The following is a 57,671-nucleotide window of genomic DNA, read 5'->3' on the forward strand; positions in this document are numbered from 1 at the left end:
ACCAGGGCGAGCGCGCGGTGGCCGCGCCCGGCGGCGAGCGGCGCAGCGCCGGCGGTGGCCGCGCTGCCTGCGGCGGGAGGTGCGGCGGACATCGATAACTCCTCACGCGTTGAGTTTCTTCGATGAAAAGAACTCTACGCCTGTTGAGTTCTATGTCAACGGCCTGGGAGGAACCGCTCGCGGACCGGCCCGATCGAGGGGAGCCCGTACCCCCGCAACTGGTGCGGAAGCGGGCCGAGTTGGGCCGCCGGGGGCCTGGGGGCGCTACAACTTTTCGCAGTCCGGGGCCGTCTGACTGGCTGTCGGCGGACCATCCCGCCCGGCCGGGACACGGGCGAACGCCCATGACATGGGGGACGGTTGCGGATGCACGGCGGCATGGCGGAGGGCGGGGGGAGCCGGCCGGACGCCGGTACGGGTGCGGACGCCGGTACGGGCCATACGGACACCGGGCCGGGCGGCTCCGGCATCCCCGGCCGGCGCCGCGCGGAGCCCGGATCCCACCGTGCGGGACCGCGCGGCGACGGGGGCGCCCCGCCCGGCGGCCACCGGCGCGGCGGCCCCCGCGGCCGGAAGAAGCCCGTCAGCCGCCGCCGCAGGGCGGTGAAGTGGATCGCGATCGGGGTCGGCGTCGCCGTACTCGGCACGGCGGGAGCGGCGTTCGGCTACTACGAGTACCTGGCCGGCAAGATCCAGAAGGGCGAGCGGGTCAGCGGCAAGAGCACCGTCGCCAAGGCGAAGGCCAACGCCGACGGCACGAGCGCCATGAACATCCTCATCATCGGCTCGGACAACCGCGACGACCCGGCGGACGCCGCGCTCGGCGGCGCCAAGGACGCCACGGGCGAGCGCGCCGACGTGGTCATGATCGCCCACCTGTCCGCGGACCGCAGCAACATGTCGGTCGTGAGCATCCCGCGGGACACCCGGGTGCGGATACCGGAGTGCACCGACCCCAAGACGCACCACGTCTACGCGCCGACAGAGGACATCATCAACGCCTCGCTCAACCGCGGCGGCGCGGGCTGCACGCTCGCGACCGTGCAGAACCTCACCAAGGTCTACATCGACCACTGGATGATGATCCGCTTCTCCGGTGTGGTGAAGATGGCCGAGGTCGTCGGCGGCGTCGAGGTCTGCGTGGAGCAGCCCGTCTGGGACCACCCGACGCCGCGCGCGCCCGGCACCTCGCACCTGCTGCTCAAGAAGGCCGGCAAGCAGACCGTCACCGACCCGAAGATGGCGCTCGCCTGGCTGCGCGCCCGGCACCCCTTCATGGACGACGCCGGGCGCGCCAAGGCCCAGCACATGTACATGAACTCGCTCATCCGCAAGCTGCGCGGCGAGAGCCTGTTCACCAGCCCGGGCAAGCTCAACAAGATCGCCACGGCCGCGATGTCGGCCTTCGTCGTCTCCGAGGAGATCGGCACCCCGAAGAAGCTGTACGACCTGGGGATGCAGCTCAAGACCGTGCCGCCGGACCGCATCACGATGCTGACGATGCCGCACGACGCGGACCCGGAGAACAGGGGCGCCCACTACGTCCCGTCCAAGGACGCCGACACCGTCTGGTCGCTGCTGCGCAACGACACCCCCATGGACGCCAACGGCAAGCCCCACGGCAGCGGCACGCCGACGGCCTCGCCCACGCCGTCCGGCCCGCCCGCGGCCGCCCCGGCGACCGTCCCCGTCACCGTCGTCAACGGCACGGCCGGCAGTGCGGCGAGCGGCAGCCCGGCCGTGCCCGGACGGGCGGGCGACATCGCCGACGCCCTCAAGGCGGCGGGCTACACGCAGGCGGGCTACGACAGGACGGCCGCGCCCAGCCCCGCGACGACCGTCACCTACCCGTCGAGCGGCGGCGCCCAGGCGAAGGCCGACGCGACGGCGGTCGCGGGCGTCCTCAAGATCCCGGTGAGCGACGTCAAGGCGTCCGCGGACGTCGGCCACATCACCCTCGTGATCGGCGCCGACTGGCGCACCGGCACCGACTTCGCCGCGACCGCCCCCAAGGCAGGCGGCGTCCCGAAGAGCGCCCAGGCGGTCAACGGGGCCGAGGAGGGCTGCATGCCCGTCTACTGGCCGTACGTCTACCACGGCAAGTAGCGCCCGCGGGCCCGGCGTCCAGCGCGGCGGCGGAGGCCGGGACGTCCGGCGCCGCGGCGGCTCCCCCTCCGCGCGCGGGCCCGGCCGCGGCGGCGGAGGCCGCCTGGGGCCGGGCGTCCGCGGGCCCGGCGCACGCGCCGGAGCGTGCGCCGCTGCGGTGTGTCTCCGGCGTGCTTCCGGCAGGTTTGTTGATGGCTGAATCAATCGGGTGGGACGCGACCGGATGGGCGTACGGTCATGTGTCCGGCCGGGCGCGTGGGGACGCGCAGGCCGGCCCGGCCGCGGAGCGCCGGGGGGCGGCCGCGGGCTGTGGCCGGTTCCGTGTAACGGGGAGGCCGCGCCCGCCCGTCAATGGAGGGGGAGCTGAGACAGGGGGGCAATCTCGCATGGACGACGGAAGAAGGGACGAGGACGGCCGTCTCGTCGCCGTCCTCGACGAACTGTCGAGGCGCACCGGCCGGCCGGCCGGGGACACCGGTGACCACTGGCCGCTGTACGAGGCGGCCCTCGGTGACACCGCGAACCACGCCCTGCTCTTCGAGGCGGTCTGGTTCGAGCCCGACCAGAACGTCGCGCTGAGCGTCGTCCTGCGGGTGCTCGGGAGCCTGCCGGAGGACGAACAGGCGCGCTGGATCGCCCAACTGCGCTGGGAGTACAGCCGGGAGTACGCGCAGCGCTGCGCCCGGGGAGCCGCGTACTGACCCTCCGCCCGGGGAGCGGGCGCGCCCCGCGCGGCGGTGTCCGGCGGGCACCGCCGCGCCCGGGCGCCCGGCCCGCGCGGCGGCGCGTCACGCGCTCCTCCCCCGAACCGGCCGGGACCGGCATCTGATCGGAGCCGCGGAACCGGCCCTGCTCCCGGGCCACGCGACCGCGCGGGGACGGCGGCCACCAGCGCGCCAAGGGCACGGATAGTGCGCGGCAAGGCGCCGGGCCAAGGGTGGGCGCAGCCCGTAGAGGGATGCACTGACCTGGGAGAGGAGCTGGCCCCGATGACGTACTCCGGGGGCGAACCGCGGCCCGGCGGGACGGCGGGGGCGGGAGGCGCGGGGCGCGCGCTGGAGGTGTGCGTCGTGGGGGCCGGGCCGCGCGGGCTCTCGCTGCTCGAACGGCTCATCGCGCGCGAGCGCCGGAACCCGCGCTGGCAGCGGCTGACACTGCACGTCGTGGACCCGGATCCGCCCGGCGCGGGGCGGGTCTGGCGGCTGGGGCAGTCCCGGCACCTGCTCATGAACACCGTCGCGAGCCAGGTCACCGTCTTCACGGACGCGAGCGTCAGCATCGAGGGGCCGCTGGAGCGCGGCCCGAGCCTGTACGAGTGGGCGAAGGCGCTCGCCGACATCGCGGACGTCTCCGGCGCGCCCGGCCCGGACGACGCGGCGCTGCGCGAGGCCCGCGCGCTCGGGCCCGACACGTATCCGACGCGCGCGCTCTACGGGCAGTACCTGACGTGGGCCTTCCGCCATGTCGCCGCGGACGCGCCCGCGCACGTACGGGTGAGGGTGCACGCGTCGCGGGCGGTCGCGCTGGACGACGGGGACGCCGCGCTCGGCGCGCACGGGCCGCAGACGGTGCTGCTGGAGGACGGCACCCGGCTGACGGGGCTCGGTGCGGTGCTGCTGGCGCAGGGCCACGTGCCGGTCCACCCGACCACCACCGAGCGGGAGCTGGCGGCCTTCGCCGCCCGGCACCGGCTCACGTACCTCCCGCCCGCGAATCCCGCGGACACCGACGTGTCGGCGGTCGCGCCCGGCGAGACGGTACTGCTGCGCGGCCTGGGCCTGGCCTTCTTCGACTACATGGCGCTCTTCACGCACGCCCGCGGCGGTGTCTTCGAGCGCGCGGACGGACGGCTGGTGTACCGCCCGTCGGGCAGGGAGCCGCACTTGGTGGCGGGGTCGCGGCGCGGAGTCCCGTACCAGGCGCGCGGCGACAACCAGAAGGGCGCGTACGGGCGTTACACCCCGCGGCTGCTCACCGCCGAGTACGTGGCGGCGCTGCGCACCCCGTCCACCGCGAGCGAGCCGGTGCGCTTCGGCACCGGGCTGTGGGCGCTGATCGCGATGGAAGTGCAGTGCGTCTACTACGAGACGCTGCTCGCGCACCGCGGGACCCCGGCGCGGGCCGCGGACTTCGCGGCCCGCTACCTGAGCGCCGCTCCCGGCGAGGACGAGCAGCGGCTGCTGGACGAGGCGGGTATCGCCCCGGCCGACCGCTGGGACTGGGAACGCCTCGAACGCCCCTACGGTGCCCCCGAGCTGCGGGACGTCGCCGCCTTCCGGGCCTGGCTGCGCGGCTATCTCGACGACGACGTGCGCAAGGCCCACGAGGGCAACGTGGACGGGCCGTTCAAGGCCGCGCTGGACATCCTGCGCGACCTGCGCAACGAGGTGCGGCTCGCCGTCGACCACGGCGGGCTCGACGCCGCCTCGCACCGCGACGAGCTGGACGGCTGGTACACCCCGCTCAACGCCTACCTGTCGATCGGACCGCCCGCCACCCGCATCGAGGAGATGGCCGCGCTCATCGACGCCGGGATCCTGGACGTCACCGGCCCCGGCCTGCGGGTCGGCATCGCGGCGGATCCCGCGGACGGCGGGCCGTGCTTCGTGGCGACCTCCACCGAGATCGCCGACGTGCGGGTACGGGCCACCGCGCTGATCGAGGCGCGGCTCCCGGACATCGACCTGCGCCGCACCGCCGACCCGCTCATGTCGCACCTGCTGACCACGGGCCAGTGCCGCACCTACCGCGTCCCCGGCACGGACGGCACGGACTACGAGACCGGCGGCCTCGCCGTCTCGCACCGCCCCTGCCGCCTGCTCGACGCCCACGGCACCGCGCACCTGCGGCGCTTCGCCTACGGCGTCCCGACGGAGTCGGTGCACTGGGTGACGGCGGCCGGCATCCGTCCGGGCGTCGGCTCGGTGACGCTGGAGGAGTCCGACGACATCGCCGCCGCCGTCCTCGCACTGCCCGAACCCGCGCTCCCGCAGGACCGGTTGCCGGAGCGGACCGGCGGGCACGGCCGTACGGTGAAGAACGCCGGGACGAGGGGATGACGAGGGGATGACGCGATGAGCACGACGCCGTACGGGGAGCACCAGCCCGCCTGGGCCGACCTCGGGCTGCTCTCGCCCGTGCGGGCCGGGACCCCCGCCGAGGCGGCGGTCGGCGACGCGGCCTGGCTCCAGGCGATGCTGGACGCCGAGGCCGCCCTGGTACGGGCGCAGGTGCGCTGCGGGACGGTGCCCGCCGCCGCCGCCGAGGCGATCACGGCGGCGGCGCGGGCCGAGCACCTGGAGGTGCGCGCGCTCGCGCTCGCCGCGCGGGAGACGGCCAACCCGGTCGTCGGCCTGGTCGCCGCACTCACCCGCGTGGTCGCCGAACGGGCCCCGGAGGCGGCCGAGTTCGTGCACCGCGGCTCCACCAGCCAGGACATCCTGGACACCGGCGCGATGCTGGTGGCCGCGCGGGCGCTGCGGCTGATCCGCGCCGATCTGCACACCGTCGCCGACACCCTCGCGGTGCTCGCCGCCGGGCACCGCGACACCGTCATGGCGGGCCGCACCCTCGCCCTGCACGCCGTGCCCACCACCTTCGGGCTGAAGGCCGCGGGCTGGCGGCAGCTGGTGCTGGAGGCGGCCGAGCGCGTCGGCGCGGTCGCCGACCGCGGGCTGCCCGTGTCCCTGGGCGGGGCGGCCGGCACCCTCGCCGGCTACCACCAGTACGCCGGCGAGGACGCCGAACCGGCCGCCGTGCTCGACCTGGTGTCCGCCTTCGCCGCCGAGACCGGCCTCGCCGTCCCCGTCCTGCCCTGGCACGCGCTGCGCACGCCGCTCGCGGACCTCGGTGCCGCGCTCGCGCACACCACCGGCGCCCTCGGCAAGATCGCCGCCGACGTGCTCGTGCTGGCCCGCACGGAGGTCGGCGAGGCCGCCGAGCCGGGCGGCGCGGGGCGCGGGGCGTCGTCCGCGATGCCGCACAAGCGCAATCCGGTGCTGGCCACGCTCATCCGCTCGGCGGCGATCCAGGTGCCCGCGCTGTCCTCGGTGCTGGCGTCCTGCCTGGCCACCGAGGACGAGCGCTCCGCGGGTGTGTGGCACGCCGAGTGGCAGCCGCTGCGCGAGTGCCTGCGGCTGGCGGGCGGGGCCGCGTACACCGCGGTCGAGCTGGTGCGCGGGCTCGGCGTCGACCCGGAACGGATGCGCGCCAACCTCGCCGCGACCGGCGGGCAGATCGCCTCCGAGCGCCTGTCGGCGGTGCTGGCCCCGGCGCTCGGCAGGGCGGCGGCGAAGGAGCTGCTGGGCGCGGCCTCGCTGCGGGCGGCGGCGGAGGGCCGCCCCCTCGCCGACGTGCTGGCGGACGAGCCCCGGCTGCAAGGCCTGCTGGACGCGGGGCAGGTGGCGGAACTGCTGGACCCCGCGGGATACACCGGGGCGGCCGGGCCGCTCGTGGACCGCGCGCTCGGCGGCTGAGCCCCGGCGGGGTACGGCAGCGGCCCGCGGCCCGGACGTCTCCGGAAGCCGCGGGCCGCTCCCGCGCGGGACTGCGGCCGTGCGCGGTCCTCAGTCCCCGTAGCTGTGCCCGTAGACCGGCGGCTTGGTGCTGGGCGGACAGGTGGTCGGCGGGGTGGTGGGCGGCGTGGTGGGGGGTGTGGTCGGAGGGGTGGTGGGGGGTGTCGTCGGCGGGGTGGTGGGGGGCGTGGTGGGCGGGGTGGTCGGGGTGGTGGTCGGCGGGGTCGTGGGAAGGGTGCCGCAGTCGATCGACGCGTCGAAGGGGAAGTCGTGGATCTCGCCGGCGTCGACCCAGTTTCCGTTGTCGAGCTGCGGCCCGGCGGTCAGCTGGCGTACGACGATGTCGCCCTCGATGTTGGCGGCGTCGGTGTCGACGAGGTGGGCGTTCGGGGCGAAGATCGTGCCTTCGAGGCTGTCACCGGTGGCCAGGTGGATGTACGTGGCGTCGGGGAAGTCCCAGAGCATGAAGGGCGCCTGGTCCCCGCTGACGCCCGCGAGGTTCGGCACGTCCCAGGTGTACTCCCCGCTCGTCGCGCTCGTGTCCACGACGACCAGGAAGGGCGTGTCCGCGGTCGGCTGGTCGCGGAAGGTGAGGTTGCCGATGCGGTTCAGGTCGTCGCCCGTGATGTGCAGGACGTTCGTCACGCCGGGGGTGAGGTGGACGTAGGCGTCCGTGCCCGCGGGGAAGCCGGTCTGCGGGTCGAGCGGGTCGCCCTGCGCGTTTTCCAGGACGACGTTGGCGTCGCAGGTGCTCATCGCGGCGGCACGGTCGCGGTAGTCGGAGAAGAGCGTCGTGAAGTCGATGAGGCCCGGCTTCGGGGCCACGGAGGCGGGCGGCTGGTCGGTGGTCAGCTGGATGCGGGGCGTGGCGTCGTAGCCCGCGCCCTCCGGGACGACCCGGGTGTTGACGAGCGCGTTGTTCGCGTCCCGGTCGAGCACGTCCACCCCGGTGGGATCGCCGATCTTGACGTAGCCGTTGTTCAGCACCTGGAGCACACCCGCCGGGTCGCTCTCCCCGGGCAGCACGCGGCCGCCGACCAGCAGCGCGGTGGGCTCGGCGTCGCCGTCGTCCACGAAGCTCCCGGTGGTGTGCAGGGCGACGTTGTAGCCGGGCCCGAAGGACAGGTCGCCGCCGAGGGCGACGGTCCCCTCGGTCTCGGTGGTGCCGAGCACGGCGTCGCGCTCGACGATGGTCCCGAAGCCCTGGTTGCCGGTGACGGGGTTCCCGACCGCGCGGGTCGCGGCGAGCGCCACCGGGGCCGAGCGCATGGCGACGAGGCCGGCGACGGCGAGGCTGCACGTGCACACCGCGAGGCCGGCGGTGGCGAAGAGTGGTTTGCGCATGCCCGCGACCGTAGGCAGAAGGGGACGCCTTTCCCCCGCACCGTTCCGGGGACGCACCTCCCCGTCCATCCGATCGGCGCACCCCGCTGTGGGCCGTGCGAGTAGCCCGGCCGCCGCGGCCACCGGGCCGGGGGCGGTGGCCGGATCCGCTGGCGCGGTGATCGCTCCGTGGCGGATGATTGACGTCCCGCCGGCCGGTGGCGGGCGCGGACGGGGAACGGGAACGGGAACGTGGCAGCGGACGACGTGCAGGGCGGTACGCCGCGGCGGTCCGCGGCCGAGGGCGCGGGGGCGGATCCGGAGGGGCGGACGCTCGCCGGGCGCTACCGGCTGCTGGAACGGCTCGGGCGCGGCGGTATGGGCGAGGTGTGGCGGGCCCACGACCCCGTGCTGCACCGCGCGGTCGCGATCAAGCTCGTCCGCGGCCCGCTCACCGACGACGCCGGCGCCGTACGGCGGCTGGAGCGCGAGGCGACGGCCGCCGCGCAGCTCGTCGACGAGCACGTGCTGACCGTCTACGACTTCGGGCGCGACGGCTCCCAGGTCTTCATCGTCATGGCCCTCGCCGCCGGCCGCAGCCTCGACCGGGTGCTCGCCGACCGCGGCCCGCTGCCGCCCGCCGCCGCGGCCGACCTCGCCCGGCAGGTCGCCCTCGCGCTCGCGGCCGCGCACGCGCGCGGCATCGTGCACCGCGACATCAAACCGGCCAACGTCATGCTCGACGACCGCGGGCGCGCCACCGTACTGGACTTCGGCATCGCCGCCTTCGACCTCTCCTACGACCTCACCAAGCTCAGCGCGCCCTCCGCCGTCCTCGGCTCGGCGCCGTGGATGGCGCCCGAGCAGGCCGTCGGCGGGGCCGTCGACCACCGCGCCGACCTCTACGCGCTCGGCTGCCTGCTCCACCACCTGCTCACCGGCCGGCCGCCCTTCGGCGACCGCGCCGTCACCGCGCAGCTCCTGGCCCACGCGCACGAGGCCCCGGCCCCGCCCTCCGCCGCCCGCCCCGGCGTGCCGCCCGACCTCGACGAGCTCGTCCTCGCGCTGCTGGCCAAGTCCCCGGGCGACCGCCCGGCGTCGGCGGCGCAGGTCGCGGCCCGGCTCGCGCCGTACGCGGGGGCCGCGGCGAGCCCGGAGCCGGTGGCCGCGGGGGCCGTGGAGCCGGATCCCGCCTCCGTCCCGACCCGCCCCGACGGGCCGCCGGGCGGAACGGCACCCGAGCCCGAGCCCGCGCCCTTACGCGAGCCCGAGCCGCGGCCCGAGCCCGTACCGGAGGCCCGTCCCGAGCCCGTACCGGAGGCCGGCCCCGTACGCGCTCCTGAGCCCGAGTCAGGGCCCGAGCCCGTACCCGCACCGGAGCCCGCGCCGCAGGACGTGGAGCCGGATCCCGCGTCCGTCCCGACCCGCCCCGACGAGCCGCCGGGCGAAACGGCACCCGGGGCCGGACCCGGGCCCGTACGCGGGCCTGAGCCCGAGTCAGGGCCCGAGCCTGTACTCGTACCGGAGCCCGCGCCGCAGGACGTGGAGCCGGATCCCGCGTCCGTCCCGACCCGCCCCGACGAGCCGCCGGGCGGAACGGCACCCGAGGCCGAGCCCGCGCCCTTACGCGAGCCCGAGCCGCGGCCCGAGCCCGTACCCGCACCGGAGGCCGATCCCGTACGCGCTCCTGAGCCCGAGTCAGGGCCCGAGCCCGTACCCGTACCGGAGCCCGCGCCGCAGGACGCGGAGCCGGATCCCGCGTCCGTCCCGACCCGCCCCGACGAGCCGCCGGGCGGAACGGCACCCGAGGCCGGTCCCGTACGCGGGCCTGAGCCCGAGTCAGGGCCCGAGCCCGTACCCGTACCGGAGCCCGCGCCGCAGGACGTGGAGCCGGATCCCGCGTCCGTCCCGACCCGCCCCGACGAGCTGCCGGGCGGAACGGCACCCGGGGCCGAGCCCGTACCCGAACCGCGGCGCGGGCCCGTACGCGGTGAACGGCGGCGGCCCTCCCGGCGGACCGTCCTGCTCGCCTGCGTCGGCGCGGTCGTCGCGGGCGGGGCCGCGGGCGCCACCGTCGCGCTGCTCCCGGACGGGGGTGGCGACGGGACCGGGAGCGGAGGGAAGGGGAGCGGAGGCAAGGGCGGCGAGGCCGCACTCGCGTGGGCGGTCCCGGCCACCGAGAAGTTCGTCGGCCTCGCCGCCGGCGCCGCGGTGCTCAAGGGCAGCGGGCAGCTCATCGGCGTCGCCACCGCGACCGGCAAGCGCGTCTGGCGGCTGCCGGACCTGTCCCGGGTGGACGACAACACCTTCGCGTACGTCATCGCCCCGGCCGGTCCGCTCTACCTCGGCACGGCCGACCGCCGGATCCGGCGGATCGACCCGGCGACGGGCGAGGCGGCGTGGGCGTACTCCTTCCACTTCCCGGACACGCCCGACGGCGACGGCTGGACCACCGACGACGGCATCCTCCGCCTCGGGCTCTCGCCCGACGGCCGGACCCTCTACGCGGCGCTGGCGAAGTTCCTGGTGGCCCTGCGGACGTCGGACGGCGGCGAGGTGTGGCGGTGGACGTGGCAGACGGACGCCGGCGACCAGGTGCTCATCACGTCCGTGACACCCGTCTCCGACGACACCCTGATCCTCGGCCGCACCGACCCCGGGTCACCGGGCGGGATCGGGATCCTGCTGTGCCTGGGCGTGACCAGCAGGTCCGTCCGGTGGACCGGGTCGTGGCGCGTCACCGCGCACACGCCCGACGTCCTCCTCGCGAGCCGGGACGCCGACCCGGCGTCCCTGAGCCTGGTGGACGTCTCGGACGGCACCGTGCGCGGCAGCGTGCCGGTGTCCGGGACGGAGGGCTACGCCGGGGTGTCCGCGCGGGCCGGCGTGTTCTTCGTGCAGCAGGTCAGGCACGAGGGCAGCACGCAGCACGCGGAGGGCTTCACCGCGCACTCGCTGGACGACGGCCGCGCGCTGTGGAGCCGGAAGGCGCCCGCGTCCTTCTTCGGCCTCGCACCGGCACGCTCGGGCCCGTGCGTGGTCAGCGTGGACCAGCCGCCCAGCGACTCGGCGCCCGGCGCGGCGTACAGCGGCCTCGACGCCCGGACCGGCGCGGTGCTCTGGGAGGGGCGGGGCCGGGCGCCGCTGCCCGCGGGCTCCTGGGCGGGCGCGGACGGCACCGCACCGACCGCCGTCGCCGCCCCGTGGATCCCGCTGACCGTTCCCACCGGGCCGCCCGCCACCACCGCCGCGGCCACCCTGGGGCCCGCCCCGGCCGCGCACGGCCTCGCGGGCCTCGATCCGGCGACGGGCCGCGAGGCGTGGACGGTCCACGGGCCCGTGCCCGAGGGCTACACCGAGGCGTGGGCCGAGGACCCGGGGAGCGGGCTGCTCGTCGTGCAGGCGTCCACGTTCGCGTACGGCAGGGGCATGCGGCCGAAGACCCTCTTCGCGGTGCGGCCGCCGGGCTGAAGCGCCCTCACCGCGGGCCGGGCAGTGCGGCGTGCCGGAAGTCGCGCGGGGTGACGCCGTACGCGGCGCGGAAGCTGCGGGTGAAGGTCGCGTGGTCCTTGAAGCCCCAGCGCGCGGCGATCGCGTGCACCGGCACCGGATCCCGTGCGGTGTCGGCGAGTTCGCGGCGCGCGCCTTCGAGCCGCTGCTCGCGGATGTACGCGGCGACCGTCGTGCCCTGCGCCTGGAAGAGCCGGTGCAGATGGCTGCGCGAGATGTGCCGGGCGGCGGCGATGCTGCTCGGGGTGAGATCGGTGTCGGCGAGGTGGCGGCGGATGAAGGCCATCACCTCCAAGGTGAGGGCGCGGGTGCGGGTCTCCGGCGGCAGGCCGTCCTCGGCGTCGAGGACCTGCGCGAACTGCGCGCTCACCAGGTCGGCGAGCACCCGGCCGAGCCGGGGTGCCTCGGCCTGCCGGTAGTCGCCGGTGTGCGCGGTCACCTGGGTGAGGAACTGCGCGACGAGCGCGCCGACGCCCGTCCGCCCCGGCAGGTCGCGCCCGATGACGTCCCGTACACGGTCCCACGGCAGGCTCAGCGAGGTCCGGGGCACCTCGACGCCGATCATCTCGATCCACGGGCCGAGGCCGGAGACCGTCATCGCCTCCGACGAGACGTTCATGTGGAACTCCCCCGTCCCGAGGGGTCGTTGCGGGCGGTCCGGCCAGCTGGTCACCGCGTCGCCGCGCACGACCAGGGACAGGTTGACCGTCTCCGGGTCGGACTGCCGGATACGGAAGGGCGTGCGGTGAAAGGTGAGTTGGGGGAAGGCGGCGGGCCACAGGGTGATGCCGCCGAGGTCCACCAGCCGCAGCGTCGCCCGGAAGTCGGCGGCGAATTCGCTCGTGAGGTCCATGGGCGCGTGCGTGCTGCTCATGAGGTCGTGCCACACGTCGAACCGGTCGGCCACCGGCAGGTCCTCGCTGCGGAAGACCCTCTCGTCCAGCATCCAGAACCACCCCCGGCACACCTGCCCCAACCGGCCTCCCCGCCGCTCGCGTAGCGGAGTCAACCGCATCCGCCGCGTGGACGCCACAGTGCGCGACGCCCGGGCCGCACCGGGGGTTCCGCGCGGAGGCGCTTGTGGCGCGAATCGGGTTGCGGGAGGCCGGTTCGGCGCGGGACGATCCGCGGGTGTTCACCGCACCCCGGGTTTCGTAGCCCGGCACCAAGCGCGTCACCGCCCTTGTGCCCACCAACCGCTACGGAGCGCATCACCGTGAACACCTTCCGTACCACCGGTCTGCTGCGGGACCGGAACTTCCCGCTGCTGCTGAGCGGCCAGATCGTCTCGGCCGCCGGCGACCAGGCGCAGGGCATGGCCCTGCCGCTCGTCGTGCTGGCCCTCACCGGCTCGACCACCCGGGCCGGGCTCGTCCTGGGCCTCGGCACCCTGTCCTTCCTCGTCTTCGGCCTCGCCGCGGGCGCCCTCGCCGACCGCTTCGACCGGCGCGCGCTCATGGTGTGGTGCGACGCCGCCCGCGCCGTGCTCACCGCGGGCGTCGCGGTCGCGCTGTGGCGGGACGCGCTGGGCATGCCGCAGCTGTACGCCACCGCCGTGCTGTCCGGCATGCTGACGACCCTCTTCCAGGCCGCCAACTCGGCCGCCCTGCCCGGCGTCGTCGGCCCGCACCGGCTCGCCGCCGCGCTCGGCTGGTCGCAGACGGCTTCCGGTGCGATCGGCCTCCTCGGCGCGCCGCTGGCCGGTGTCCTCTACGCGGCGGGCCGGGTCGTGCCGTTCGCCGCCAACGCCCTCTCCTTCGCCGCTTCGGCGCTCGCCCTGCGCCTTCTGCGGGCGGACCTCCGTCCCCCGGCGGCCCCGGCCTCCCGGCGCCTCACCGGCGAGATCCGGGAAGGGTTGCGGTGGTTGTGGGGGCAGCCGGTCATCCGCTTCCTCACCCTCGTCGGCGCCGCGGACAAGATCCGCTACGGGGCCGGGTACCTGCTCATCGTGACGCTCGCCCGGCAGGCGGGCGCAACGCCGCCGTGGATCGGCGTCATCTTCGGCGGCGCCGCCGCGGGCACGATGGCCGGCGCGCTCGTCTCCCGGCACGCCGTCCGCCGCTTCCCGCTCGGGCGGATCGCGGTGGTGATGCTGTGGTCGGAGGCCCTGATGTTCCCCCTGTACGCGCTCGCCCCCGGCCCCCTCACCCTCGCACTCGTCGCGGCGGCGGAGTCGGTGGTGGCCCCCGTCTACACCGTGGCCATGACCACCCACCAGCTCTCCGTCACCCCGGACGCCCTGCGCGGCCGCGCGTCCGCCGCCGTCTCGACCCTCACCACCGGGGCGCTCTCCGCCGGAACGCTGGCCGGCGGATTCCTCCTCTCCGCGCTGGGAACGCACCCGCTCGTCTGGGCCTGCTCGGCGTGGCTCGCCGCCCTGGCCCTCCTGACCACGGTGAACCCGGCGGTGCGCGGCGCCCCGAGGAGGCGCGGGGAACCGCGCGAGCGGCCCGCCGGCCGCCGGCGGGACAGTGGGGACCGGGCCGTCCGGTGAGGCCCGCCCCGGTGGGTGGCCGCCCGCACCGCTCCCCGCGCCCGCGGGCCTTTGCCGTACCCCGGCTGGGGATCAGCGGCCCGCGGCGATGATCGACAGGAGCCGCGCGTGCGTGGGCGCGTCGGCCGCGGCGAGGATGCCGCGGGCGGAGGGGCCGAGGGGGGCGCCGTCGACGGCGGTGACGACGCAGCCGGCGGCGCGGCAGAGGGCGAGTCCGGCGGCGAAGTGGACGCTGGAGGTGAGGTCGCCGCCGTCGGTGACGTACGCGGCGCGGCGGCCCGCGGCGACCCAGGCGAGGGCCAGCGTGGTGGAGCCGACGCGGGTGCGGAAGTGCTCGTCGAAGGCGGGGTTGGCGAGCATGTCGAGGGCCCAGAAGCCGGGTGGGCCCGGGGCCAGGGGATCGAGGTTGACGTCGACCAGGCGGGTCGCGGCGGAGGGGGTGAGGGGGCCGGCCGCGGCGCCGTCCCGGCGCAGCCACGCCGTGTCGCCGTCGGTGCAGAAGACCTCGTCCGCGAAGGGGTCGGCCACCGCCGCGGCCCCGCCGCGCAGCGCGACGTTGACGGCCACGAGCATCGTGCCGGCCGCGTAGTTGAGGGTGCCGCACAGCGGGTCGACGAGCCACTCCCGCGGGGTGCCGTCCGCGCCGCCCTGCCGTCCGCCCTCCTCGCCGAGGAGGGCGTCGGCGGGGCGGGCGGCGCGGATGACGTCCAGGATCGTCTTCTCGGCCTCGATGTCCGCGGCGGTCGCGAAGTCGCCGCCGCCCTTGTCCACGCGGTCCAGCCGCGTCCCGTACATCGCGCGCACCACGTTCGCGCCCGCTTCGGCGGCGGCGGCCGCGACCTCGGCGTCCTCGGCCGGTGTGTAGGAGCTGATCATGACACGAAGGCTAACGCCGGCCGCCGCGCCGCGACCGTTCGGACGGCGTGGCCGCACGACACCACGAGGGGCAACTCACGGTCGCCGCGGGCCTCGTGGTGGGCGCGCCGCCGGCGCCGGGCCGGCGGCGGCACGAAGCGCGGCAGAGCCGGGCTCCACCCGGTACGCGACCTGTGGGCCGCGGCCGCGGCGAGGAGGTGACGGCTACGCCAGCGCGGCGCGCACCGCGTTGACCAGCGTGGCGGCCCGCCGGTCGTCGGCGCCCTCGACGATGGTGTTCATGACGTAGCCGAACGCCAGCCTGCGCCCGGGGTCGGCGAAGGCCAGCGAACCGCCCCGCCCCGCGTGCCCGAAGGCGGCGGGGCCGGTGAGCGGGGAGAGCAGCGTCGGCAGCATGAAACCCGAACCGAAGCGGCTCGGCAGCCCCATGACCAGATCCGGGCCCGCCGACTGCTCCACCGTCGCGGCCGCCACCGTCTCCGGGGACAGCAGCCGCACCCCGTCCACCTCGCCGATCAACGCCGCGTACATCCGCGCCAGCGCACGGGCGGTGCCGATGCCGTTCGACGACGGGATCTCGGCGGCCTGCACCTCCGGCGACCCGAAGTCCACGGCCGCCGGGTCCGTCACCGCGTACGCACGGTTCGCGAGCGACTGCGGGTCCTTCCACAGCGCCACCGCGTCGCGGATCTCCGCGGGCAGCGACTCCGGCGGCAGCGAGGCGAGATCGACCTGCGGCTCGGGGTAGGACATGACACTCACCCGCGCGCGCTCGGCGGGCGGCAGGCCGATGAAGAAGTCCAGGCCGCCCAGCGGGGCGGCGATCTCCTCGGCGAAGAACCGTCCCGGGGTGCGCCCCGACACCCGGCGTACCACCTCGCCGACCAGCCACCCGAACGTCCGCCCGTGGTACCCGTGCGCCGTCCCCGGCGTCCACTGCGGCTTCTGCGCGGCGAGCGCCTCGGCCATCGGCGTCCACGCGAGGGCGTCCGCGAGGGGAAGGGGCTCGTCCAGCGTCACCAGCCCCGCCCGGTGGGACAGCAGCCAGCGCACCGGTATGCGGCCCTTGCCGTTCGCCGCGAATTCCGGCCAGTAGTCGGCGACGGGCGCGTCGAGGTCCAGTGCGCCGCGCTCGGCGAGCATGTGGGCCGCGGTGGCGACGGCGCCCTTCGTGGCGGAGTACACCAGCTGGAGCGTGTCGCGCTCCCACGCGCGGTCCGCCGCCGGGTCGGCGAGGCCGCCCCACAGGTCGACGACCGGCTCGCCGTCGACGTACACGCACAGTGCCGCCCCGGTGTCCCCGCGCTCCGTGAAGTTCTCCGCGAACGCGGCCCGGACGCCGCTGAACCGGGCGGCGGCCTCCCCGTGAATCGTTGTCATGAGGCCATCATCACCCCGGGGGCGGGCCCCCGGCCGGCCGCTCGGCGCGGCATGCGCGCGCCCCTGCGGGCCGCGGCCGGTTCAGGGCGCCATCCGGGCGCGGAGCCAGGCGAGCTGGCGGGTGGTGTGCAGCGCCTCACCGCCTTCGTGGTGGTTGAACGGGTAGACGTGGACGGCCCGTTCCACCGCCTCGGCGCCACCGGCGGCGGAACCGTAGTGGTTGTACGCCGCGAAGACCGTGCTCGGCGGGCACACCGTGTCGCGCAGGCCCACGCCCACGTGGACCGGCGCGGTCGCGCGCCGCGCGAAGTTGACGCCGTCGACGTACGAGAGCGTCGTCCGGACGAGCTCCTCCGCGTCGCGGTGGACGGCGAGGTAGCGGACGATCTCGCCGTACGGTTCGGCGTCGGTGATGTCGATCGCCCGCTGGACGTGGCAGAGGAAGGGCGCGGCCACCATGAGGGCCGTGAGGTCGGGGACGAGTCCGGCGACGGCGAGGGCGAGGCCGCCGCCCTGGCTGTTGCCGACCGCGGCGACGCGTGCCGGGTCGACGCCGGGCAGGGCCCGGACCGCGGCGACCGCGCGGACGGCGTCGGTGATCAGGCGGCGGTAGTAGTAGTCGTACGGGTCGAGGACGCCGCGGACGACGGCGCCGGGGCCGCCGAGGGCCACGGCGCCGGGGTCGGGGGTGTCGCCGCCGCTGCCGTAGAGATCGCCCTGGCCGCGGCTGTCCATGAGCAGGTGGGCGTAACCGGCGGCGGCCCAGGTCAGGCGCTCGTGCGGGAGGCCGCGGCCGCGCCCGTAACCGAGGTACTCGACGACGGCGGGGAGCGGTGCGGCGGCGCCGGCGGGGCGGGTGAACCAGCCGCGCACGGGGTGGCCGCCGAAGCCGGCGAAGGTGACGTCGAAGGTCTCGACGAGGCTGAGGCCGGTCTCGGCGGGGCGGACGTCGAGGAGCACGGGGGCGGTGTCGGACTGCTTGAGGGTGGCGGCCCAGAAGGCGTCGAAGTCGTCGGGCTCGCGCACGTCGGGTGCGTAGCCGTGCAGCTCGCCGATCGGGAGGTCGAACAGGGCCACGGGGGTCCTCCAGCGGGAAGGGAAGGGGGTCGGGGGCCGGGCGGCGCGGGCTCCCGGGCGGCGGGGCACCGCGGGGAGGAGCCGCTCAGTGCCGGGGGGCGGGGGGCGCGGTGCTCTCCCGGACGACCAGCTCGGTGCCCAGGTCGATGCGTTTGGTGGGGACGTCCGCGCCGGCCGCGAGGTCCAGCAGCATGCGGGTGGCCGTGCCGGCCATGTCGTGCAGGGGCTGGTGGACGGTGGTGAGCGCGGGCTCCATCCAGGCGGCGACCGGCAGGTTGTCGTAGCCGACGACGGACAGGTCGCCGGGCAGCCGGAGGCCCAGCCGCCGTGCGGCGCGCAGGACTCCCATGGCCTGGGCGTCGGAGCCGGCGAAGATCGCGGTGGGCGGGTCGGGGAGCTGGAGGAGCTCCATGCCGTGCTGGTAGCCGGCGTCGAGGTAGAAGTTGCCGTGCCGGACGAGGGCGGTGTCCATGGCGAGGCCGGCCTCGTCGTGCGCGCTGCTGAAACCGGCGATGCGGGCGCGGCTGCACAGCAGTTCCTCCGGCCCGGCGATGACCGCGATCCGGCGGTGGCCGAGGTCGAGCAGGTGACGGGCGGCGACGAGGCCGCCGTTCCAGTTGTTGGAGCCGACGGTGGGGACGGAGGCGGGGGTCGCGCTGTCGGTGTCGACGGCGACGAACGGCACGCGCTGGCGGCGCAGTTTCTCCTGCTGGGCCTCGGCGAGCCCGCACTGCACGAGGAGCACCCCGAGCGGACGGCGGCCGACGATCAGGTCCAGCCAGGTGTCCTGCGGGCGGTGGACGCCGCCGAGCTGGGTGAGCACCAGCTCCACGCCGGCGGTGGCGACCGCCTCCTCGACGCCGCGGATGATCTCCATGGCCCACGCCGAGTCGAACTCGTGGAAGACCAGGTGGATTTGGTTGCTCGGTTCGCTCGACCGGCGGCTTCGCCGCCGGTAGCGGTGGCGTTCGAGGCTGGCCTCGACGCGCGCCCGCGTCTCGTCGGCGACGTCCGCGCGCCCGTTGAGGACCTTGGAGACGGTCGCCACCGAGACGCCCACCTCGCTGGCGATGGTGGCGATGGTCGCGGCCCGCTGCCCGCCTGCTGGATCGGTACTGGTCACGGAGGTGCCCTACGCTGCAGGGTGTCGAAAGTTTCGACACAACCACTGAAACAAGCTCTGCCCACAGGGTGGGCAGATGGCGAATATACGGCACTGCATGGGACGAGACCAGGCTCAAAAGCTGCTGTCCCGCCTATTGACACCCCTTCTGCCACGTCCTTAGGCTGCCCGACACATTAAGCAAGAATTTCGAAAGTTTCGACTCCGCCCGCTCTTTCCCTGCCGCCTCCCGGGAGGTCGGCCCGGTCCTGCGCATGGCCGAACCAGCGCCAGGCGACGTGGGCGTGCGTCGCCCATCCACCGCACGGAGGCCCGACGATGAGCACGATGGGGACGGTGGACCTGCCGTCCGAAGCCTCTGGCGCGGGCGGGCGGAAATCCGCCCGGACCCGCCCCAAGGGCCGTAAGACTGCCAAGGGGGCGAAACGGACCTGGCGGCAGTCCCTGCGCCGCGACTGGCAGCTCTATTCGCTCGCGGTGCTGCCGCTGCTGTTCTTCGCGGTCTTCCGGTATCTGCCGATGCTGGGGAATGTCATCGCTTTCCGGCGTTACCACCCCGGCAGCAGCATGTTCGGCGACGAGTGGGTCGGCTGGCGCTACTTCAAGCTCTTCTGGCACGACCCGCAGTTCTGGCACGTCTTCTCGAACACCCTGCTCATCGGTGTCCTGACGCTGCTCTTCGCCTTCCCGATGCCCATCATCCTGGCGCTGCTGCTCAACGAGGTGCGCAGCCGCAGGTTCAAGAGGCTCGTGCAGTCGATCTCCTACCTGCCGCACTTCCTGTCCACGGTCATCGTGGCCGGCGTGGTGATGCAGTTCCTGGCCGCCGACGGCCCGGTCAACCAGGCCCTCAGGCACTTCGGGCACAAGCAGATCCTGTTCATCCAGGAGCCCGGCTGGTTCCGCTCCATCTACGTGTCGTCGGAGCTGTGGCAGACGGTCGGCTGGGGCACGATCCTCTACCTGGCCGCGCTCACCTCGATCGACGACAACCTCTACGAGGCCGCGCGGATCGACGGCGCCAACCGCTGGAAGCAGACCTGGCACGTCACGCTGCCGGGCATCCGGCCCACGATGGTCACGCTGCTGATCCTCAACATCGGCACGTTCATGGCGGTCGGCTTCGAGAAGATCCTGCTCCTCTACAACCCGCTGACGTACCCGACGGCGGATGTCATCTCCACGTACCTGTACCGGATGGGCGTCGTCTCCAACAACTTCAGCTACGCCGCCGCGATCGGGCTCTTCGAGTCCGTGATCGGCCTGGTGCTGATCGTCACGGCCAACCGGATTTCGCGTCGCACAGTGGGGACGAGCCTGTGGTAGCCCTCGACACAACCGCCACCGACGACCGGCCTGTCCTGCAGCCGGCCGGGATCCGCACCAGCCGCGGCTACCGGGTCTTCCAGGTGGTCAACACGCTGATCCTGCTCGGGGTCGTCGTGGTGACGCTCTACCCGGTCGTCAACATCGTGGCCCGCTCCTTCAGCGAGGACGGCTACATCCGCTCGGGCAAGGTCAACCTGTGGCCGCGCGGCTTCAACGTCACGACCTACAAGGCCGTGATGAGCAACTCGCTGTTCTGGACGGACTACCGCAACACGGTCGTCTACACCGTCGTCGCCACGGTCGTCGCGATGGTGCTCACCACCTGCTACGCCTACGTGCTGTCCAAGAAGGACCTGCGCGGCCGCGGGGCGCTGGTCGGCATCGCCGTCTTCACGATGTTCTTCACCGGCGGCCTGATCCCCAACTACGTGCTGGTCACCACGCTGGGGCTGAAGAACAGCGTGTGGGCGATCGCGCTGCCGAACGCCATCAGCGTCTTCAACCTCCTGGTGATGAAGGCCTTCTTCGAGGGCATGCCGGTCGAGCTGGAGGAGGCCGCCGCGATCGACGGCCTGAACACCTACGGCATCCTGTGGCGCATCGTGCTCCCGCTGTCCAAGGCGGTACTGGCCACGATGGTGCTGTTCTACGCGGTGTCGTTCTGGAACTCGTGGTTCACGGCCTTCCTCTACATGGACCACTCCGACCTGATGCCGGTCACCGTCTACCTGCGCAACATGATCGCCGGTTCCACCGGCGGCACCTCGGTGGGCTTCTCGGAGGCGGACGCGACCGCGATCGGCGCCAACATCCAGGCGGTGACGATCGTCCTGACCACCCTTCCGATCCTGGTCGTCTACCCCTTCGTCCAGCGGTACTTCGTCTCCGGGGTCACGCTCGGCGCCGTCAAGGGCTGACCCCGCCCGACGCCGCCCCCGGGCCGCCACCGCGGCCCGTCACGAAACGCCTGTGCCACCCGTCCCGTACCACCCCCTACCCCGAACTCCCGCGCTCGCGGGAATGGAGTCCCCATGAACAACATCTCCCGGCGGTCGATGCTCATCTCGCTGGGCGCCACGCTCGGCGCGGCGACCCTCGGCCTGAGCGCCTGCAGCAGCGACGGCGGCGACGACAAGGACGGCTCGGACCTGTCGAAGAACAGAGCTGACGCGATGGACAAGTTCGGCGTCGGCGACCAGTTCAAGGCGACGAAGCCCTTCGCGCTCACCACGCTGCTCAACGACAACCCCGGCTACCCGGAGAAGGGCAGCTGGCTGTTCTGGACGGAGCTGGCCAAGCGCACCAACGTCACCCTCAAGCCGACCGTCGTCCCGCTGAGCGACTACGAGAACAAGCGCAGCGTCATGATCGGCTCCGGTGACGCCCCCTTCCTGATCCCCAAGACCTACTTCGGCCAGGAGGCGCCGTTCGTCTCCTCCGGCGCGATTCTGGCCGTCAGCGACTACGTCCATCTGATGCCCAACTACCAGGACAAGGTCAAGAAGTGGAATCTCCAGGGTGACGTCGAGACCCTCGTCCAGGACGACGGCAAGTACTACGTGCTGCCGGGCCTGCACGAGGACGTCTGGATCGACTACACCTTCGCGATCCGCACCGACGTCCTGGACGCGCTGGGCCTGCAGATGCCCAAGACGCTGGACGACCTCTACAACGTCCTCAAGGCGATGAAGGCCGCGCACCCGGACCTGTACCCGATGTCGGACCGCTGGAGCCAGCCCCACCCGGCCGGCGCCATGCTGCAGACCTTCGGCCAGGCCTTCGGCGCGGGCTACGGCGGCGGCTGGGGCTACCACAACGTCACGTACGACACCGCCTCGGACAAGTTCGTGCTGACCGGCGCGATGGACCAGTACAAGGCGATGGTGGAGTTCACCGCGAAGCTGGTGAAGGAGAAGCTGCTCGACCCGGAGAGCTTCACGCAGACCGACGACCAGGCCAACGCCAAGTTCACCTCCGGCAAGTCCTTCGTGATCTCCACCAACGCGCAGGAGCTGGTCAACACCTACCGCCCGGGCCTGGCCAAGGCGGTGCCGAGCGCCAAGGTCACCAAGATGCCGGTGCCGATCGGCCCCGCGGGCGAGGTCAAGGTCGGCACGCGCCTGGAGAACGGCCTGATGATCACCAAGAAGGCCCGCGACTCCAAGGACTTCGTGGCGATCATGCAGTTCGTGGACTGGCTGTTCTACTCCGACGAGGGCCAGGTCTTCGCCAAGTGGGGCGTCGAGGGCGTCACCTACACCAAGGACGCCGCCGGCAACTTCAAGCTGGCCAAGGACGTCGACTACGTCGGCCTCAACCCCAGCGGGACCAAGAAGCTGAACGTCGACTTCGGCTTCTCCAACGGCAACTTCGCCTACGGCGGCAGCACCAAGCTGCTGGAGTCCGTCTTCTCCGAGGAGGAGAAGGAGTTCCAGAAGATCATGACCGCCCGCAAGACGCTCCCGGTGCCGCCGCCGTACCCGCTCAACTCCGAGGAGCAGGAGCAGTTCTCGCTCTACGAGGCGCCGCTGACGGACTTCGTCCAGCAGCAGACCCTCAACTTCATCCTCGGCAAGCGCCCGCTCAGCGAGTGGGACACGTACAAGAGCGAGCTCAAGGGCAAGAACGGCGACCAGTACCTGAGCCTCGTCAACGGCGCCTACGACCGCTACAAGAGCAAGAAGAACGGCTCCGACAAGAGCTGACCCGCCGCCCCGGGCGGGGAGCGCCCCACCGGACCGGCCGGCCCCGACACACGATCGCACCTTCGCAAAGGACCACCACCGTGCGGATCTCAGTACCCGACCAGCCCTCAGGACGCCTGACGGACGCATGGCGCCTGTGCGTCGGAACCGGCCGGTTCGACCTCGCCCTGCGCAGCGACTACCAGGACTCGCTCGCCCTCGTCCAGCAGGACATCGGCTTCCGGCACATCAGGGGCCACGGCCTGCTGAGCGACCAGGCCGGCGTCTACCGCCCGTACGAGCACGCCGGGGCGCGGCACGTGCGGCACTCCTTCACCTACGTCGACCAGGTCGTCGACTCCTACCTCGGCCTCGGGATCAAGCCGTTCGTCGAACTCGGCTTCATGCCCGAGGAGCTGGCCTCCGGCGACGAGACCGTCTTCTGGTGGAAGGGCAACATCACCCCGCCGCGCGACTGGCGCGAGTGGGCCGACCTGGTACGCGGCACGGTCGGGCACCTCGTCGAGCGCTACGGCCTCGACGAGGTGCGCACCTGGCCCATCGAGGTGTGGAACGAGCCCAACCTCACGGCGTTCTGGGCCGGCGCCGACCAGGACGCCTACCACCGCCTCTACGAGGTCACGGCCACCGCCGTCAAGGAGGTGGACGCCGCACTCCAGGTCGGCGGGCCCGCGCTCTCGCCCGGCTACGAGCCGCGCTGGATGACCGGCTTCGCCGAATTCGTCGAGGCCAGCGGCGCGCCCTGCGACTTCGTCAGCCGGCACGCCTACGCCTCGGGCCCCGCGCAGGACGTCCCCTTCGGGACGCACCAGACGCTCGGCCCCGCCTCGATGCTGCTGGAGCAGTTCGCTGCGCCGCGCAAGGAGCTGGCCGGCAGCCGGCTGGCGGAACTGCCCGTCCACATCACGGAGTTCAACTCCTCCTACCGCCCCGACAACCCGGTGCACGACACCGCGCTGCACGCCGCGTACCTCGCGCCCGTGCTCGCGTCCGGCGGCGACCTGGTGGACTCCTTCTCCTACTGGACCTTCAGCGACATGTTCGAGGAGGTCGGCATCCCCACCGCCCTCTTCCACGGCGGTTTCGGACTGCTCACCCACCGGCAGATCAAGAAGCCCACGTACCACCTCTACGCCTTCATGGCCCGGATGGGCGACGACGTCCTCGCCCGCGGCGACGACCACCTCGTCACCCGGCACGCCGACGGCCGGGTCACCGTCCTGGCCTGGGCGCCCGTGGACCACACCGGCGCCGGCGAGACCGTCGACGGCCACACCGTACGGCTGTCGGTCCCGGTCGGCGGCCCCGCGCACGCGACCGTCTACGCGCACCGCTCCTCGGTCTCCGAGGACGCCGGCAACGCCTGGGCCGCGTGGGCGGAGATGGGCCGCCCCCTGTCGCCCGACCGCCGGCAACTGGCGGCTCTGCGGGAGGCCGCCGAGCCGTCCCGCATCCACCGCGCGCTGCCCGTTGCCGGCGGGAGGGTCGAGGTCGACCTCGTCCTCGCCCGCCACGAGGTCACCCTGCTGGAGCTGACCCCGGTCACCGACCACACCCCGCCGTGGTGGGACGAGCGCCGGCTGCTCGACCCGGACGCGTCCGCGGGGCCGGCCGGGGGCACGGCATGAGCGCCGCTTCCGCGGCCCGCAAGGAGTTCGGCGAGGGCCCGCTCGCCCGGGCCGCCGCCCTCGTCTACAGCCTGCTGGTGATCGAGGTGCTGCTGCTGGTCGCGGTGGCACCCGGCCTGCTGGTGCTCGGCCTGCTCGACCGCGACGCCGGCAACGTGCCGCTCGCCGTGCTGTGCGCGCTGCCCGCCGGACCCGCGTGGTCGGCCGCCCTCTACGCGTGGCAGCGGCGCAGCCGCGACCTCACCGAACTCCACCCGGCGCGCGCCTTCCGGCGCGGCTACCGCACCAACGCGGCCGACGCGCTGAAGGTCTTCACCCCGTGGCTGGTCGCGATGGCGCTCGTCGCGACCGTCCTCACCCACCGCGACGCGGCGGGCGTACCGGGCTGGTGGGCCGGGATGCTCGCCGTGCTCGCGGCGGTGTCCGCGCTGTGGATGGTCAACGCCATGGTGATCAGCGCGCTGTTCAGCTTCCGCACCAGGGACACCGCGCGGCTGGCCGCGTTCTTCCTGGTACGCGGCTTCAAGGCGACGGCCGGCAACCTGGGCGTGCTGGCCGCCGCCTTCGCGCTGACCCTGGCCGGTGCGCAGGTGCTGCCCTTCCTGCTCGCGTCGGTCATCGCCGCCGCGACGCTCGTCAACTGCCGGCCGATGATCGCAGCGATCCGCGAGGAATTCACCGCATGAGCCTGCCCGTCACCCCCAGCACGCCCTTCGGCGGTGACTACAGCCCCGAGCAGTGGCCGGAGCACGTCTGGAAGGACGACCACCGGCTCTTCGACGCCGCACGTATCGACACCCTGACCCTCGGCGTCTTCCTCTGGGCCAGGACCCAGCCGGCCGAGGACACCTACGACTTCACCGTCCTGGACCGGGCCGTGGACGAGGCCGAGGCGCAGGGCCGCCGGATCTGCCTGGCCACCGGCACGGGCGCGCACCCCGCGTGGCTGGCCCGCGCCCACCCCGAGGTGACCCGCACCGACTTCGAGGGCCGCAAGCACCGCTTCGGCCAGCGCCACAACTCCTGCCCCAGCTCCCCGGTCTTCCGCCGGCTGTCCGCCGCGCTGGCCGGGCGCGTCGCCGAGCGCTACGCCGGCCGCCCCTCGGTCATCGCCTGGCACATCGGCAACGAGTACGGCGGCGCGTGCTACTGCGACCTGTGCGCGGCGGGCTTCCGCGACTGGCTGCGCGGGAGGTACGGCACCCTGGAGGCGCTCAACGCCGCCTGGTACACGGACTTCTGGTCGCACACCTTCTACGACTGGGACGAGATCGAGGCGCCGTCCGCGCTCACCGAGCACTGGCGCGGCCCCGACCACACCGCCTTCCAGGGCATCACCCTGGACTACCTGCGCTTCATGTCGGACGCGATGCTCGCCAACTTCCGCGACGAGAAGGCCGCGATCCGCCGCTTCAGCCCCGACGTCCCCGTGACCACCAACTTCATGGGCATGTACCGGCCCATCGACTACCACCGCTGGGCCGAGCACCTGGACTTCGCGTCCTGGGACAACTACCCGCCGGAGAACACCACTCCGGCATGGATGGGCCTGAGCCACGACCTGATGCGCGGCCTCAAGGGCGGCCAGCCGTTCTGGCTCATGGAGCAGGCGCCGACCACGACCGCGTGCCGCGACGTCAACCCGGTCAAGCGGCCCGGTGTGATGCGGCTGTGGAGCTGGCAGGCGATCGCGCACGGCGCCGACGCCGTCCTCTACTTCCAGATGCGGGCCTCGCGCGGCGCGAGCGAGAAGCTCTTCGGGGCGGTCGTCAACCACGCGGGCCGCGACGACACCCGGGTCTTCCGCGAGGTCGCCGCCCTGGGCGCCGAGCTGGAACGCTTCGGGCCTGTCGCGCTCGGGGCGCGCACCCCGGCGAGGGTCGCGCTGCTCTTCGACTGGGACAGCTGGTGGGCGCTGGAGATCTCCGACGGCCCCAACCGCCACGTCCGCTACCCGCAGGTCGTGCTGAGCTACTACCGCGCGCTGTGGGAGGCGGGTGTCGACGTCGACGTGGTGCCCGTCACCGCGGAACTCGGCGGCTACGACGTGGTGATCGCCCCCGCCCTGCACATGGTCAAGGGCGATCTCGCGCAGCGCCTCGAAGCCGTCGCCCACCGCGGCGGCTCGGTACTGGCGAGCTACCTCTCCGGCCGCGTCGACGAGAACGACAACGCCTTCCTCGCCGACGTCCCCGGTCCGCTCGCCCCCCTCATGGGCATCCGCATCGACGAATGGGACGCCCGCGAGCCGGAGTTCAGCAACCCGGTGCTGCTGGGCAGCGGCCCGGACGCCGTGGAGTCCGCGGCCCGGCTGGTCTTCGAGCTGGTCCTCCCGCAGGGCGCCGAGACGGTCGGCACCTACCGGGCCGACTTCTACGCCGGCACCCCCGCCGTGACCCGCAACGCCTACGGTTCCGGGCTCGGCTGGTACGTCGCCGCCGGGCTCGACCAGGCGGGAGTCGACTGGGTCGTCCGCCGGGTGCTGGAGGCGGCGGGCGTCGCCACCCGCCACCCCGGCCTGCCGCAGCTGGAGACCGCCGCCCGGATCGCCCCGGACGGCACCCGGCTGCTCTTCCTGCTCAACCACTCCGACCAGCCGGTCACCGCACCGGCCGGCGTCGGCGGCACCGACCTGCTGACCGGCGACACCTTCGCCGCCGGTGCCCAGGTCCCCCTCGACGGCCACGGAGTGCGGGTGCTGCGCGAGTTCTGACTCCCCGCACTGCCTGGCCCATGGACGCCGCCGCCCCCCTCCAGCCGGGGGCGGCGGCGTCGGGCTCTCCCGCCGCCCGGAGCGCTAGGGCGTGTCCGCAAAGTCCCGCCTGGCACACGGCGCCTGGCACGCACGCTCGCTACGTTGTCGGGCTCGTCCGAGTAGGCCCACTACGAGGACGACCCTCCGCCTTGCGATCGCACGCACCAGACACCGTCTGCCCCGCCCTCCGGGCGGACGACGGGACTTTGCGGACACGCCCTAGGGGATGGGCCGGCCGAGCGCGTCCGGCACCCCGGACTTGCGCAGGAAGTAGGCGTTGACCTGGTCGCGCCACTCCCCGGCGCAGCGCACCTGCTCGTCGAGCCGCTCCAGCACCCGGGCGTACAGCGCGGCGTCGACCAGCCCCGTACCCGCCAGCTCCGTCCACCGCCCGCGCATCGCCGCCGCCTCCTCGGCGCCCGCGAAGTGCGTGTCGTAGATGTGCTGGACGACCGTCGTACCGCTGTGCAGCACATGCCCGTACGGCACGTGGTGGAAGAACAGCAGCAGCTCGTCCGGGCAGCTCGCGAGGTCCTCGTAGACGTCCGACCAGGGCTTCGGGTACTGACCGGTGTAGCCGGTGCCGGTCGCGCGCGTGCGGTCCACGCCGATGCCGTCGCGGTCGGCGAAGTGGTAGGTGCCCCACGGCTGGTACTCGTAGCCGTCGACGTCCGGCCCGTAGTGGTGGCCCGGCCGCACCATGAAGCCGACGCCGAGCGGCGCGGTGTAGCGCTCGTACGTCAGCCACGAGCCGTCCATCAGCGCGTGCAGGGTGCGGCGCAGCGGCTCCGGGTCGCGGTCGCGGGACAGCAGCGGCACGAACGTCAGCCCGATCCACTCGTCCAGCAGCGCCACCGGATCGGCGCCCGGATCCCATGCGAGGCGGCCGAAGGCGTAGAGGTTGGCCTGCGCGAGCGGATGGCCCGTCCAGTACGGGTCGTCGCCGACGTTGGAGACGGCCACCAGCCCGCCGCCCGTCGCCGGGTCCGCCGCCAGGTCCGCGACGGACCGGCCCGCGTCGCCCCACGGCCGGAAGCCCAGCACCTGGCTCCACATCGGGCCGAGATAGCACACGTGCCGCTGCTGCCCGGTGTACTCCTGCGTGACCTGTAGCTCCACCGCGAGCCTGGTACGCGGCATCGCCGCGATCACCGGCGAGACCGGCTCGCGGGTCTGGAAGTCGATCGGCCCGTGCTTGACCTGGAGCACCACGTTGTCCGCGAACTCCCCGTCCTGCGGGGCGAAGTGGTCGTACGCGGCACGCGCCCGGTCCGTCGACCGGTCCCGCCAGTCCTGCTGGTGGTTGTAGACGAAGGCCCGCCAGTGCACCTCGCCGCCGTGCGGTGCGAGGGCCGCGGCCAGCATGTTCGCACCGTCCGCGTGCGTGCGCCCGTAGGCGAACGGACCCGGCTGGCCCTCGGAGTCGGCCTTGACGACGAAGCCGCCGAAGTCCGGAACGGCCTCGTAGACGCGGTCGGCCGCGGTGGCCCACCACGTCCTGACCGCTTCGTCCAGCGGATCGGCGGTCGTGAGGTCGCCGAGGACGACGGGCGCGGCGAAGTTCACCGACAGGTGCAGCCGGATGCCGTACGGCCGGAAGACGTCCGCCAGTTCGGCGACGTCACCGAGCCGTTCGGTGAGCAGCCGGGTCTCGGCGGCGTGCACGTTGACGTTGTTGACGGCGACCGCGTTGATCCCGGTGGCCGCCAGCAGCCGCGCGTACGCCCGCACGCGCGGGAAGTCCCGCAGCGGCTCGCCGTCCCGCCAGAAGATCGACCCCCCGGAATACCCGCGCTCGACCGCGCCCATCACCGGGTGCACGTCCAGGTTGTCCCAGTGGTCCAGCATGCGCGTCCGCAGCGCGGGCCGGTGCGCCACCGCCTCGAAGTCCGCGCCGAAGGCGTCCTCACCGAGCCGGACGACATGGAAGAAGCCGTACAGCAGCCCCGCCGCGTCCCCGGCCACCACCCGGGTGACCCCGTCCCGCCGCCCCAGCACGTACCCCTCGGGCCCCGCGCTCCCGCCGAGTTCGAGCACCAGGTCGTACCCGCCGCCCCCGCCGGCGCTCCCCCCGTACACCCCGCAGGCCTGCTCCACCTCCGCCCGCACGGTGCCGGCCACCCCGCCGGACGCGTCCACCAGCACCCGCCGCGTCCCGACCGCCCGGAAAGCCTCCGGCGGCAGCCACGCCGCATGCACGTCGGTCGTCATGTCCATCGTCACGGAAATTCCCGTCTCGTAGCTCACGCGCATGCCGCGCCGTGCTCACCCGACGAATCTACTCACTGTGAATTCCCGGGTAAATGCCCTGGTGGGGGTACGTGCGAGATATCCGGCGGGCCGAAATGTTTCGAAGCGGAGAGTGAGCGTACGGGTGGCTCACGCATTCCCCCGCTCATGTGACGGCGGCGGTATCCGGATGATTTCCGGGACCGGAATATCGCCCGTTCCGGGGCTACGGCCGTCCGAGGCCGGTCAGCCCGGCAGAAGGGCCTCCGCGTAAGGAACGCTCCACACCGCCGGGTGCGCGATCCCGTGCCCGCGGTGCCCGTCCTCGCCGAACGCGTCGCCGTGGTCGGCGCACATGATCACGAGCCATGGGCTGTGTTCCGGAAGCGAGTCGAAGAGCCGTCCCAGCTGGCCGTCCGCGTACGCGAGAGCGGCGCACTGGCTCTCCCACGAGTCGGCGTCGGCACCGGCGAGGTAGCCGAAGTGCGGGGTGTGGGTGGCGGATACGTTCATGAATAAGAACAGCCTCTTGTCCGGCGGCTGTCCGCGCAGTGTGTCCATGGCCAAATCCACCTGGTGACGGGTCGACTCCGGGCAGTCGGGGGCGGTGCCGGGGCTCCAGTGCGCTTCCTGGAACAGGGCGGGAAGGACGCTGCCGAGTTCGGTCTCACGTGAGAAGAACCCCACACCCCCGATGCACACCGTCCGATAGTCCAGCCCTGCGAGTCCGCGCACGATGTCGGGTGCGTCGAACACGAACGTTCGCTCCCCGATGGTCGTCCCGTGCCGGGCACGGCACGCGAGGAGCCGCATGGGTCTGCCCGGTCCGGACGGGACCGGCAGGAAGCCGGAGAAGAACGCCATGTGAGCGGGCAGGGTGAAGGAGCCCTGCGTGCGGCGCTCCTCCCAGCGGCCGCCCGGCAGGAGCCGGGCGATGTTCGGGGTCAGCCCCGCGAGTAACGACGCCCGCGCGGCGTCGAATCGAAGCGAGTCGAACGTGATCAGCAGAATGTTCCGTCTGCCGACCACGCTGTTGGCATCGATCTCCATGTGTGTACGCCCTCTGGTCTGTGGCTGGTCTACAACTCCAGCTCGGTGGTGCGGTGGGCGACGTCCAGCAGGTCACCCGAGGTGAGAACCTCCCGGGACGCCTCGATCACGTCCTTCACGGTGTCGATGCCGCGCCAGTAGCCCGAGACACGGAAGCCGATCAACCGTCCGTCGCGGGCGAGTTCGGGGAAGGTCGTGTCCTCGTGGTCGCCCTTGTCGGGCAGCAGGTCGACGACGTCGGGGTTGAAGATGTACACCCCGGCGTTGATCCAGTACGGCAGCTCCGGCGACTGCGTGAAGCCCTTGATGCGGTTGCCGTCGACGAGGTCGGCGACGCCCCAGTTGGAGCGGTACGGGGACAGGGCGATCGTGACGGCACCGGCGTTGGCGTGGTGGTAGGCGGTGAAGTCGGCGAGTGAGAAGCGGCTGATGACATCGCCGTTGAGGACGTAGAAGGGGCTTCCGGGGTCGGCGAGACGGCGGGCGGCGAACTTGAGCCCGCCGCCGCGACCGAGCGGTTCGGCCTCGATGGCGTAGCTGACGTCGAGGCCGAAGCGCGAGCCGTCCCCCACGTAGTCGGTGATCATCTCGTGGCGGTACCCGCCGCTGATCACCACCGACTGCACCCCGTGCGCCGCGAGCCAGACCAGCTGGTACCCCACGATGGGTGCTCCCGCGACCGGCACCATGGCTTTGGGTGCGTCGTCGGTGTACGGCCGCATGCGCGTGGCCTGGCCGCCCGCAAGAATCAGCGCCTGCGTCACGTGTGCGGTCATGGTCCACTCCTCTTTTGGGTGCCGGCGTGGCACCGGGCGAGTACATCCTTGCAACGGGTCATGCCCGTCGCCCGTAACGCACCGGGCCCCGGGCCCGGGCACGTCAACGAGTCGTGGACGTCGAATGTGCAGGTGAATTCGTGTTGTCCGGAGGGCATTCTCTGCTGCTGGCGGAGGATCGCGGGTCCGGCTCGGCCGGGATGTTCGTCGAGGCGGGAGCTCGGGCATCGCCCATCCGTTCGGTGTTCCGGTCGCGCTTCCGGTCGGTGCTCTCAGAGAGGGGAGCGGATTCCTCGACCTACGCGGTCTCATTCGTGATGTCTTTCGTGATCCTTGAGGGCCGGGGGAGTTGCCCGGCCTTTCGCTGGCCGGTAGTGCCGCTCAGTCGGACTCTCTCGTGCGCGTCCTGAACGCAGATCGCCCACACCACTTTCCCGGGCCCCTCACGGTCGCTGACTCCCCATTGGCCACCGGTGAGTGCGTCAACGAGCGCGAGGCCGCGTCCGGACTCGGAGTCGGCGGACGCTTCCTGGCGTTCCGGCTTGGCATCGTCGGCGTCGTGGACCTCGATCAGTACGCCACGGCCCAACCGTTCCATGCGCGTCGCGATGAGGTTGCCGTACGGCGGGTGGGCGTGGGCGATGGCGTTGGTGACCAACTCGGACACGATGAGTTCGGCGACCTCGGCGAGCTGCGGCAGCCCCCACACCTCAAGGTGCTGGGTGAGGAACCGCCGTACCCTGCCCACTGTTCGCGGGGCAGGTGGCCACATCTTCTCCACGGCAGTGGGTGCCGGCGTACTGGAGGTCGTCGCGTTGCCCCCGTCCAGCCGAACGGGTTCTTGCATGTCAGCGCTCCTTGGGGCGTCGGCCACGCCCCCGGGCCGGTCGCCGCCGGTCGCGGGGCCTGGGTTGTCACGATGTCGCTCAGGGCGGACACTGAGCGTGCCAAGAGAATGTCGCCGGAATGACATCCTTCGCGACGACGCGGAAGGCGACGAACCGACGGCATCTGGGGCGTCATTCAGGTGTCATTCGCGGCACGGAGAGCTAGGGTGAACGCATGAACGGGTCAGCTCCGAACGGCACACTGCGAGCGGTCCGTATGGGGCTGCTCATGTCGCAGGACGACTTCGCGCGCGCTCTGCGCGAGGCGGGGACACGGGCCGGCGTGCCCAACGACGCCAACAAGCGACTGGTTCAGAGGTGGGAAAGCGGCACGACCGCCGCGCCGCGTCCTGTGTACGCTCGCGCTCTCGAAGCTGTGACGGGCCTCCCCATAGAGTCGCTCGGGTTCGACATGACGCCCGCACCTCAAGGGCGTATCTCCAGCGATGGCCACGGTGGACACGATCTTGAGCCTGCCCCGCGCAATGCGGCACCAGCGGCAAGAGCCACGGTTCAAACCGCCCCGCAGGGAGGCTATTCCGGCGTGTGGCTCAGTCGCTACGAGTATTACTCAAGCGGACGCGAAGCTGATTTCGTCGGACGTCACTACGTCGTCATCCTGCAGCACGGGAGCCGCTTGACGGTTCGTAGCCTGCCTCGAACGTCGAATTCCCAGCTGACCATGGACCTCACCGTTGACGGAAGCGTCGTCACGGGTACATGGGTGGAGCAGACCACTCAGGAGAGTTACTACCGGGGCGCCCGGTACCATGGGGCCATCCAGATGCTCGTGGAGCCGACGGCCCGCCGCATGGGTGGAAAATGGGTCGGCTTCGGAAAAGAGATGGACGTAAATACCGGCCCCTGGGAGCTGATTTTCCAGGACCGGTCTACGAACAAGGCGACACTGGCCCAGTACGACACGCCGCCCGAGTAGTCGCTCGGGCGGTCAGGCGGCCGCGCGACGACGAACAACGTGCCGGCCGACGGCCAGGGCCGGCACGGTCCCGGGCCAGCCCGCGCCCATCACGCCCTGCGCGGACGCGGAGACGTCGTCCGGCCACTCCCGCAGGTGGGCCCGCGCCGTCCAGCAGGCCGTCGCCGCGGGCCTCGCCGACACGAGTGTTCCGGTGGTCCGCGGATGACGACCCACCTTGCGCCTCGTCATCCGCTCGTCTTCACGCAGGGCGCAGGCAGCGCCCGGGGCGGCGTACTCGGGCCGCCCCGGCGGCGTCAGCCGATGGTCACCACGCGGGCCCAGTCGGGGAGAGGGGCGGGGCGGTACTCCGGGTCGTGCTCGCGGATGCGCGGGGGGCGGGGGAAGAGGCCGATCACGGAGCGGCAGGGCGGGGCGTGGGCGGGCCAGGGGGTCTGGCCGTCGGTGAGGGCCACGACGACGTCGGGGGTGGGGCGGGAGCGCAGCGCGCGGTGGAAGCCCTCGCGCAGGTCCGTGCCGCCGCCGCCGATCAGCGGGATGTCGTGGGCGGCGGTGAGCGGGCGCACGGTGTCCGCCGCCGCGTCGCACGCGAGGACGCCGACCAGGTCGCGGCGGCCGCCCACCGCGGCGGAGATCGCCGCGATCTCCAGCAGGGCGCTGCCCAGTTCGGCGTCGCTCACCGACCCCGAGGTGTCCACGATCACGCACACCCGCGGCGGCGTGCGGCGCAGGCTCGGCAGCACCGCGCCCGGCACGCTCGCCGAACGGCGCCCCGGCCGCCCGTACGTGTAGTCCCCGCCCGTGCCGCCGCCGGCCGCCGCGGCCCGTACCGCCGCGCCGAGCAACTGCCGCCAGGGCTGCGGCGGATGGAAGGCCTTCTCCGCCCACCGCCGCCAGCCCTCCGGGACGTCGCCGGGGCGGCCCCGGATGCCCTCCGCGACGCGGAAGCGCACCGCGTCCCGCTCGTGCGGGCTCAGCTTCCACGACCCGCCGGGCCCGAGGTCCCACGCCCGGCCGTGCCCGTCGACGCCGCTGCCGCAGTCGAGCCACGTCAGCCACTCGGTGTGCGGGCCGAGCCGGATCTGCGCCAGGTACTCCTCCATCAGCTGACCGTCCCGCAGCCCGAACGTGCTCGGGGTGACCACCCCTGCGGGGACGGGGAGGCCGTGGCCGAACGCGTCGTCGTTGATCTCGCAGTCCCCTGCGATGTTGCGGCGCAGCCGGGCGGCGGGTCCGTGGTCGTCGTGCTCGCGCGCGTACTTCTCGCCCCGGCCGTGGTGGTCGCGCAGCAGGTGCGACACCTCGTGCACCCACACCGAGGCCAGCTCCTCGACGGGGGTCACGGCGACGAAGGCGGGCGCGGCGTAGCAGCGCCAGTACGGGTCGACGGCCATCGTCGGCACATGGCGGGAGGGCACGACGTGCAGCGCGAAGAGCGCGCTCGCGAGGTACGGGCGGGCGCGGGCGGCCAGCAGGCGGGCCGCGTAGAGCTTGTCGAGGTCGAGGTCGGGCGGCGGCTCGTCCGCGGCGGCGGGTGGCGCGGGGAGGTCGTCCGCCGGGCCGGGCGGCGCGGCCGGGCCGGACGCCGGGACCGGGGCCCGGGCCGGGCGGCGCGGCATGAGGCGGGGCGTGGGGCGGACGGCCGGGGCCGCGGCGGCGCCGGGTGCCGGGCGGGTCTGCGGTGATCCTCCCGGCGGGCGGCCGGGGACGGATCCGGGCGGGGGCGCCGGTTCGCCGGGGGCGGCCGCCGGGCCCGGCGGCGGGGGAGCGGTGCGCGGGTCCGTACTCATCGGACGGCACCCGCCGTCGCCGCGGCACGGGCCGCGCCCTGCGTCGCGTGGCGGGAGATCGTGGCGGCTCCCGTCAGGCGGTCGATCGCCGCGGGGACGGCCCAGTCCTCGCGGCGCAGTCCGGCCAGCGCCTTCGCGGGCATGACCACCAGATCCGGCGCGCCCGTCTCCAGCGCCCGGACCAGTACCGTCCACGCCGCGTCCCAGCGCGGGCGGGTGGGGCGGGAGTGCACCGCCGCGACCACCGCGTCCAGCACCGCCTGCCGCAGGTCGCCCCGCTCGGGGAGTTCGGCCGCAGCCGGGTCGGCGAGCAGGGTCTCGGGGTCGGGCAGGTCCATCCGGTCCATGGCGGCGAGGAGTTCGAGCCCGGGGCCGTCGCCGACCGCGCCGCGCGCCAGCAGGGCGAGCACCTCGCGGGGCGACTCCGCGGCGGTCGCGAACGCGACGAGCCGCAGCGCCATCTCCCAACTGCGCGGCGAGGGCCACGCACCGCCCCGGCGCGTCTCCGACGCCGGGAGCCGGTGCACGAGCGCGGGCCGCGCCTGGAGGAACGCGCACACCGCGCGGCGCGCGAAGTCGACGGATTCCGCGAGGCGTTGCTGATCGAGCCGGGGCAGCGCGGCGTGCGGCCACACGCCGCCGAGGCCGCGCACGACGACGTCGTGCTCGTGCGTCCACTGCAGGTGCACGAAGCGGTTCGCCAGCGGCGGGCTCAGCTCCCAGCCGTCCGCCGCCGACGAGCGGGGGTTCGCCGCCGCCACGATCCTCACGCCCGGCGGGAGCCGGAGCGCCCCGACGCGGCGCTCCAGCACCAGCCGCAGCAGGGCCGCCTGCACGGCGGGCGGGGCGGTGGACAGCTCGTCCAGGAAGAGCAGGCCGCGTCCGGCGCGGACGAGCCGTACCGCCCAGTCCGGCGGGGCCATCGGCACACCCTGGACGGCGGGGTCGTCCCCGACGACGGGCAGCCCTGCGAAGTCGGACGGCTCGTGGACGCTCGCGATCACCGTCGTGAGCGGCAGTTCCAGCGCGGCGGCGAGCTGGGTGAGCGCGGCCGTCTTCCCGATGCCGGGTTCCCCCCAGAGGAGGACGGGGAGGTCGGCGGCGACGGCGAGGGTGAGGGCGGACAACTGGTCGTTGGGGCGCTGCTCGGTCCGCGTCGCGCCGAGCAGCGCGATGAGCTCTCCGGCCACGCCGAGCTGGTCACTGCGGGCGGCGGTGCTGCTGCCGGCGGGGGCGGTGCTGCTGTCAACGGTCATAGGTCACCTTTGCTGTTCGAGGTCGATCCGCGGGCCTGGCCGGCCGGACGCGGAGGGGGGTTGCGGTTGCGCCGCCGGGACCCCCGGGGCGCGGGGAACTGCGCGGCCGGCCACGACGACGCTGCATGTCGTGGCCGGGCCGAAGGGGCAGGTGCTGTCGTTTCCGGGCCACTGGCCGGTGGTGGGTTGCTCGCGCGGTTCCCCGCGCGGGTGAAAACGGGCTCCCGCAAGGGGAAGCGCTCACGGGGCAGCGCCCCTGGTCACGCCCGCGCGGCAGGCGCAGGCCCGCGGGGTCAGCGGGCGGCGGCCTGCCGGGTGCGGGAGCGGAAGCCGGTGCGGCGGCGTTCCTCGCGGGAGAAGGGGGCGAAGGTGCGCAGGTGGGGGGCGGGGCCGGGGTCGGCGAGGCCCGAGCGGTAGAGCCCGTGGTCCACCCGGCCCCGGGCCGCCGCTTCGACCGCGTCCCGCAAGCCGCCCTCGCGGAGAGGGCCGGACGGGCCGAGCAGGGCCTCGACTTCCGCAAGGGCGCCGCGGATGTCGCCGTGCGCGAGGCGGGCCCGGACATCCGGGAGGTTCTCCGGGTGCCGGTGGGCCGCCGCGACGGCCCGCAGGCACGGCAGCGGCGGCCCGCCGAGTTCGGCGAGCAGCTCCTCCCGGCGGATCTCCTCCCGGTCGTGGTCGAGCGCGGTGAGGACGCCGCCGGCCACGCCGATACGGTGCCGTGCCCCGCGGCAGTCCACGTACCGCTGCCCTGTCGCGCCCGGCGCCGCCGCCGCACCCCGCGGTGGCGCCGCCCGCCGGCTCCCGGGTGCGAGGGAGGCGGCGACCAGCGGGTGCAGATCCTGCGGTGCGAGCAGGCCCGCGGCCAGGAGGACGGGGTCGGGGGGCAGCCACGTCGCGGCGTCGGGGAGCACCGGCAGCGCGCGCAGGTCGCCGTGTCCGGCGGCAGCCGCGGAGCCGAGGCAGCCCGCGCATCCGGCGGGGCAACCGCCGTGCCCGGCGCGGGAGCCGGCGCATCGGTACGCCCCCTCCGCGTACCGTGCGGCGACCCGCGCCGGGGTGCCGGGGGCCGTCTCGACCTCCAGGACGAGCCGCCGCCCGCGCCCGAGCCGTACGAGGACGGCGCCGCCGCCGGGCGAGCCCTCGGCCCGTAGCAGCAGGGCGGCTTCGTCGGCCCACCGCGCGACCGCCGCCCAGTCGTCCGCAGCCCAGCCGTCCGCCGACCAGCCGTGCTCCGCCCAGTCGTCCGCCGCCCAGCCGTCCTCCGCCTGGACGAAGGAGCCGGGTCGGCCCGGGGGCCGGGCCGCGGGTTCCGGCCCCTCCCGGGCCCAGTACCCGGCGGGCCGGGCGGCGGCGGGTAGCCATCCCCGCGGCAGCCCCGCGCGTGCGCGCAGCTCGTGCGCCCGTTCCGCGTCCCACAGGTGCCGGTGCAGGTCGAGCCGGAAGCGGCGGTCGGGTCGGGGGTGGGGGTGCCAGAGCGCGCGGGCGTCCGGCGGACCGGCTGCCCGGCCCACGTCACGCGTGCCGTCGAACAGCGCGAGCTGGATGCGCTGGCGTGCGGCCGCCCGCGCGGGCGGTGTGCGGGCGACGAGGTGGAGGGCCCCCTCCGCGGTGGCGTACCGCGCGAGTGCGAGGGTCACGCCGGGGCGGAGGAGCCCGTCGGGCGTGATCCGCGGCATGTGCCAGCGCAGCAGCTCGGGCGCGAGCCGCCGCAGGTCCAGGCGGACGAGCGCGGCGGTCTCGCGGCCGTGTGTACGGGCGAGGGAGCGTGGGGTGACGTCGACGTCGAAGCCCGCGGCGGCGCAGGCTCCCGCCCAGTCGCCGGCGTGGCGCCGGGCGGTCGCGGTGTCGATCATCGGGGGCGGCACGGCGTAACGCCGCACGTGCAGCCACAGGGAAAGCCGGGTCTCCGGATCCGCGGGTCGAGCCGACCGCTCAGCGGCCGTGCGCTCGAAGGCCTGAGTGCTCATCAGCACTCACCTTGCGCGGAACGGGCCCCCATTCTGCAGACAGAAGGAGTAGTCATCGCGTTCACCATAGGCGACCGCGCCGCGGGATGTCACCCCCCGGCGACGCGGCCGCGCGGGGTCAGGCGATGCGGGCGCGGACGGCCCGCCGGATGCTCCAGCTGACCCGCCCCTGGTCCAGTTCGAAGGCGAGGTCGGCGGCGCCGGTGAGGAGTAACTGCCGCTCGGTGGCGCGGTGCAGGGTGTCGATCCAGCCCCAGATGGGGTGGTCCTCCGGTGCGGTCGCGCCGTACGTCCGCGCCTGGATGCGGATCCAGGACACCGCGCGGTCGGCGCACTCGACGGGGAGCTGCACGCGGCGGTGCTGGTGGTCCGCCCCGCTGAAGACGTGGTCGATGACGTACGCCGGCGCCGGCACCGGATACGCGAGCATGCCGTCTTCCACCGTCAACACTCCTGTCTCGGACAAGGCGCGGTGGCCGGCGGGAAAGCCGTCACCGCGCCCGTGGCGCCCCCGTGCGCCCGGCGTTGCGTGAGTCACACACGTCACTATCGTGCCGCGGAGCTCATCGCGCAATGCGCTTCCTGATAATTTCATCCTGCGTCGGATCGACCTGGTGTTCTCATCAACTCTGTGTGACACTCGGCTTGTTGACGATCGGTCAGCAAGGTTCCGGCAGCCGGACCAGCAGCCTGCGACCCGGACAGGGGGAAGTGTGAGCGAGGAGCGGCCGGTCGCCGCCGGTGGCGGCCCCAGCGCCCCCACGGTGCTGCGCATGATCCTCAGCCGGCGGCTCCAGGAGCGCCGCCAGGAGGCGGGCCTGTCGCTGGAGCAGGCGGCCCGCTCACTGCGCGTGACGCCGCTGACCATCCGCCGGCTGGAGAAGGCGGAGGTCGCGCTCAAGCCGCTCTACGTCGAGAAGCTGCTCCAGACGTACGGGGCCGGCCCGCGCGAGATCGAGGAGTTCTGCGCCCTCGCCGAGCAGGCCAACGAACCCGGCTGGTGGTACCCGTACCGCGACGTGCTGCCCGGCTGGTTCAAGGCGTACGTGAGCCTGGAGACCGGTGCGCGGGCGCTGCGCACGTACGAGCCGCACTACGTCACCGGCCTGCTCCAGACGCCCGAGTACGTGCACGCGTGCCTGCGCGGCGGCTTCCCCAACGACTCGGAGGAGGCGCTCGCGCAGCGCGTCGAACTCCGGCTGCGGCGGCAGAGCCTGCTGGAACGCGACGACGCGCCCACGCTCTGGGTGGTCATGGAGGAGGCGGTGCTGCACCGCCAGGTCGGCAGCGCCGCGATCATGCGCGCGCAGATCGAGCGGCTGCTCGAAGCGAACGAACTCCCGCACGTCAGCGTCGACATCGTGCCCTTCAGCGCGGGCGCGCACGTCGGCGCCTGCGCGCCCTTCACCTACTTCCGGTTCGCCGAGCCCGAACTCCCCGACGTCGTCTACAGCGAGATCCTGTCCGCCGCTGTCTACCTCGACCAGCGGGCCGACGTCTCGACGCATCTCGAAGCGCACAACCGGCTCTCCCTGCTGACCTCCACCCGGGAGAGCACCGCGCTGCTGAACCGCATGCGGAAGGAGTACACATGACCCCCACCGACCCCCACGGCCCCGCGCCCGACGTCCGGCCGGAGATCACGGAACTCGCAGTGATCCGCAACGGCATGCCCGCCCGCGACCTGGGCGACCAGGGCTGGGAGTGCCCGTGGAGCGGCCCCAACGGCGGCCAGTGCGTGGAGCTGAAGCAACTCCCCGACGGCCGCGTGGCGTTGCGCCAGTCCACCGATCCGGCGGGCCCGGCGCTCGTCTACACCCCGGACGAGATCCGCGCGTTCGTGCGCGGCGTCAAGGACGGGCTCGCCGACCACTTCGCCGCCTGACGGCTCCCTCCGGCAGGAGGACGACGGACGCATGACGGAAAGAAGGACCACCATGAGCACGCCCGGGGCCGAACCGGTGATCGACACCAGCCGCCCGCACTCCGCCCGCATGTACGACCACTACCTGGGCGGCAAGGACCACTTCGAGGCCGACCGGCAGGCCGCGGAGGCGATCGCCGGAGTCTTCCCCGGCATCGGCACCTGCGCGCGCGAGCTGCGCTTCTTCATGCACCGGGCCACCCGGGTGCTGGCCCGCGAGCACGGCATCCGCCAGTGGCTCGACGTCGGCACGGGCATACCCACCGAGCCCAACCTGCACCAGATCGCGCAGTCCGTCGCGCCCGAGGCGAAGGTCGTCTACGCCGACAACGACCCGCTGGTCCTCAAGTACGCCGAGCGCCTGATGCGGACGGCCCCGGGCGGCCGGACCGCGTACGTCCACGCGGACCTGCGCGAGCCGGACGCGCTGCTCAAGTCCCCCGAGGTGGCGGAGGTGCTGGACCTCACCCGGCCGGTGGCGCTGTCGCTCAACGCGATCCTGCACTTCGTGCCCGACGACCAGGACCCGTACGGCCTCGTCTCCCGCTTCGTCGACGCGCTCCCGCCCGGCAGCGCGCTCGCGCTCAGCCACAGCACCCCGGAATTCGCCCCCGAGGCCTGGGCGCGCATCGAGGAGATCTACCTCCAGGGCGGCACCCCCGGCAAGGTCCGCACCCTGGAGGAGGGCAAGCGCTTCTTCGAGGGCCTCGACCTCATCGACCCGGGCATCGCCATGGTCCACACGTGGCGCCCCGACCCCGAGGACGAGGAGCGCGTGGCCGCGCTGAGCAACGCGGAGGTCTCGGCGTGGGGCGGCGTGGCCTTCAAGCGCTGAGCCCCGACCTTGCGGACGGCCCCCGCCCCTGACGGGCACCGCCCCGCGCGGGGGCGCGCCCAGCCGGGAGGGTGCGGCTCACTCGCCGAGCGGCTCCCCCGTGACGATCAGGCGGTAGCCGTAGTCCGTCGTCCGGCGGCCGAGGAGGTCCGCGTGGCGGCGGTACCAGGCGCCGGAGTCCAGGTCGTCCTGGAGGCGTGACATCGCGGCCCGCGCCCGCACCGACGTCGACGACCGTGCCGGCGCCCTTGAGCGCCGCGGTGATCAGGGCGTGCAGCCGGGGGTCGGGGCGGCGTACGTCGCGGTAGCCGACACCGATGGTGTCGTAGACCGGGGGAGTCGCGGATGTCATCCCCCGAGTCCATCAGGACCCGGGGGCCGGTGCCGGTGTCTCCGGGTGAGGCGGAAGCCGCCCACCGCGAAACGGGGTTCAGAGCCCCAGATCGACGGCGAGGCAGCTGTACGAGATGAGCGAGCCCGCCGCGTCGTACGCGTCCCGCGCCGGGTCCCGCGGTTCGGCCTGCTCCTGGACCATGTCCGCGAACCTCACGCGCTCGGGCAGGTGGCCGAAGCGCGCCTGCCGGGCCGCCGCGGCGGCCGTGTCCCCCCGGCCCGCCGTCCCGTCCCCGCCGTGGACCTGCCGTACGACCTTCATGGTCACCGCCGTGCTCGTCGCCGTGCTCATCGCGGGCCTCCGCTCCGTGGTCCTGCTGTGCCGGTCCTCACGCTCCCACCGTCAGCATCACCTGTCAAGCCGGTGACGCTGGTCCGGCGACACCCGTGAGCAGGTTGCGTACGAGCGTGTCGGCGAAGGTGTGGTCCAGGGGGAGCGCGGGCAGCAGCAGGCGGTGGTAGCAGGCGCCCCACAGCTGGTCGACGAGGCTCTCCAGATCGGTGCCGGGCCGCAGCTGCCCGGCCCGCACGGCGCTGCGCAGCCGCTCGACGGCGAGGGCGCGGCGCGGCCGCGTGTAGTGCTCGTCGAGTGCGGCGGCGAGGTCGGGGTCGGTCTGGGCGGCGCCGACGAGCTGGGCGACGACGAAGCCGCCGCCCTCGCCGGTGAGCAGGTCGACGAAGGCGTGCAGCTGGGCGGTGAGGTCGGCGGCGAGGTCTCCGGTGTCGGCGAAGGCGAGGGTCTGCTCGGTCGCGGCGAAGTAGGCGTCGAAGGCGAGCGCGCCGGGGGAGGGCCACCACTTGTAGAGGGTCATCTTGCTGGCGCCCGCACGGGCGGCGACCTTCTCGAACGTGATGTCGCGCAGGCCGCTCTCGCGCAGCATCGCGGCCGTGGCGGCGAGGACGGCGGCGCGCACCTCGGCGGCCGGGCGGCGGCCCCGGCCGGGGCGGGGGGAGTGGTGCGGCTGGGCCGCGGCGGGCTGGTCGGGCATCGCGTCCTCCCGGGGTGCGGGGTGTCACGGTTGCATTATATGGACGACCAGTCTACATTTTCTGATGTGGACGGAACGTCCACAAGAGATCCTGCGAGCCGGAGGAGACCGCCATGACCACCACCCCCGAGGACCACGCCACCGGCAGCCGGGTCGCGCTCGTCACCGGCGGATCGGGCGGCATCGGCCGGGCCGTCGCCGAGCGGCTGGCCGCGGACGGGCTGTCCGTCGCCCTGCTCTACGGCGGCGGCACGCGGCGCGCCGCCGAGGCCCTCGCCGCCGTCGAGAAGGCCGCGCAAGCCGCGGGGAAGGGCGGCAGGGCGCTCGCGCTGGCCGCCGACATCGCCGACGAGACCGAGATGGCCGCGGTGTTCGACCACGTGGAGCGGGAGCTGGGCGGGGTCGACGTCGTCGTGAACACCGCGGGCGTGATGCTCCTCGCGCCCGTCGCCGAGCTGGACCTCGCGGACCTGGACCGTATGCACCGGGTCAACATCCGCGGGACGTTCGTCGTCTCGCAGCTCGCGGCGCGGCGGCTGCGGGCGGGCGGCGCCCTCGTGAACTTCTCCACCTCCGTGACACGGCTCCAGCAGCCCGGATACGCCGCCTACGCCGCGTCGAAGGGCGCGGTCGAGGCCATGACGCTGATCCTCGCGCGCGAGCTGCGCGGGCGGGACGTCACCGTCAACACGGTCGCCCCCGGCCCCACCGCGACACCGCTCTTCCTGGAGGGCAAGCCGCAGGAGCTGGTCGACCACATCGCGGGCCTCAACCCGATGCAGCGCCTCGGCACCCCCGGCGACATCGCGGACTCGGTGTCCTTCCTCGCCGGCCCGCACGGCCGCTGGACCAACGGCCAGACGCTGTACGTCAACGGCGGCGCCGCGTGACGGTACCGGCCGGAGCACCACGGGCGGGCACCCCCCGGCGGACGGGGGCGCCCGCCCGCCGGCGCGGCGGCAACCTCCGGCATGCGGACGGGCGTTGACGGTGTACAGGCCAAGCAGTTAGCTTGCTCGGTATGCAGCGCCCCCGCCGGAGCATCCTCACGACCCGCGGTCACGTCGACCTCATGCGGGTCTGCTCCGCTGCCTGTCGTCCCTGCTGAGCGCTTCCGCTCGCGTCGAGGACGCCCTGAACCACGCCGCTCCCTCCGTGTGACGGTGCACGGCCGCCCCCGGGCCGGCCGTGCCGTGACGGCGCGCGTCCCGACGCATTCGCCGACCGCGTAACCCCCTTTCCCCGCCGAGCCGCCCGCCCGCGTGCGCGCGCCGCCCGGCGAATCCGTCATGCCTCCGGAGGAGTCCCCGTGTCCGTGAAGTCCTGGTCCCGTCTCGCCGTTCCCGCCCTCGCCGCGGCCGCGCTCGCCACCGTGCTGCCCGCGGGCGGCGCCGCCGCCGCGTCCGGCGGCCAGGCGCAGGCCCTGCCCCTGCCACCGCTCGACGTCCTGACGGCCGGACCCGGCACCGCGAGCGGCGACCTGTTCGTGGCCCCGTACGGCGGCGACGGCACGTACGCGAGCGGTGTGGAGATCCTCAGCCACGACGGGCGGCACACCGTGTGGTCGCACGCCGTCCCCGCGGGCCAGACCGCCGCCGACTTCCGCAAGCAGACCTACCGCGGCAAGCCCGTCCTCACGTGGTGGCAGGGGACGGGCCTGGGCGGCGTGGCGCAGGGCGCCGACTACGTCTACGACGACCACTACCGCCAGATCGCCGAGGTCCGCGCGGGCAACGGCTACTCGGCCGACGGGCACGAGTTCCTCATCACCCCGCGGAACACCGCGCTGATCCTCGCCTACGGGGTCAGGACGGCCGATCTGACCGCGATCGGCGGCTCCGACCACCAGAAGGTCATCGACGGTGTCGTCCAGGAGGTCGACATCCGCAGCGGCAAGGTGCTCTTCGAGTGGAACAGCGCCGACCACGTGCCGTACTCGGAGAGCCGGCAGCCGCTGCCCGCCTCGCCCGGCACCCCCTGGGACTGGTTCCACATCAACGCCGTCAAGCAGGACACGGGCGGCAACCTGCTGGTCAACTCGCGCAACACCTGGGCCGCCTACGAGATCTCGGGCCGTACGGGCGAGGTGCAGTGGCAACTGGGCGGCAAGAGCAGCTCGTTCGCGCTCAAGGCCGCGCCCGGGCAGGTGCTGAACACCAAGGACGCCGCCTTCGCGTGGCAGCACGACCCGGAGCCGCTGGGCGGCGGCCGCTACAGCTTCTTCGACAACGAGTCCGCGGGCATCGCCAACACCGGTACGGGCGCGGTCAACGAGCTGCCCTACAGCCGGGCGGTCACCGTCCGGCTGGACTTCCGCCGGCACACCGCGACGCTCGTCGCCTCCGACGACCAGCCGTCCGGCCTGGTCGCCTCCTCGCAGGGCAACGCGCAGCCGCTCCCGGACGGCGGCCGGTTCGTCGGATGGGGCTCGCAGCCCTACGTCTCGGAGTTCGGCCCCTCCGGCGACCTGCGCTTCAACGCCCGGTGGACGAACGGCGCCATCAGCTACCGGGCGTACCGCTTCGACTGGAAGTGACCCTCGCGCCGTGGGCCGGTGCCCGCCCCCGTCCTGGACCGGAGCGGGCACCGGCCCACGGGCCGTACGCGCGGAGCCGGGGCCCGCGGGCTACGGCAGCGCGGCGGCGGGTGCGGGCTCCCGCAGCAGCGGCAGCAGGGCGTCGCCGACGCGGGCGATCTCGGAGCGGTAGGGGGTGTCCGACAGCACGAAGTGCGTGACGCCCAGGTCCGCGTACGCGCGCAGGGCCGCCGCCACCTCGCCGGCGGAGCCCACCAGCCACGTGGTGCCCGCGCCACCGCCGCCGAAGCGGCCCGGCGTGGTGTAGAGGCAGGTGTCGAGCACCTCGCCGCGCCCGGCGAGGTCGTGCAGCCGCCGCTGGCCGACCGCGCGCCGCTGCTGCGCGGCGAACGTCACGTCGTCGCCCTGCCGCTGCGCCATCGCCGCGACCTTCGCCTCCGCCTCGCGCCACGCCTCCTCCGGGGTCTCCCGCACCAGCGTGGTGATCCGCAGCCCGAACTCCAGCGGCGCGTGCTCCCGTCCGACCGCGGCCGTCAGCTCCTTCAGGCGCGCGATGCGCTCGGCCACGCCGTCGAGCGGCTCGCCCCAGAAGAGCTGCACGTCCGCCTCGGCGGCCGACACCCGCTCGGCCGCTGCCGAGGCCCCGCCGAAGTACAGCCGCGGGGTGCGCCCGTCCTCGGCCCCGTACGGCCGCGGCCGTACGGTGGAGTCCTCGACGCGGAAGAAGTCGCCGGTGAAGGTGACGTTCTCCTCCGTCCACAGCCGCCGTACCAGCCGGAGGAATTCGCGCGTGCGGTCGTAGCGGCGCGCCTGGTCGGTCTGCCCGTCGCCGTACGCGGCCGCGTTGTCGAGGCCGCTGACGATGTTGACGAGCAGCCGCCCCCCGCTGAGCCGGTCCAGCGTCGCGGCGGCGCTCGCGAAGTGCGCGGGCTGCCAGTAGCCGGGCCTGATCGCCACGAGCGGCTGGAAGGTGGTGGTGCGCGCGGCGAGCGCGGTGGCGACGGTGAAGGTGTCGGGCCGCCCCCACCCCGTGCCGAGCAGCGCCCCGCCCCACCCGTGCGCCTCGGCGGCGAGCGCCAGCTCGGTCGAGTAGTCGAGGGTGCCCCACCCGGTGGTGGTGTCGTCGCCGCGGTGACCCGGCTCGACGGTGTTGGGTATGTACCAGAGGAATTCGTGAGCCATGTGCGGGACTCCGATACGCAAAAAGGGCGGCGCGCATTCGCGGACGCCGCCGGAATTCGGCCGTGCGGGAATTCCGCCGCGGTGGGGCCGGCAGCCGATCCGGCGGCACGCCTGCACCGCGCCTTCGGCGAAGGCGCAGGTGGGACCCGGTGGGCGGGGAAATGCCGACGCGCTCAGCGCGTGGCGGGAGAAAAGGGGAGCGGTGCTGTGCGCGTCAGCGCGGACACAGTGCGCTGGCCGACCGCAGAAGGTCGACGTGGCGGCGCGAGACCAGCCTCATACCCGTGTGCACACGGGAAATGTAATCGATGCCGCCGAGGTCTGGCAATGCTGTCCCCGGCGTTCCGGATTCCGCCCGCGCGGCCCCGACGCCCCCCGTCCTCACAGCCCCGTTACCGAACTCGCCGCCGTGATGTCGTAGGCGAGGACGATCTCCTCGCGGGCGCCCGGCGGGAGGGTCAGCGTCCAGTGCGCGATGCCCTGCCCGTCGAGGACGTCGGGGGCGGGGGCGCAGTCGGCGGGGCGGAGGGCGACCTCGACCGCGGAGACCTCGGAGACGGGAACGCGCTCGCGCAGGACGATGGTGCGGTCGCCGCTGCCGGGGGTGGCGTCGAGGCGGGAGACGAAGAGGCGGACGCGGCGGGTCACCACGGTGCGCTGGTTGATCGCGGCCAGGCCCGTCGTGTCGCGGCTCTCCTCGGTGTGGCGGACCACCCGGAAGGTGTCCTCGCTGCCGAACGCGATCGTGAACTCCTCGCCCGTGCCGGTGAACTCCAGCGTCCCGCGGCCGACGAAGCCGCTGCCGCGCACCAGGTCGACGGGCCCGGCGAGCAGCACGTGCCCGGCCTGGTTGACGAGCCGGGCGGCCGTCACGACGAGCGGGGAGAGCTCGGGCGCGCAGGTGTGCTCGACCTCGCAGCCGGCCGTGAAGGCCGTCAGGTGCACGCGGTGCGGGCGGCCGTCGGAGGGGACGCTCACCGGGTGCGGGGCGTGCAGCACGCGGACGTCGCCGCCGTCGTCCGGCCCGGGCAGCACGGCGGGCCCGGAGGGGGTGCCCACGGTGCGGATCTCCTCCTCGCGGAGATCCACCTCGACCGTGCGCCGCTCCTCCGCGGAGCGGTCGCGCAGCGTCAGCACGTCGTCGGTGAGCCGGGGCGGGGCCGCGGCGAGCGTGGGGCGCGCGGTGGACAGCGTGAGCCGCACGCCGGACCAGTCCTCGCCGGTGTCCTGCCACACGAAGGCGTCCGTCTCCAGGCGCACCGTGCTCCCCTGCGCCGCGAGCGTCGCCCGGTAGGCCGGCCGCCACAGCGCGCAGGGCACGAGCGCGGACACCCGCAGCTCCGCGCTGCCCGCCGCGTCCGCCTCGACGACCAGCTCCAGATACGCCGCGAGCGTCTCCTGCGCGCTCTCGAAGACGCTCAGCGCGAGGCGCGCCTCGCGCAGTTCCGACTCGATGTCGTGCAGGCGGCGGCGCAGCTTGTGCAGTTCGGCGAGCCGCGGCTCCGCCTCGCTCTCGACGCGGTCCAGCCGGTCCGCCCACCGCTCGGGGTCGGCGTCGCCGCCGCCCGCGCCCTGGGTGATGTCCCGGTAGAGGTCCTTCCTGGCCTGCGCGACGACCGCGAGGGCGCTCTCCAGCCGCTGCCCCAGCAGCGTGGCGTCGGCCAGTTCCTCCTCCAGGGCGTGCACCTCGCGGCGCAGCGCGGAGGCGTCCGCGCCCGGCTCGCCGGGCGGCGCGGGCGCGTAGCGGCGGACGACGCGGGCGTCCACGACGCGCGCGCCGCCGGTGTCCCCGGCGGCGGTGAGGTCGGCGCGCAGCGAGCGGTCGACGGTCAGCGGGGTGACCGGCCCGATCCGCAACCGGCTGACGCCCGCGGCCAGTTCGACCTGGCCGGTGCGCTGGACCTGCGCGCGGTCCTCCATGCACGTGACCGCCGTGATCGGCAGCGCGGTCAGCACGGGACCGGGCTCGGCGTCGGGGGCGGGCTGGGACGGGTCCTCGTGCACGGTCAGTTCCTCCTGTTGCCGCCGACGACGGCCTTGCCCGCGGGCAGGCGTATCGCGTAACCGCCGCTGAGGGTCGCGGTGCTGCCCGGCTCCAGCTCGACGCGCCATGTGCGCGCACCGGCCGCGTAGCCGCCCTCCTGGCCCTCCAGCGGGCCCGTCGCCGCCTGCCACGGCGGGTCCGCCCGGTGCTCGTCGATCCGCACGTCCTTGTCGGAGGACACCGGCACGCGTTCGTGCACGTGGACGGTGACCGGGTACGGCAGCCGGTTCGCGACGTCGATCTCCACGGTGTGGTCCAGGACCGTGGTGCCGCCGCGCAGGCCCGCCGTCGACTCGTGCATGTGCGTGCGGCGCGCGACCTTCACGCTCTCCGCGACGCCCAGCCCCACCGGCTGCCGCTGGCCGGGCGCGAGCGTCGGCAGTGGGGCGGTCAGCACGAAGTCGCCGTCCACCAGGACGTCGACGGGGCCGGCGAGCAGGGCGTGCGGCGAGGTGTTCGTCAGCCGCACCGTGCTGAAGACCGCGGGGTCCACGGACGGCACGCACACGTACACGAAGTCGGCGCTCACCGGCAGCTCGCTCACCGGCACGGTGTGCCAGCGGCCGTCCGCGGCGACGTCGGCGGGCGCGGCGGTGTCGAAGCGGTAGTCGAACGAGCCCGCCGACGTGCGGACGTCCACCGCGTGGGCGGGCCGGGCGAGCCCCGCGACCCGGTCCGCGCGGCTGCGGTACTCGCCGGCGACCGCACCCACTGCCGCGGACGGCGGCTGGAGCGTGCCGCGCTGCCCCTCGGCGGCCTCCGGGCCGGCCAGGGTGAGCCGGGCGTAGTCCAGCAGGTCCGCGCCGGGCGCGGCCGGGCCCGGCGGCGGGCCGGGCTGCGCCGGCGGGGCCGGCTGGGCGTCCGCCGCCGGTGCGAAGCCGCGGCTGCGGGCGAGGGGAGCGGGGGAGGCCGCGGGAGCCATCGGCCGCGGGGGGCCGCCGGGAGCGGGCAGGGGGGCGGTCGGCCACGTGGGGCCGCCGGGGGCGGGCGGGGGGAGGGGCGCCGCGGACACCGCCACGGGCGCGCCGAAGGCGGCCCCGCCGTCCCCGGCCTCCGCCGCCGGGTACCCGTACCCGCCCGCCGCCGCGACCGCCACGGGCTCGGGGGCGGTCTGCCGCGGGCGGCGCGCCGCGTCGTAGCCCGCGAACAGCTCGCCGAGTCCGGCGGGCGGCTCGCGCCAGCCGGGCACGGAGGGCGCGGCCTGCCGCCGCCCGATCCGCAGCGACCGCAGCTCGGGCAGGTCGGTGCGCCGCAGCAGGTCCGCGGTGGACAGCGCGAGCCGCACCCCGGTCCAGTCCTCCCCGGTCCGCTGCGCGACCATCGCCCGCAGCACGAGCGAGCCCGCACCGCTGCGCCCTTCCAGCCGCAGCTGGTAGACGGGCACCCAGCAGGCCCCCGGCACCTGGTACTCGACGTCCAGCCGGATCTCCGGGCCCGCGCCCTCGCCGACCGCGGAGGCGTCCGCGGAGCTGCCCGCGCCGTCCCCCGGCCTTTCGCCGCGGGTCAGCGTCACGTACGCCGTCGCCGAGGTCGTGGTGCGGCCCGGGCCGGTGGCGGTGGAGGCTTCGTCCAGGCGGTGGCGGAGGACGTCCACGGCGTGGTCGGCCTGCTGCTGGTCGTGCTCGGCGGTGCGCAGGCGGCGGTGGAGGGTGGCCAGGCGGGCGTCGACGAAGCTCGCGAGGGCGAGGATGGACTCGACGGGGGCCCAGCGGGGCGGGTCGCCGCGGCGCGGCGCCGGGGGTTCGGCGCGCAGGGCGGCGGTCTCGGCGATCTCCGTGCGGAGGCGCTCGGCGCGTTCGCGCGCCCGGCTCTGCCGGTCCTCGGCGTCCTCCAGGTCGAGCCGCAGCCGGGGGAGTTCGTCGCCGCGGCGCAGCGTCGCGCCGTATCCGACGCGGATGTCGGCCACCTCGACGGCGCCGCCTGCACCGTCTGCGTCGTCGGTGTCGCCGTCCGCCGTGACGCGGCACCGCAGGGACTGCTCCAGCAGCGCGGGGGAGAAGCCCGTGACGCGTACGGTCACCGGCCCGTCGCCGGGCGGCAGCGTGACGCGGGCGCGGCGCGTGCACACGGCGCCCGCCGCGTGGACCACGACCGACGTGAGGACGGACGGCACCGCGGGTCCGTCCGCTGCCGTCTCGTGCGTGCCGGCGCCCACCGTGCCTCCCCTTCCGGCCGGTGCGCGGCCCGGTGCGCCACCGGACCGTCCCCGGGCCGAGTCCCGCCCGAGCCCCCGGCCCGTACCCTAGCCGACGCCGTCCCGGCGCAGCAGGGGAACGGGGGCCGCGCCGTTCAGCTCACCGGCGGGGCGTGGCCGGGCCACTTGACCGTCAGGACCCGCGGGGTGCCCTGCGCGGTGAGCCGGATGATCGGGATGGGCTTGCCCACCGGATTCGAACCGGTGCGGCTGGTCTGGTAGTTGGCGGTGAACTGGATCGGGCCGCTGGCCCCCAGCACCTTGTACTCGCCCTGGAGCGCGCCCAGTTCGTTGACGACCGCTTCGGGCAGCGGCTGCGGCTGCTGGGTGAGCCGGACAGCGGTGGTGGCCGTCAGGGTCGCGTCGTAGGCCATCATCGCGTTGCCGTCGCCGAGGTAGCCCTTGGGGAAGAGCTGCTGGAAGCTCCGCCGGAAGAGCGCGTAGCCCTGCGCGCCCTGCGCCTGCTCCGCCCCGTGTCCGGGGTCGTGCCCGGCGTCCGCGGCCCATTCGCCCGGGTGCGCCACCCCGGCGTAGTCGACGGTGACGTGCCCGGAGGCGAGGTCGGCGCGCAGTTGCGGGCTGTCCGGCAGGTTGGTGGTGTCGTCGCCGCTGACGATCCTGATCTTCTTGTCCAGGCAGGTGTCCGAGAAGGCGTGCACGAGCACGCCGAGATCCTGCCCGCGCCCGGCGAAGAGCACGACGGCGGGCTGCGCGGCGCAGATGTTGGTGGTCATCTGGCTTATGCGGGTGGCCACTTCGGTCTGGTGGCGGCGCCGGTCCGCCGCCGACTGGCCGTCCTTGTCCCGCTCGGAGGTGTCGTACGGCTCGACGCCGACGATCCGGTGACCCCTGATGCCCGAGAACTTCCGGAAGCCGCTGACGAGCGTGACGTCGTAGCTGTCGTCGGCGTTGCCGTCCTCGACGAGCACCGCGCGCGTGAAGTCGGACTGCACGTACGACAGCGCGGCCGCCATGTTGTCGACGTTGCTCGGCGAGACGCGTACGAAGCCCTTGATGTTGGAGTACGAGTCCGAGGTGAGCGTCGCGCCGAACGAGGCGATGTCGTGCGCGGTGAGGTCGCGGATCGCGCTCTCCGTCCCGGCCAGGCTCAGGCCGAAGCCGGTGACGGCGGCGATGTGCCGGCCGCGGTCCTTCTCGATCTCCGCGACCGCGGTCTGCCAGCCGTTGGCCTGGTAGCCGTCGCTGCCGATGAGCAGCTGGATGTGCGGGACGGTGCCCTGCACGTTGTTGCGGTTGGCGTAGTGCTGCGCGGCGTGGGCCCCCTGGAGCTGCTCCAGGGCGTTGGGCATCGACAGGATGCTGCCCTTGTCGGCGGATATCGGCAGCAGCAGCACGACGCTGACGTACTCCGTCGGATACGCCTTGCGCACCTGCTCGTTCTCCGCGCGGATGGCGTCCTCGGCGGCCTTCAGCGACGGGTGGAAGACGTACGCGCCGTCCGTGACGCCGACGCACTCGCCGCCGTGGTGCGTCACGGCCGTGGCGCCCTTGCGCATGCAGGGCTTGTTGAGCAGGTGGTCGACGGGTACGTAGACGCCGTACGCGACGCCCGCGAGCGCGAGGACGCTCAGGACGGCGAGGAAACGCCGTGCGGCGACCGGCAGGTGCGCGACGTAGCGGCGGACGAACGCGATCGGGCGAGGCACGTCCTTCAGTCCTTCCAGGAGTTCTCGATCCGGCGGAATTTCCCGGCCTGCCGGTACAGCTCCTCGTTGTCGTCGGTGATGTCGGCCAGGTGCTCGTACTCGCCCGCGATGGTGTGGGCGAGCTGGTGGGCCGGGTCGAAGGCGCGGTCGGCGTGCAGCCAGCGGGCCACCGCGAGGCGGGTGACGGCGCGGCGCCGGTTGCGGTCCTCGGCGGGGCCGGCGAGCGAGGTGACGAAGGTGCGCGGATCCAGCGGTGTGGCGAGGCGGGTGGGGGCGGACGTGACGCGTTCCAGCACGTCCAGCCACGCCGCGGCGCTCGTGGCCCGGTCGAACTCGTCGTCCAGGTAGGCCGCGACGGCGGTGAGCGGCTCGCGGCGGCCGGGTTCGGCCTGGGCCAGGGTGTGGTGGTGGCGCAGCGGCGCGTCGGTGCGGCTGGAGTAGTGGGCCGCGTAGCCCATGTGCGTCTTGCGCCACAGGGCGGGGTCGCGGGCGAGCCAGCGGCGCAGCAGCAGCGCGGCCAGCGGGTGCAGCCGCACCGCCTCGCCGTCCTCGTTCTCCTCCAGCCACATCCCGGCGGTCAGGGCGAGCTGGGCGGTGTCGGCGTCGGTGTCGGTCCAGTCCAGGTAGTGCAGCGTGGCGTTGCACGCGCCGCGGCGCAGACCGGGGGTCGCGGCGAGCACCGCCATGACGCCCAGGAGGGTGTTGTCGCCGGGGCGCAGGCTGCCGTCGGAGGCCACGGTGAGGTGGTCGGCGAAGGCGCGGCGCAGCAGGTAGTCCTCGACGGTGGTGTCCGGGCGCGGCGGCGCGGGCCAGGCCGGCGGCAGCGGGTGGGCGTCGTCGGCGAGGCGCTCGCCGAGCAGCCGCCGCGGGTCGTAGGGCTCGGGCAGTTCGGCGGGGGCGCGCCGCGGGTCGGCGGGCGGGGTCCGGCCGAAGCGGGCGAGCAGGTGCGCGAGCCGGTCGGTGGCCTCGGGGTGGCCGCCGGCGAGGGCGTGGAGGAAGTCGGCGTCGCGGTTGTGCCGGCCGAGCACGCTGCTGGTGCACAGGGCGAGGACCTGCTCGCCGGTGAGGTCGGCGAGGGCGACGGGGTACCACCACACCGGGTGGCCGGCACCGCCGGGGGCGTACGGATGGCGGGTGCCGAAGGCGAGCTCCGGGTCCGCCGGGTCGAGCAGGCGGGCGGCCTCGGGGCGGATCCTGCCGCGCTGGACGGCCACCACCACGGCCGGGTCGGGGCGTTCGTCGCGGGCGGCGTCCTCGCGGCGGCACTCGGCGAGGAGTTCGAGGAAGAGGTCGGCGGTGCGGCCGCCCGCGTTGTCGAGTAACAGCAGGCAGTTGCGCGGGCGCTGGAGCCGGGGCCAGGAGTCGTTGAAGTCGTGCCGCAGGTCGGCGAGGAAGGCCGCGCACAGCGTGCGGGCGACGACCCGGGGGGTGCCGGTCGGGCCGTCCTGCGCCCGGTGCTGCCGGTAGAGCTCCCACAGCGAGTCGTACTCGCGCCCGCCGCCGCCGCGTTCGGCGAGCCAGCGCAGCGCGCGGGCGTCCTTGTGCCGCCCGACCGCGGAGTGCAGGGCGCCCAGCAGACCGGTCAGCACGTCCAGCAGGCCGCGGTGCTCGGGGCTGAGCAGCGGGGCGGCGCGGTTGCTCCAGTCGGTGAGCGCGGACTGGCGTTCGGCGTCCTGCGGGCGGGCCCGCAGGTAGGCCTCGAAGGCGGTGCGCCCGCCGCCGGTGTCGATGAAGCTCAGGGCCTTGAGCAGCATCGCGGTGCGCGGGAAGTCCACGGCCCGGATGCCGGGGATACGGCGGCCCAGCCCGCGTACGGCGGCCAGGACCACGTCCTCGACGCCCTGCGCGGACCGCAGGTCGAGCCGCACGCTCAGGCAGTCGTCCGCGAACTCCCGCCACATCGCGTCGAGCAGCACCGTGCCGCCCGAGCCGCGCGGCCCGGCGAGCAGGACGACCGGGCTCGGCTCCGCGGGCACGCCGTGCCGTACGAGCGCGGCGCGGACGTACTCCACGACTCTTTCCCGCCCGTGCAGCCTCAGCCTGCCGCCCTCAGCCACCTGACCGCGACCCCCGTCGTCTCTGCGTGCGCCCGCCCGCCCGGGCACCACCCGGAATGGGGATCGTAGACCGCCCCGCCGGGACCGGTCCCGGAAACGGCGAAGCCCGCGGGGCGGCCCTCCGGCGGGGGAGGCGGGGGCGGCGTCAGCCCGCGGCGTCCATCGACTGGACGAACTGCTTGGGCGTCATCTGCCGGTTGAAGACCTTCTGCAGGTTCGCCAGCATCAGCCCCGAGGTGTCCGGGTCGAGGGCCTGGTCCCAGGACTGCGTGAAGGTCGGGGCGTTGGCGACCATGTCGTAGATGAAGCCGGTGTACTCCGGGTTGGGCGCGCCCATCAGCTGGCCCTTGATACCGGCGATGGCCGGGACGTGGCCGATCGAGAGCAGGTCGGCGATGTACGACGGCTGGGCGAGGGTCCTGGAGAGGTAGTCGACCGCGCCCGACGTGTTCTTCGAGGACTCCGTCACCGAGAAGTAGTTGGACGGGTTGCCGACGATGTTGTTCGCGTCGCCGACGCCGCCCGCCACCGTCGGGAAGGTGGACCAGCCGAGCTTGTTCTCCTTCATGAACTTCGGGGCGGTGGAGAGCATGTCGGCGTACTCCCACGAGCCCATCAGCAGCATGCCCGCCTTGCCCTGCGAGAGCAGCGCGTTGGTGCCGCCGGCGTCCTGGTTCACCGTGCCGTACTTCTTGCCGAAGGCGCCGCGGTCCACCAGGTCGCGGATCATGGTGAGGGACGTCTGGACCGCGGCGTTGTCCCACGCCCCGGCCCGGCCCGCCTCGATGTCGGCGAAGGCCTGCGGGCCGCCGACGCGGTCCAGCAGGTACTCCAGCCACATCAGCTCGGTCCAGGCCTGCGTGCCGGCCAGGGCGATCGGGGTGATGCCCTCGGCCTTGATCTTGTCGATGTCCTTGAGCAGGTCCTTCCAGGTGGCCGGCGGCGTCTCGATGCCGGCCTTCTTGAAGACGTCCTTGTTGTAGAACAGGGCGACGGGCTGCACGCCCTCCATCGGCACGCCGTAGACCTTGCCGTCGACCGTTCCGCCGGCCAGCACGCTGGGCAGGAACTGGTTCTTGAAGTCGGTGCTCAGCTTGCCCGTGAGATCGGCGACGTGGTGGGCCTTGACGTACTGCGCCAGGTTGCCGCCGCCCCAGTTCTGGAAGATGTCGGGGGAGCCGGCGGAGCCGAGCGACGTCTTGAGCTTTTCCTTGTACGGGTCGTTGTCGAAGGTCTTGACGGTGACCTTCGCCTTCCGCTGGGTGTTGTAGGAGGATATCGACTGCTTCTGGACCGGGTTGAGCGTGTCGTTCTGGATCGACCACACCGTCACCGGCTTGTCGGTCCCCGAGGCGCTGCCACCGACACCGCCGCAGGCGGTTGCGGTCAGGGCGAGCACGGTCACGGCGGACACCGCGGCCGTCGCCCGCAGGGACACGAGGCGCTTCATGGTGCGTACACACTCCTCCGGGACCCGGACTTTTCCGACCCGATCGGGGAAACTGGCGAAAGTTTACGTGCCGAGGAACGTACGATTTCGGATGACGTGCAGTCAATGGCTGGTGCGGCCCGACCGCTGCCACCTTGCCCCGCGACATCCCTTCCGCGGCTCCGTCACGACGCCGGCCGGGCGCGCGGCGGCGCCGGCCGGGCCGAGGTGTGCGTGCGGCGTGCGGGGCGCACGCGGTCCGCGGCCACCGGCAGGCGGCGCTACGGAAACGTCTCGAAACTTTCGGCTCCTGCGCGTCATCGTACGGGCCGTGCCCCGCCCGCCTGCGCGCGGGTCCGCGCGCCGCGCGCCCGCTCGCCGGGATCGCCCGCGACCTGCTGTTCCCCCGTTCCCGGCGTCGGATACGATGCCGCTCCGCCGACGGGACAGGTGTTCGGACCGGCCGGCGCCCCTCCGCCGATGTCCGCCGATGCCGGGCGACCGCCGGTGACGGCGGTGCCGTCCGCCCGGCCCGTCCCGACCTCCCGCGGCAGCCCGCCACCAGGTCCCCGAAGGTCCCCGATGATTCCCGTCGCACCGATCGTCACGGCCGTCGTCCTCTCCGTCCTCGCGGCCAGACGCCGCAAGAACCGCGGCGCGGGCGACCCGGCCAGGAAGTACGGCCTCACCCCCGCCCGGAGGACCGACCCCGACCGCGCCGGTCCCGACCCGGCCGGCGTGGCCGCCGCCAAGGCCGTCCGCGCCGGGAACTGGCAGCACGCCGCGGACTTCCTCGCCCACGCCGACGGCAGCGGCGACCCCGGCGGCGACACCTCCTGGGACGAGCGCAGCCGCCGCGCGGGCCTGCTCGGCGAGGAGGCCGCCCGCGGCGACGGCTGGCTGACCGCGTGGCGCGGCGCCCGCCCCGACGACGCGGGCGCCGCCCTCGTCCACGGCGCCGCCCTGATCGAGAAGGCATGGGCCGCCCGCGGCAGCGCCCTCGCCGGGAACACCACCCGCGAGCAGTTCGAGAACTTCGACGTCCAGCTCGCCCGCGCGCTCCCCGCCCTCAAGGAGGCCGCCCGCCGCGCGCCCGGCGACCCGACCCCGCTCGTCGTCCAGATCCCCCTCGCCTACGGCCAGGGCTGGTCGCACGACCAGTTCCGCGCGCTCTGGGCCGAGATCACCGCACGCGACCCGCACCACTTCGCCGCGCACATCGGAGCGCTCCAGTACTGGTGCGCCAAGTGGCGCGGCTCGGACGACCTCGCCCGTGAATTCGCCGAGAAGGCGGCCGTCTCCGCGCCCGCCGGCAGTCTGCTCGCCGTGCTGCGGCTGCACGAGATCTACGAGCGGCGCACCGGCGACGCCGACCCCGCCCGCCGGTGGAACACGCCGGAGGCCCGCGACGCCGTCGACGCCACCCTCGCCGCGGTCGCCGCCGCCCCCGCCGGCCACCTCCGCCTCCCCCGCGTCCACCTCACCCTCGCGTACGCCCTCGTCCAGGCCGGCCGCCACGCGGAGGCCGTCGCCCACTTCCGCGCCGCCGACGGCTACGCGGGTGCGCCGCCCTGGACGTACCACCGCGACACCCGCGCCTTCTACGCCCTCCTCCGCACCCGCGCCCTGAACGCCTGGGCCACCGCCGGCCGCCCCGCGGCGTAGGGAGCCGGGCCGCCCGGCGGCGGCCTACGGCTGCCCGCCGCCCGGCGGGAGGGTGACGGTGAAGGTGGTCGCGCCCGGGCGCGAGGTGAGGTGCAGGGTCCCGCCGTGCGCGGCGGTGACGGCCGCGACGATCGCGAGTCCCAGTCCCGCCCCGCCGCCCGCGGCGGTACCGGGGCCGGCCTCTCCCCGGGGCCCGCGGGTGAACCGCTCGAAGACCGTGTCCCGGACGGCCTCCGGCACCCCCGGCCCGTCGTCGGAGACGGCCAGGCGCGCGCCGCCCGCCGCGTCCTGCCGGAGGGTGACGGTGACGCACGTGCCCGGCGGGGTGTGCACCCGGGCGTTGGCCAGCAGGTTGGCGAGGACCTGGTGCAGCCGCGCGCCGTCCCCCGTCACCGTGACCGGCGACTCGGGCAGGTCCAGCAGCCAGCGGTGGTCCGGGCCCGCGGCCCGCGCGTCCTCGGCGGCGGCGAGGACCAGCAGGGTGAGGTCCACCGGCGCGCTGGCCTGCGGCACCCCCTCGTCGAGCCGCGCGAGCAGCAGCAGGTCGTCCACCATGCCGCCCATCCGCGCCGATTCCGCCCCGATGCGGTCCAGGGCGCGGCGCACCCCGGGCGGTACGGGTTCGGGCCTGCGGAGCGCGAGTTCGGCGTGCCCGCGGATGGACGCGACGGGCGTGCGCAGCTCGTGGCTGGCGTCGGCGGCGAAGCGGCGCAGCCGTTCCTCGCTGCGGTGCCGCCGGGCGAGCGCGTCCTCGACGTGCCCGAGCATGAGGTTGAGTGCGGCCCCGACCTGCCCGACCTCGGTCCGCGGGTCGGTGTCCGCGTCCGGTACCCGGTCCGGCAGCTCCACCGCGCCGCTGGCGAGCGGGGTGGCGGTGACGGCCGCTGCGGTCGCCGCGACCCGCCGCAGCGGCCGCAGCGACCAGCGCACCCAGAACGCGCCCGCGGTCCCCGCCGCGGTGAGCGCGATGCCGAAGACCACGGCCTCGACGGCCACCAGCCGCCCGGCGGCCGCCTCCACGGGCTCCAGCGGCAGCCCGGTGAC

46 protein-coding genes (2 of these 46 cut by a window edge) are annotated in these 57,671 nt (G+C 74.2%); 19 read left to right on the top strand and 27 right to left on the bottom strand.

Features of this window, described 5'->3' with window-relative positions:
• On the bottom strand, positions 1-92 hold the 5' portion of the coding sequence (locus ACH4SE_RS04055) for an MFS transporter (RefSeq protein WP_398541711.1). The gene continues 1,642 nt to the left of window position 1, outside the view; only the first 92 of its 1,734 coding nucleotides appear in the window; its start codon is at positions 90-92; its stop codon lies beyond the left edge, outside the window.
• Positions 93-378: 286 nt separating this feature from the next.
• On the opposite strand from ACH4SE_RS04055, the gene ACH4SE_RS04060 reads away from it, so the two are divergent.
• From ACH4SE_RS04060 to pcaB, 4 genes are all read left to right on the top strand, one after another.
• Positions 379-2,106, top strand: coding sequence for an LCP family protein (locus tag ACH4SE_RS04060; protein ID WP_398541712.1), 1,728 nt, complete (start codon positions 379-381; stop codon positions 2,104-2,106).
• 386 nt (positions 2,107-2,492) lie between these two features.
• A complete protein-coding gene (locus ACH4SE_RS04065) occupies positions 2,493-2,807 on the top strand; it encodes a hypothetical protein (RefSeq protein WP_398541713.1) in 315 nt (104 codons plus the stop codon).
• A 288-nt stretch (positions 2,808-3,095) separates the two neighbouring features.
• Positions 3,096-5,165, top strand: coding sequence for an FAD/NAD(P)-binding protein (locus ACH4SE_RS04070; RefSeq protein WP_398541714.1), 2,070 nt, complete (start codon positions 3,096-3,098; stop codon positions 5,163-5,165).
• A 15-nt stretch (positions 5,166-5,180) separates the two neighbouring features.
• The gene (pcaB, locus tag ACH4SE_RS04075; protein WP_398541715.1) at positions 5,181-6,581 is read left to right on the top strand and encodes a 3-carboxy-cis,cis-muconate cycloisomerase; all 1,401 of its coding nucleotides are present in this window, start codon (positions 5,181-5,183) and stop codon (positions 6,579-6,581) included.
• A gap of 90 nt (positions 6,582-6,671) precedes the next feature.
• On the opposite strand, the gene ACH4SE_RS04080 is transcribed toward pcaB, so the two are convergent.
• Entirely contained in the window at positions 6,672-7,964 is a 1,293-nt protein-coding gene (locus tag ACH4SE_RS04080; protein ID WP_398541716.1) for a collagen-binding domain-containing protein, read from the bottom strand.
• A 231-nt stretch (positions 7,965-8,195) separates the two neighbouring features.
• Here ACH4SE_RS04080 and ACH4SE_RS04085 point away from each other — a divergent pair, with 231 nt between their 5' ends.
• The gene (locus tag ACH4SE_RS04085; RefSeq protein WP_398541717.1) at positions 8,196-11,414 is read left to right on the top strand and encodes a protein kinase; all 3,219 of its coding nucleotides are present in this window, start codon (positions 8,196-8,198) and stop codon (positions 11,412-11,414) included.
• Between the two features lie 7 nt (positions 11,415-11,421).
• Here ACH4SE_RS04085 and ACH4SE_RS04090 read toward each other — a convergent pair whose 3' ends face one another.
• On the bottom strand, positions 11,422-12,399 hold the full coding sequence (locus ACH4SE_RS04090) for an AraC family transcriptional regulator (protein ID WP_398541718.1): 978 nt from the start codon (positions 12,397-12,399) through the stop codon (positions 11,422-11,424).
• 270 nt (positions 12,400-12,669) lie between these two features.
• On the opposite strand from ACH4SE_RS04090, the gene ACH4SE_RS04095 reads away from it, so the two are divergent.
• Positions 12,670-13,947, top strand: a complete 1,278-nt coding sequence (locus ACH4SE_RS04095; protein WP_398541719.1) for an MFS transporter — start codon at positions 12,670-12,672, stop codon at positions 13,945-13,947.
• A gap of 72 nt (positions 13,948-14,019) precedes the next feature.
• On the opposite strand, the gene ACH4SE_RS04100 is transcribed toward ACH4SE_RS04095, so the two are convergent.
• The 4 genes from ACH4SE_RS04100 to ACH4SE_RS04115 form a co-directional block, all read right to left on the bottom strand.
• Positions 14,020-14,823 (bottom strand): inositol monophosphatase family protein, encoded by an 804-nt coding sequence (locus ACH4SE_RS04100; RefSeq protein ID WP_398541720.1) that lies wholly within the window; start codon positions 14,821-14,823, stop codon positions 14,020-14,022.
• Positions 14,824-15,027: 204 nt separating this feature from the next.
• Positions 15,028-16,203, bottom strand: a complete 1,176-nt coding sequence (locus ACH4SE_RS04105) for a serine hydrolase domain-containing protein (RefSeq protein ID WP_398541721.1) — start codon at positions 16,201-16,203, stop codon at positions 15,028-15,030.
• An 81-nt stretch (positions 16,204-16,284) separates the two neighbouring features.
• The gene (locus ACH4SE_RS04110) at positions 16,285-17,280 is read right to left on the bottom strand and encodes an acetylxylan esterase (protein ID WP_398541722.1); all 996 of its coding nucleotides are present in this window, start codon (positions 17,278-17,280) and stop codon (positions 16,285-16,287) included.
• An 85-nt stretch (positions 17,281-17,365) separates the two neighbouring features.
• Complete coding sequence (locus tag ACH4SE_RS04115; RefSeq protein ID WP_398541723.1) at positions 17,366-18,403, bottom strand: LacI family DNA-binding transcriptional regulator; 1,038 nt, start codon at positions 18,401-18,403, stop codon at positions 17,366-17,368.
• Positions 18,404-18,730: 327 nt separating this feature from the next.
• Between ACH4SE_RS04115 and ACH4SE_RS04120 the strand changes: the two genes are divergently transcribed.
• The 6 genes from ACH4SE_RS04120 to ACH4SE_RS04145 all read left to right on the top strand — a co-directional run bounded on the left by ACH4SE_RS04120 (position 18,731) and on the right by ACH4SE_RS04145 (position 26,778).
• On the top strand, positions 18,731-19,729 hold the full coding sequence (locus tag ACH4SE_RS04120; protein ID WP_398542130.1) for an ABC transporter permease: 999 nt from the start codon (positions 18,731-18,733) through the stop codon (positions 19,727-19,729).
• A gap of 50 nt (positions 19,730-19,779) precedes the next feature.
• A complete protein-coding gene (locus ACH4SE_RS04125) occupies positions 19,780-20,649 on the top strand; it encodes a carbohydrate ABC transporter permease (RefSeq protein ID WP_398542131.1) in 870 nt (289 codons plus the stop codon).
• A 114-nt stretch (positions 20,650-20,763) separates the two neighbouring features.
• Positions 20,764-22,437 carry an extracellular solute-binding protein gene (locus ACH4SE_RS04130; protein ID WP_398541724.1) on the top strand — a complete coding sequence of 558 codons (1,674 nt, stop codon included), beginning with the start codon at positions 20,764-20,766 and terminating at the stop codon, positions 22,435-22,437.
• An 80-nt stretch (positions 22,438-22,517) separates the two neighbouring features.
• Positions 22,518-24,065 carry a xylan 1,4-beta-xylosidase gene (locus ACH4SE_RS04135; protein ID WP_398541725.1) on the top strand — a complete coding sequence of 516 codons (1,548 nt, stop codon included), beginning with the start codon at positions 22,518-22,520 and terminating at the stop codon, positions 24,063-24,065.
• Positions 24,062-24,751 (top strand): hypothetical protein, encoded by a 690-nt coding sequence (locus tag ACH4SE_RS04140; protein ID WP_398541726.1) that lies wholly within the window; start codon positions 24,062-24,064, stop codon positions 24,749-24,751. The genes ACH4SE_RS04135 and ACH4SE_RS04140 overlap by 4 nt, the downstream gene beginning before the upstream one ends.
• Entirely contained in the window at positions 24,748-26,778 is a 2,031-nt protein-coding gene (locus ACH4SE_RS04145) for a beta-galactosidase (RefSeq protein ID WP_398541727.1), read from the top strand. Before ACH4SE_RS04140 ends, ACH4SE_RS04145 begins: the two co-directional genes overlap by 4 nt.
• A 261-nt stretch (positions 26,779-27,039) precedes the next feature.
• On the opposite strand, the gene ACH4SE_RS04150 is transcribed toward ACH4SE_RS04145, so the two are convergent.
• The 4 genes from ACH4SE_RS04150 to ACH4SE_RS04165 form a co-directional block, all read right to left on the bottom strand.
• Entirely contained in the window at positions 27,040-29,031 is a 1,992-nt protein-coding gene (locus tag ACH4SE_RS04150; RefSeq protein WP_398541728.1) for an alpha-glucuronidase, read from the bottom strand.
• A gap of 264 nt (positions 29,032-29,295) precedes the next feature.
• Positions 29,296-30,099 (bottom strand): STM4013/SEN3800 family hydrolase, encoded by an 804-nt coding sequence (locus tag ACH4SE_RS04155; RefSeq protein ID WP_398541729.1) that lies wholly within the window; start codon positions 30,097-30,099, stop codon positions 29,296-29,298.
• A gap of 29 nt (positions 30,100-30,128) precedes the next feature.
• Positions 30,129-30,875, bottom strand: a complete 747-nt coding sequence (locus tag ACH4SE_RS04160) for an NDP-sugar synthase (protein WP_398541730.1) — start codon at positions 30,873-30,875, stop codon at positions 30,129-30,131.
• A 298-nt stretch (positions 30,876-31,173) separates the two neighbouring features.
• Entirely contained in the window at positions 31,174-31,722 is a 549-nt protein-coding gene (locus ACH4SE_RS04165) for an ATP-binding protein (protein WP_398541731.1), read from the bottom strand.
• Positions 31,723-31,979: 257 nt separating this feature from the next.
• On the opposite strand from ACH4SE_RS04165, the gene ACH4SE_RS04170 reads away from it, so the two are divergent.
• Complete coding sequence (locus ACH4SE_RS04170; protein ID WP_398541732.1) at positions 31,980-32,699, top strand: XRE family transcriptional regulator; 720 nt, start codon at positions 31,980-31,982, stop codon at positions 32,697-32,699.
• A gap of 12 nt (positions 32,700-32,711) precedes the next feature.
• Here ACH4SE_RS04170 and ACH4SE_RS04175 read toward each other — a convergent pair whose 3' ends face one another.
• The 5 genes from ACH4SE_RS04175 to ACH4SE_RS04195 all read right to left on the bottom strand — a co-directional run bounded on the left by ACH4SE_RS04175 (position 32,712) and on the right by ACH4SE_RS04195 (position 38,154).
• Entirely contained in the window at positions 32,712-32,882 is a 171-nt protein-coding gene (locus ACH4SE_RS04175) for a hypothetical protein (RefSeq protein WP_398541733.1), read from the bottom strand.
• A 113-nt stretch (positions 32,883-32,995) separates the two neighbouring features.
• A complete protein-coding gene (locus tag ACH4SE_RS04180) occupies positions 32,996-34,318 on the bottom strand; it encodes a VWA-like domain-containing protein (protein WP_398541734.1) in 1,323 nt (440 codons plus the stop codon).
• Between the two features lie 167 nt (positions 34,319-34,485).
• Complete coding sequence (locus ACH4SE_RS04185) at positions 34,486-35,745, bottom strand: AAA family ATPase (protein ID WP_398541735.1); 1,260 nt, start codon at positions 35,743-35,745, stop codon at positions 34,486-34,488.
• Between the two features lie 293 nt (positions 35,746-36,038).
• Entirely contained in the window at positions 36,039-37,712 is a 1,674-nt protein-coding gene (locus tag ACH4SE_RS04190; RefSeq protein WP_398541736.1) for a hypothetical protein, read from the bottom strand.
• A gap of 118 nt (positions 37,713-37,830) precedes the next feature.
• On the bottom strand, positions 37,831-38,154 hold the full coding sequence (locus ACH4SE_RS04195) for a hypothetical protein (protein ID WP_398541737.1): 324 nt from the start codon (positions 38,152-38,154) through the stop codon (positions 37,831-37,833).
• A 331-nt stretch (positions 38,155-38,485) separates the two neighbouring features.
• Here ACH4SE_RS04195 and ACH4SE_RS04200 point away from each other — a divergent pair, with 331 nt between their 5' ends.
• The 3 genes from ACH4SE_RS04200 to ACH4SE_RS04210 all read left to right on the top strand — a co-directional run bounded on the left by ACH4SE_RS04200 (position 38,486) and on the right by ACH4SE_RS04210 (position 40,471).
• Complete coding sequence (locus ACH4SE_RS04200) at positions 38,486-39,307, top strand: helix-turn-helix transcriptional regulator (RefSeq protein WP_398542132.1); 822 nt, start codon at positions 38,486-38,488, stop codon at positions 39,305-39,307.
• A gap of 74 nt (positions 39,308-39,381) precedes the next feature.
• Positions 39,382-39,597 carry a DUF397 domain-containing protein gene (locus ACH4SE_RS04205; RefSeq protein WP_398542133.1) on the top strand — a complete coding sequence of 72 codons (216 nt, stop codon included), beginning with the start codon at positions 39,382-39,384 and terminating at the stop codon, positions 39,595-39,597.
• Between the two features lie 52 nt (positions 39,598-39,649).
• On the top strand, positions 39,650-40,471 hold the full coding sequence (locus ACH4SE_RS04210; RefSeq protein ID WP_398541738.1) for an SAM-dependent methyltransferase: 822 nt from the start codon (positions 39,650-39,652) through the stop codon (positions 40,469-40,471).
• Positions 40,472-40,549: 78 nt separating this feature from the next.
• Here the strand turns inward: ACH4SE_RS04210 and ACH4SE_RS04215 are convergent, their stop codons facing one another.
• The 3 genes from ACH4SE_RS04215 to ACH4SE_RS04225 form a co-directional block, all read right to left on the bottom strand.
• Positions 40,550-40,675 carry a hypothetical protein gene (locus ACH4SE_RS04215; protein WP_398541739.1) on the bottom strand — a complete coding sequence of 42 codons (126 nt, stop codon included), beginning with the start codon at positions 40,673-40,675 and terminating at the stop codon, positions 40,550-40,552.
• Positions 40,676-40,901: 226 nt separating this feature from the next.
• Complete coding sequence (locus ACH4SE_RS04220; protein ID WP_398541740.1) at positions 40,902-41,156, bottom strand: hypothetical protein; 255 nt, start codon at positions 41,154-41,156, stop codon at positions 40,902-40,904.
• Positions 41,157-41,220: 64 nt separating this feature from the next.
• Positions 41,221-41,853, bottom strand: coding sequence for a TetR-like C-terminal domain-containing protein (locus ACH4SE_RS04225; RefSeq protein ID WP_398541741.1), 633 nt, complete (start codon positions 41,851-41,853; stop codon positions 41,221-41,223).
• A 113-nt stretch (positions 41,854-41,966) separates the two neighbouring features.
• Between ACH4SE_RS04225 and ACH4SE_RS04230 the strand changes: the two genes are divergently transcribed.
• Both ACH4SE_RS04230 and ACH4SE_RS04235 read left to right on the top strand, forming a co-directional pair.
• Positions 41,967-42,743: an SDR family oxidoreductase gene (locus ACH4SE_RS04230; protein ID WP_398541742.1), complete on the top strand. Its 777-nt coding sequence runs from the start codon at positions 41,967-41,969 to the stop codon at positions 42,741-42,743.
• Positions 42,744-43,162: 419 nt separating this feature from the next.
• Positions 43,163-44,389 (top strand): arylsulfotransferase family protein, encoded by a 1,227-nt coding sequence (locus ACH4SE_RS04235; protein WP_398541743.1) that lies wholly within the window; start codon positions 43,163-43,165, stop codon positions 44,387-44,389.
• A gap of 90 nt (positions 44,390-44,479) precedes the next feature.
• On the opposite strand, the gene ACH4SE_RS04240 is transcribed toward ACH4SE_RS04235, so the two are convergent.
• The 7 genes from ACH4SE_RS04240 to ACH4SE_RS04270 all read right to left on the bottom strand — a co-directional run bounded on the left by ACH4SE_RS04240 (position 44,480) and on the right by ACH4SE_RS04270 (position 54,983).
• Positions 44,480-45,571 (bottom strand): LLM class flavin-dependent oxidoreductase, encoded by a 1,092-nt coding sequence (locus tag ACH4SE_RS04240; RefSeq protein WP_398541744.1) that lies wholly within the window; start codon positions 45,569-45,571, stop codon positions 44,480-44,482.
• 214 nt (positions 45,572-45,785) lie between these two features.
• A complete protein-coding gene (locus ACH4SE_RS04245) occupies positions 45,786-45,851 on the bottom strand; it encodes a putative leader peptide (protein ID WP_324607789.1) in 66 nt (21 codons plus the stop codon).
• 101 nt (positions 45,852-45,952) lie between these two features.
• Positions 45,953-47,575: a mucoidy inhibitor MuiA family protein gene (locus tag ACH4SE_RS04250; protein WP_398541745.1), complete on the bottom strand. Its 1,623-nt coding sequence runs from the start codon at positions 47,573-47,575 to the stop codon at positions 45,953-45,955.
• Between the two features lie 2 nt (positions 47,576-47,577).
• Positions 47,578-49,770 (bottom strand): DUF4139 domain-containing protein, encoded by a 2,193-nt coding sequence (locus ACH4SE_RS04255; protein WP_398541746.1) that lies wholly within the window; start codon positions 49,768-49,770, stop codon positions 47,578-47,580.
• A gap of 134 nt (positions 49,771-49,904) precedes the next feature.
• A complete protein-coding gene (locus tag ACH4SE_RS04260) occupies positions 49,905-51,476 on the bottom strand; it encodes an ABC transporter substrate-binding protein (protein ID WP_398541747.1) in 1,572 nt (523 codons plus the stop codon).
• 5 nt (positions 51,477-51,481) lie between these two features.
• Entirely contained in the window at positions 51,482-53,488 is a 2,007-nt protein-coding gene (locus ACH4SE_RS04265; RefSeq protein WP_398541748.1) for an ATP-binding protein, read from the bottom strand.
• Between the two features lie 190 nt (positions 53,489-53,678).
• On the bottom strand, positions 53,679-54,983 hold the full coding sequence (locus ACH4SE_RS04270; RefSeq protein ID WP_398541749.1) for an ABC transporter substrate-binding protein: 1,305 nt from the start codon (positions 54,981-54,983) through the stop codon (positions 53,679-53,681).
• A gap of 561 nt (positions 54,984-55,544) precedes the next feature.
• Here ACH4SE_RS04270 and ACH4SE_RS04275 point away from each other — a divergent pair.
• Positions 55,545-56,627: a hypothetical protein gene (locus ACH4SE_RS04275; protein ID WP_398541750.1), complete on the top strand. Its 1,083-nt coding sequence runs from the start codon at positions 55,545-55,547 to the stop codon at positions 56,625-56,627.
• Between the two features lie 24 nt (positions 56,628-56,651).
• Here the strand turns inward: ACH4SE_RS04275 and ACH4SE_RS04280 are convergent, their stop codons facing one another.
• A protein-coding gene (locus tag ACH4SE_RS04280; RefSeq protein WP_398541751.1) for a sensor histidine kinase crosses the window boundary here: on the bottom strand, positions 56,652-57,671 show its 3' portion. It continues 471 nt past the right edge of the window; the window shows 1,020 of its 1,491 coding nt (coding positions 472-1,491); its start codon lies beyond the right edge, outside the window; the stop codon is at positions 56,652-56,654.

It is taken from the genome of Streptomyces sp. NPDC020983 (assembly GCF_044333485.1).
In the GTDB taxonomy this organism is placed as follows: domain Bacteria; phylum Actinomycetota; class Actinomycetes; order Streptomycetales; family Streptomycetaceae; genus Actinacidiphila.

What these genes read in the sequence shown, in the direction of transcription:
- ACH4SE_RS04155 (WP_398541729.1), bottom strand. Translation starts at nt 30,099, where the DNA reads ATGGAGATCGATGCCAACAGCGTGGTCGGCAGACGGAACATTCTGCTG.
- ACH4SE_RS04180 (WP_398541734.1), bottom strand. Translation starts at nt 34,318, where the DNA reads ATGCCGCGCCGCCCGGCCCGGGCCCCGGTCCCGGCGTCCGGCCCGGCC.
- ACH4SE_RS04230 (WP_398541742.1), top strand. Translation starts at nt 41,967, where the DNA reads ATGACCACCACCCCCGAGGACCACGCCACCGGCAGCCGGGTCGCGCTC.
- ACH4SE_RS04080 (WP_398541716.1), bottom strand. Translation starts at nt 7,964, where the DNA reads ATGCGCAAACCACTCTTCGCCACCGCCGGCCTCGCGGTGTGCACGTGC.
- ACH4SE_RS04100 (WP_398541720.1), bottom strand. Translation starts at nt 14,823, where the DNA reads ATGATCAGCTCCTACACACCGGCCGAGGACGCCGAGGTCGCGGCCGCC.
- ACH4SE_RS04140 (WP_398541726.1), top strand. Translation starts at nt 24,062, where the DNA reads ATGAGCGCCGCTTCCGCGGCCCGCAAGGAGTTCGGCGAGGGCCCGCTC.
- ACH4SE_RS04170 (WP_398541732.1), top strand. Translation starts at nt 31,980, where the DNA reads ATGGGGCTGCTCATGTCGCAGGACGACTTCGCGCGCGCTCTGCGCGAG.
- ACH4SE_RS04065 (WP_398541713.1), top strand. Translation starts at nt 2,493, where the DNA reads ATGGACGACGGAAGAAGGGACGAGGACGGCCGTCTCGTCGCCGTCCTC.
- ACH4SE_RS04210 (WP_398541738.1), top strand. Translation starts at nt 39,650, where the DNA reads ATGAGCACGCCCGGGGCCGAACCGGTGATCGACACCAGCCGCCCGCAC.
- ACH4SE_RS04145 (WP_398541727.1), top strand. Translation starts at nt 24,748, where the DNA reads ATGAGCCTGCCCGTCACCCCCAGCACGCCCTTCGGCGGTGACTACAGC.
- ACH4SE_RS04060 (WP_398541712.1), top strand. Translation starts at nt 379, where the DNA reads ATGGCGGAGGGCGGGGGGAGCCGGCCGGACGCCGGTACGGGTGCGGAC.
- ACH4SE_RS04185 (WP_398541735.1), bottom strand. Translation starts at nt 35,745, where the DNA reads ATGACCGTTGACAGCAGCACCGCCCCCGCCGGCAGCAGCACCGCCGCC.
- ACH4SE_RS04130 (WP_398541724.1), top strand. Translation starts at nt 20,764, where the DNA reads ATGAACAACATCTCCCGGCGGTCGATGCTCATCTCGCTGGGCGCCACG.
- ACH4SE_RS04160 (WP_398541730.1), bottom strand. Translation starts at nt 30,875, where the DNA reads ATGACCGCACACGTGACGCAGGCGCTGATTCTTGCGGGCGGCCAGGCC.
- ACH4SE_RS04220 (WP_398541740.1), bottom strand. Translation starts at nt 41,156, where the DNA reads ATGAGCACGGCGACGAGCACGGCGGTGACCATGAAGGTCGTACGGCAG.
- ACH4SE_RS04070 (WP_398541714.1), top strand. Translation starts at nt 3,096, where the DNA reads ATGACGTACTCCGGGGGCGAACCGCGGCCCGGCGGGACGGCGGGGGCG.
- ACH4SE_RS04090 (WP_398541718.1), bottom strand. Translation starts at nt 12,399, where the DNA reads ATGCTGGACGAGAGGGTCTTCCGCAGCGAGGACCTGCCGGTGGCCGAC.
- ACH4SE_RS04225 (WP_398541741.1), bottom strand. Translation starts at nt 41,853, where the DNA reads ATGCCCGACCAGCCCGCCGCGGCCCAGCCGCACCACTCCCCCCGCCCC.
- pcaB (WP_398541715.1), top strand. Translation starts at nt 5,181, where the DNA reads ATGAGCACGACGCCGTACGGGGAGCACCAGCCCGCCTGGGCCGACCTC.
- ACH4SE_RS04205 (WP_398542133.1), top strand. Translation starts at nt 39,382, where the DNA reads ATGCCCGCCCGCGACCTGGGCGACCAGGGCTGGGAGTGCCCGTGGAGC.
- ACH4SE_RS04165 (WP_398541731.1), bottom strand. Translation starts at nt 31,722, where the DNA reads ATGCAAGAACCCGTTCGGCTGGACGGGGGCAACGCGACGACCTCCAGT.
- ACH4SE_RS04215 (WP_398541739.1), bottom strand. Translation starts at nt 40,675, where the DNA reads ATGTCACGCCTCCAGGACGACCTGGACTCCGGCGCCTGGTACCGCCGC.
- ACH4SE_RS04105 (WP_398541721.1), bottom strand. Translation starts at nt 16,203, where the DNA reads ATGACAACGATTCACGGGGAGGCCGCCGCCCGGTTCAGCGGCGTCCGG.
- ACH4SE_RS04240 (WP_398541744.1), bottom strand. Translation starts at nt 45,571, where the DNA reads ATGGCTCACGAATTCCTCTGGTACATACCCAACACCGTCGAGCCGGGT.
- ACH4SE_RS04150 (WP_398541728.1), bottom strand. Translation starts at nt 29,031, where the DNA reads ATGACGACCGACGTGCATGCGGCGTGGCTGCCGCCGGAGGCTTTCCGG.
- ACH4SE_RS04200 (WP_398542132.1), top strand. Translation starts at nt 38,486, where the DNA reads ATGATCCTCAGCCGGCGGCTCCAGGAGCGCCGCCAGGAGGCGGGCCTG.
- ACH4SE_RS04275 (WP_398541750.1), top strand. Translation starts at nt 55,545, where the DNA reads ATGATTCCCGTCGCACCGATCGTCACGGCCGTCGTCCTCTCCGTCCTC.
- ACH4SE_RS04270 (WP_398541749.1), bottom strand. Translation starts at nt 54,983, where the DNA reads ATGAAGCGCCTCGTGTCCCTGCGGGCGACGGCCGCGGTGTCCGCCGTG.
- ACH4SE_RS04120 (WP_398542130.1), top strand. Translation starts at nt 18,731, where the DNA reads ATGGGGACGGTGGACCTGCCGTCCGAAGCCTCTGGCGCGGGCGGGCGG.
- ACH4SE_RS04190 (WP_398541736.1), bottom strand. Translation starts at nt 37,712, where the DNA reads ATGAGCACTCAGGCCTTCGAGCGCACGGCCGCTGAGCGGTCGGCTCGA.